This is a genomic window from Pseudomonas indica NBRC 103045 (genome assembly GCF_002091635.1).
GTDB classification, from domain to species: domain Bacteria; phylum Pseudomonadota; class Gammaproteobacteria; order Pseudomonadales; family Pseudomonadaceae; genus Pseudomonas_M; species Pseudomonas_M indica.
The window spans coordinates 55962-109818 of the sequence record NZ_BDAC01000004.1; the positions used below are offsets into that span (position 1 = coordinate 55962).

Consider the following 53857-nt stretch of genomic DNA (forward strand, 5'->3'; position numbering starts at 1 on the left):
GGTGGGCGACCCCTACCTCACCGCCTGGGCCGCCCTGGACGCGCGCCGGCACCTGGACGTCCCGGTGATCGGCTTCTACCACTCGGACCTGCCGCTGCTGGTGAGCAACCGCATGGGCGTCTGGTTCGGCAACAATGTGGATGCCTACGTCGGCAAGCTGTACGGCCATTTCGACCGGGTGCTCGCGCCCAGCCGGGTCATGGCGGAGAAGCTGCTTCGCCTCGGCGTCCGCGATGTCCATGTCCAACCCCTAGGCGTGGATTTGGAGACCTTCCAGCCGAGCCGCCGTGACCCGCAACTGAAGCGCGAACTGGGCCTTGCGGACGACAGCCGCCTGCTGATCTTCGCCGGCCGCGGTTCGCGGGAAAAAAACCTGCCGGTGCTGCTCGATTGCGCCCGCCACCTGGGCGAGCCGTACCATCTGCTGCTGGTCGGCTCGCACATGCCGACGCGCGTACCGCGCAACGTCTCGGTGATCGACCACTTCTGCAACGCCGACGAAGTCTCCCGGCTGATGGCGAGCAGCGACGCCCTCCTCCATGCCGGCGACCAGGAAACCTTCGGCCTGGTGGTTCTCGAAGCCATGGCCAGCGGTATCCCGGTGGTCGCGGTGCGCGCCGGGGCGCTGGCGGAGATCGTCCCGGAAAGCTGCGGCGAGCTGTGCAAACCCAACGACGGCGCGGCGATGGCCAACGCCGTGCGGGCGCTGTTCGAACGGGACGTGGAACAGCTCGGCCGCCAGGCCCGCCAGCATGTCGAACGCCAGCATGGCTGGGATACCGTGGTGCATGGCCTGCTCGGGCATTACCAGGCGGTGCTCGGCGTTACCCCCGAGCGGATCGCGCGCCATGCCTGAACGCAGCCTGCAATTGGTCCTGCACGATGTCGCACCGGAAACCTGGCCGGATTACCGCGGCTTCATCGAGGCGGTGGACCGGCTGGGCCAGGTCCCCATCACGTGGCTGGTGGTGCCGAACTTCCATCGGCGCAATCCGCTGGAGCGAGACGACGGCTTTCGCCGCCTGCTGGACGAACGCCTGGCACGCGGAGACGAACTGGTGTTGCACGGCTATTTTCACTGCGACGACGGGCCACCTCCGCGCACGCCGCGGCAATACGTCATGCGCCGCCTGTACACCTGGGAGGGCGAGTTCTATGCGCTGGACCACACCCAGGCCCGTGCCCGCCTGGAAGCCGGCGTCGAGCTGTTCCAGCGCTTCGACTGGCCGTTGCGAGGCTTCGTTGCGCCGGCCTGGCTGATGAGCCAGGGCACCCGCCAGGCACTCCGTGAGCTGGGTTTCAGCTACACCAGCACGCCCAACCACCTCTACCGGTTGCCGGACTTCACCCCGATCGAAGCCCCCGGCCTGGTCTGGAGTGCCCGTAGCGCTTGGCGGCGCCGGTTATCCTGGGCGGTCAACCGGAGCCGCGAACAGGTGTTGCAACAGGCCGAAACACTGCGCCTCGGCCTGCATCCAGTGGACATGCGCCATGGGTTGTCGCGGCAGTATTGGCTGGATGCCCTCGAGCGCCTGCTGGAGAGCGGGCGCGAACCGCTGACCAAGTCGGTCTGGCTGGCACGACGCTGGTTGGCGACCCCATGAAGCGCCTGCTCTGGCTGCTGCCCTGCCTGCTGATCGCCCTGCTGATTCCGTTTCTGCTGGGGGGCAGCGACATGTGGCAGCGGCTGGCCAGCTTTCCCTCGCAACTGCTGCTGGCCATGCTCGGGATGATCCTGCTCTGCTGGCTGCTCAACGCCATGCGCCTGCGCCTGCTGCTGGCCGAACGCGCCCGGCAACTGGGCCGGATAAAGAGCATCGGCGTGGTCATGGCCACCGAATTCGCCATCTGCGCCACGCCCGGCGGAACCGGCGGACCTCTGACCCTGATGGCGCTGCTGGCGCGCAACGGCATCCGCCCGGCACGCAGCAGCGCGCTGTTCGCCATCGACCAATTGAACGACCTGCTATTTTTCTTCTGCGCCTTCGCCGGCATCCTGCTGTATGGCCTGTTCCACCGGCTGACACCCAATCTGGAGAACATGCTCGGCCTCAGCGCCGTGCTGTTGCTGGCTGGCTTCGCCGCGATCATCGCTTTGGCTCGCTATCACCGCGCCCTGATCCGTGGGAGCGGCCACCTGCTGGCACGCTTGAAAGTACGCCGGGCGCGGCGCATTCATCTGGCGCGCAAGCTGCTGCATTTCCGCGATGCCTTGCGCGACAGCCTCAACCTGCCGCGCCGACGGCTGGCGCTGATCTTCCTGCTCACCTCCGCACATTGGGGGCTGCGCTTCAGCGTGCTGTACCTGGCGCTCTACGGGCTGGGCGCCGATATCCAGTGGGCTTGGACCTTCCTGATTCAGATGCTCGCACTCAGCGCCGGCCAACTGAGCCTGCTGCCTGGCGGCGTGGGTGGGACGGAGCTGACCTCGGCCGCCCTGCTCGCCCCGCTGGTGGGCAAGTCCACCGCCGCGGCGGCGATCCTGATCTGGCGGGCGATCACCTACTACTTTTATCTGCTGGCCGGCGGGCCGGCGTTCCTGCTGCTCGCCGGACGTCCCTTCCTGCGCCGCCTGATGCGTTTACGCGGCGGTTGAAGGCGGATCGCCGTCCGTTTTCCCGTCAGGTTCGGCAGGCGGCTGGTCAGAATGGAGGGAGCGCCACAGCGCCTCGGCACCGGGGAATTCGGTGCCGTCCTCGTCGCGTAGCGCTTTCGGGTCGTAGCGGCGGACACAGCCTTCGCCCAAGGTTGGCGGTGGGTGCGAAGTGGCGCGGTCGAGCGGGTCTTTCATAGCGATCGCCTGGGGACATGACGGTGAGAGGGTAGCACCCCTGCCGGATACCGTTCGGCAGCTACCCAGAACGAGCGAGCGGCCCCCGCAGTCCAATGCGCGTCGCAGTGCTTGCCGATTACGTGTGAAAGACTGCTGCACCCCTCCGAAGTCCAGGGTTTCCAGCGCTCCGAGTAGTGTCGTTCTACGGACCATACGCTCGCGGCACTGCTTGGCTCCCCGACAGGAGGTCTCCGACCATGAAAGCCGTGCTCTGCGCATCCACCCTGCTGGCCCTCGTTTGCAACGTCCACGCCACCACCTTCTTCGTCAACAAGACCCAGGACACCTTCGACGGCGTCTGCGATGCCGATTGCTCCCTGCGCGACGCCATCCAGGCGGCGAACGTCAATGCGGGCGAGGATGTCATTCGCCTGCAAGGCACCACCTACCACATCAGTATCCCCACCACGCTCCAACCCGTCGGCGAAGACGACGACATCGACCCGGAGGTGGACGAGGACGACAACCAGGTCGGCGACCTGGATATCGCCGACGACCTGAAGATCATCGGCAGAAGCGGAACGCGCCTCGATGCCAACTACGTCTACCGCGTCCTCGAGGTGCTTCCCGGCGCCCGGGTGAAATTGCAAGATCTGGAAATCCGCCGCGGTTGGGTCCCGGAAGCCGGCGGTGGCATCGCCAATGGCGGGACCCTGACGCTGCTGCGGGTGCGCGTCGCCGAGAACCGTTCGGCCAGCCGTTATTACTTCGGCAAGGGCGGCGGCATTTTCAACGAAGGTGTGCTCGAACTACGGCGTTCGGAGATCGCGGACAACTTCGTCAACGGTGGTGAAGGCAGCGATGCCCGCGGAGCCGGCCTGTTCAATACCGGAAACCTGCTGATGAGCGATTCGATGGTCCGCGACAACATCGCGCATGACGACGGAGACTCCGGTGCCGGCGCCGGACTCTACAACCGCGGGCAGGCGACAATCAGACGCTCGCTGTTCACCGGCAACGTCGGCGAATACCACGGCCACGGCGGTGCGATTCTGAATGTCGAAGGCGCCAGGCTGACGCTGGAAAACACGACGATCAGCGACAACCACTCCGGCATGCAGGGCGGCGGCGCCCTGGCCAATGGCGAGCGCATGGACTGGGAATGGGAGAAGCCGGGAGAAATCCACCTGACCAACGTGACCATCGCGGAAAACGAGAACGGCGGTCTCTTCAACGCCGGCCGGGCGACCTGGATCAACACCTTGATCGCCAGCAATTACCAAGGCCCGCTACCCAATACCCGCAACTACTACGCCGGAACGAACTGCGAGAACCACGGACAGTTCCAGACCACGCAGGTTTCGGTACTGCTCGGCAATGACGGCAACTGCGTCGGCGACATCCTGGTGGACAACGGCACGGTGCTGAACTTCGTGCTGTACCCGCTGGCCAACAATGGCGGACCGACGCCCACCCATGCGCTGCGCCCCGGCCCCTATGCCATCGACACCTCGGTGGCCCGCTGCCCGATGCACGATCAACGCGGCGCACTGCGCCCGGTGGACGGTAACGGCGACGGCTCGGCAATCTGCGATATCGGGGCCTTTGAGCATCAGCCCGACGATTCGCTTTAAATCATCCGCCGCAATGACGCCGGCAGAGCCTTTTCAGCTGGCGATCTGTTCGCCCTGGTCATGCTGGGCGAACTCCTTCACCGCGCGGAGCACGTCGTGCCGGCTGATCTGCCCGACCAGCCGGCCGTCCTCCACCACCGGGAAGCGGCGCCGACGGCCGCGCAGGAAGCGCTCGGACACTTCGATGATGTCCGCCTCGGGGGAGATGGTCTCCACCTCGGTGGTCATATAGCCGCTGACCGTGACCGTCCCGCCCACGGACTCGTAGTAGGCGCCGGAGAGGATGCCGCGCAGGCAGTCGCCCTCCGACAACAGGCCGATCAGGTGCCCCTGGGAGTCGACCACCGGCGCGCCGGAAATGCGGTGCTCCAGCAGACGGTTGATGGCGGTGAACAAATCCGTATCGGAACGGAAGGTCACCAAGTGACGGGTCATGTAGTCCCGGACCTTGATTGACTTGAGCATGGACGAACTCCTCTGTCGTACGCCGACCGGCGCACGCCAGCAAGTTCAGTCGAAAACCACCGTCTTGTTGTCGTGCACCAGAACCCGGTCTTCCAAGTGATAGCGTAGCCCACGTGAGAGCACCATCTTCTCCACATCCTTGCCGAGGCGAACCATGTCCTCGACGCTGTCGCGGTGGGTCACGCGCACCACGTCCTGCTCGATGATCGGGCCGGCGTCCAGCTCCTCGGTAACGTAGTGGCAGGTGGCGCCGATCAGCTTCACGCCCCGCAGAGAGGCTTGGTGATAGGGTTTTGCGCCGACGAAGGACGGCAGGAAGCTGTGGTGGATGTTGATCACCCGGTGAGCGAATTCGCGGCACAGTTGCGGCGGCAGGATTTGCATGTAGCGGGCCAGCACCACCACATCCGCGCGATATTCGCCGACCAGTCGCGATACCTCGGCGAACGCCGTCTCCTTGTCGTGCGGCACCACCGGGACATGGTGATAGGGAATGCCATGCCACTCCACCATGCTGCGCAGGTCGTCATGGTTGGCAATGACGCAGGGAATCTCGCAATCCAGCTCGCCGCTGTGCCAGCGGTGCAGCAAATCGGCCAGGCAATGGGATTCGCGGCTGGCCATCAGCACCACGCGCTTTTTCACCGCCGAATCGGTGATCCGCCATTCCATGGAAAACTCCCGGGCAATGGGCGAGAACGCCTGGCGGAAACCATCGAGATCGAAAGGCAGGGAGTCCGCGCGGATTTCGTGGCGCATGAAGAACCACCCGCTCTGGTTGTCCGAGTGATGACTGGCCTCGGTGATCCAGCCGTTATAGGTGGCCAGGAAGTTACTGACCTTGGCGACGATACCGACGCCGTCCGGACAGGCGATGACCAGCCGAAAAGTGCGCATGCGGAAACTCCAGAAACTTCACGAAAGGCGCCATTCTAGCCAGAGCCCCGGAAAACTTCAGTAATCCCGCGCATCTTCCGGTTCGCCCCGATTGGCCAACCTGGGACCGCACCGTGAATCGCCAGGTAATTGTCGGTACGCAATGTCGCCCTGCCGGCTTGAGTTAGTTCTCCGAAAAGCGCCGCAGGCAGCGATTTTAATTCAGAGATTTACCAGGCCCCGGCAAACTTCGAACGATGAATTCAAGCAAAACATTTCAAACATGTTTACTTGATCAAACTGCGTGACTATTATTGCTGCCAATAGCTCTTGTCGAACCACCGAATGAAGGATTACCCCATGTCGCTGATCAATGAATACCGCGCAACAGAAGAAGCCATCAAGGAACTCCAAGAGCGCCTGAAAAGCCTGTCGCAAGACGACAAACTGAAAAAGGAACTGGAGTTCGAAAGCAAACTCCGCGACCTGATGGGCGAGTATCAGAAATCCCTGCGCGATATCATCGCCCTGCTCGACCCGGATGCCAAACTGAGCAAAGCGCCGCGCACCGGCAAAGCAGCGCCCACCGGCGGCAAGCGCGCCCGCAAGGTCAAGCAATACAAGAACCCGCACACCGGTGAAGTCATCGAAACCAAAGGCGGCAACCACAAGACCCTGAAAGAGTGGAAAGCCAAGTGGGGCGCCGATGAAGTGGAAAGCTGGGCCACCCTGCTCGGCTGATATCGGCGATCTCTCCGCCTCGAAAAACGCCAGCTTCGCTGGCGTTTTTTATGGGCGCGTCATGACGCCCGCTCCTCGACTCGGGAATTGCCTGAATCGAGCCCACAATTTATCCGACCGACATACCTAGCGGGTCGTCCAAACCGACGGCGACATAACGCTCGCGTAGTTTTCGGACATATTCACGCCACTCCGCCAGCACCTGCTGCTGCGCCGGAGCGCAGTTACCCCAGTACTGCAGCAATGCCGTCTCGAAATTCTCCAGGGTATTGGGTGCTCCGAATTCGGGGTGGTTCAGACGCTGCCAGCAGAAATTCCGCCAGCGCACTTGCTCATCCGCCGACAAAGTTTCAGGAAAGTTGCGTGCACGGTAACGGAACAGCAACTCGGGCAAGCGGCTATCGTCGAATGGCCATCCTTCCCTGGCCAGTCTTTGCGGATCGGCACAACGCACTTGTTCGCAGAGTCGCCGATCGCGGTCGGCAAGAAACCCCGAATATAACTGCTGTTCCGGGTCCTCGCAGGGAGCGAAATCTTCCGTGCCATACAGCGATAACAACTTGTCGCGCCAGACCGCCTGCTTTTCCTTCAGCATTTCGGCACGGGACGAACATAACTCCATGTCCAGTTGCAATCGTTCCTTGTCTTGCTCGCGCAATACATTCAACGGGGCAACGACCGGGCAGCGATTCACATGCAATAACTTCAGCGGTATCGGAAGTTCGCCATCGGCCAACTCTTCGCGACGGGTGTAGAGCCGCTGGCGCAGGCTCTCCGCATCCAGCTCCAGCAACGGCTGCGGATCGGCCTGGAGGTCGCAGACGATCAAGGCATTGCGATTGCGCGGATGCCAGGCCAGTGGCAGCACCACCGCCAGGCAATGGCGACTCATGGAAAAACGTCCGGATATATGCACCAGCGGTTGCAGCAGGCGAACCTGCTCGAGCACCTGATGTTTGCTTCGCAGCCGGTACAGGTAGTCATACAGCTTCGGTTGCCGCTCTCGCAGCAGCCGCGCCAGGGCGATGGTCGCGCGGACATCGGAAAGCGCATCGTGGGCCTGCCCATGCTCGATGCCGTTGGCAGCGGTCAGGCGCTCCAGCTTGAGCGTCACCCGCCCGTCTTCTTCAGGCCAGGCGATACCTTCCGGACGCAGGGCATAGGCTGTCCGCACCAGATCGATGAGGTCCCAGCGGCTGTTGCCGCCTTGCCATTCACGCCCGTAGGGGTCGAAAAAATTGCGATAGAGACTGTAGCGGGTGACTTCGTCGTCGAAGCGCAGGGTGTTATAGCCGGCACCGCAGGTCCCGGGGCTGGCCAGCTCGGCATGTATGCGGGCCATGAACTCGGCCTCGCAGAGCCCCTTGTCCGCCAGCCGGGCGGGGGTGATCCCAGTCACCAGGCAAGCCGCCGGATGCGGCAGGATGTCGTCACTCAGACGGCAGTAAAGGTTGAGCGGTTCGCCGATTTCATTGAGCGCTTCGTCGGTACGAATACCCGCACCCTGCAACGGACGATCGCAACGCGGGTCGATGCCAGTGGTTTCGTAGTCGTACCAGAAGATGCTGGAAGTCACTGTCGCGTCCTTAGGCTGATGAACCGCGCAGTCTAACACCGGCTATTCTTGCGAAACCTGCGACGCATAGAGGTGAAAAACATGATGTTGCGCACAGGTCCGGAAGGCTTGGCCTTGCCGGCCACCTGCCAGTATGGCTAGCATGACCGCGCCTGGACGTTAATATTCAACACGGATGACCCATCATGAGCGACACTCTCGCACAAAACCCCTACGCATCTCCCTCCAGCAACCTGCAGGAAATCCCGGCCAACGGGCAGGTCCCCACCGTCGAAGAAGCCCTGCGCCGCGGCTACGACTTCAGCATCGGCGATCTGCTGAGTGAAGCCTGGCAACGCACCAAAGGCACCAAGGGCATCATTCTCGGCGGTTTCATCATTTTCTACGTCGTGATGTTCGTGGCGATGACCGTCGTCGGCTTCGTCTTCGGCCTCGTGGGCATGATGAATCCAGACAGCCTGGGCGCCATGATCGTCGGGCAACTGGTAGTGACCATCATCGCCACTGCCGCAACCTATCCGTTCCTGGCGGGTATCAACATGGTCGGCATCCGCCGTGCCGCCGACCAGCCGGTGACGTTCAACGAGATCTTCAGCCACTTCGGCCGTACCGTCCCGCTGATCGTCGCAGGTCTCCTCATGTTGCTGCTCATCTATGTCGGCATGTTCCTGCTGATCATTCCGGGCATCTACCTGAGCGTTGCCTACATGCTCGCCCTGCCGCTGGTGGTGGAGCGCGGCCTGTCACCCTGGCAGGCGCTGGAAGCCTCCCGCAAGGCGATCAGCCAGCATTGGTTCAAATGTTTCGGCCTGTTCCTGCTTCTCGGCCTGATCCTCAGCCTGAGCGCCATCCCACTGGGTATCGGCCTGATCTGGACCATTCCGCTTTTCGTAGTGAGCATCGGGGTCCTGTATCGCACCATCTTCGGTGTGCTGCCGGTCAAATAACGAACCCGCCCTACCGGGCCGCCAGGCGGCCCGGTTGATTTCCCGGCCCGCTGCTGGCTAGCATCGGGCTTTCCCAGACGCAGTCAGCCGATGCCCCTTACCCCCTCCGTCGCCAGCTCAACACCAGCGCGAGACGAACCCCTGGATACCCGTTTCCATGTGGAAACCCCGGAAGGCATCGATCTGGTCCTGCGTCCCGCCAGCCTGGTTCCACGCGCCCTCGCCTTCACCATCGACCTGGGCATCCGCGGCGTCATCCTGCTGGTCATGTTCGTGGTGCTCGGCCTGTTCGGCCAACTCGGCATGGGCCTCGGGACCATCCTGCTATTTCTGGTCACCTGGTGGTACATGGTGCTGTTCGAAGTGCTCAACCAGGGACGCTCACCGGGCAAACAGTTGCTCGGCCTGCGCGTGGTGCACGACGACGGAACTCCGATCGGTTGGGCGGCTTCGCTGACACGCAATCTGCTGCGCTTCGTGGACATTCTGCCGTTCGGTTACACCCTGGGCATCCTCAGTTGCCTGAATCACCCTGCCTTCAAACGTCTCGGCGACATGGCTGCCGGCACCCTGGTGGTCTACCGGGAAGAAATGCCGGCCCGCCCGCAATTGCCGGAAGCTTCGCCGCTGCGTGCGCCCTTCCCGCTCAGCCTGGCCGAGCAACGTGCGATGCTCGGTTTTGCCGAGCGCCAGGCCGGTCTCTCCGCGGCTCGCCGCACGGAGCTGGCCAGCCTCCTGGCCGAGCCGTTGGATGTGCCCGCCGAGCAGGCAGAAGCGCAGATCAACGGTATCGCCCGCGGTCTGCTGGGGCCGGTATGAAACAGAGCCTGTTCGAAAAAAGGTACGAAGCCGACTGGCAGCGCTTTGCCAGTCTGTTGGAAGCGCTCGAACGCGGCAAGGCCGACGGCCAGACGAGTCTTGGCTTTTCCGCCGAGTACCGACGTATCTGCCAGCACCTCGCCCTGGCCCAGGCAAGGGGCTACAGCAGCCACCTCATCGATCACTTGCAGCAGATGGCCATGCGTGGTCACCAGCAGTTCTACCGGCACCGCAGCCATCTCGGTGCCAGCATCCTAAGCTTCCTGCTCGGTGGATTTCCACGCCTCGTCAGGGCCGAATGGCGCAGCGTGACCGTCGCCAGCCTGTTGTTCTTCGGCAGCCTGATCGCCATGGGCGTGCTGGTCTATCTGTTCCCAGACCTGATCTACAGCCTGGTGGACCCGGCCCAGGTCAGCGAAATGGAATCCATGTACGACCCCGATGCCCGCCGGCTCGGCCGCTTCGGCGAACGGGACTCCGGCGACGACTGGATGATGTTCGGCTTCTACATCATGAACAACATCGGCATCGCCTTTCAGACGTTCGCCAGCGGCCTTCTGTTCTGCCTCGGCAGCGTCTTCTTCCTGCTGTTCAACGGACTGACCATCGGTGCGGTAGCCGGACGGCTGAGCGAAATCGGCTATGGCGAGACATTCTGGTCGTTCGTCATCGGTCATGGCGCCTTCGAGCTGACCGCCATCGCCCTGGCCGGGGCCGCCGGCCTCAAGCTCGGCTGGGCGCTGCTGGCTCCGGGGCGCCTGCCACGCGGGGAAGCCTTGCGCCTTGCCGCCGGCAAGAGCATCCAACTGGTCGCCGGCGTGATCCTGCTGCTGCTCATCGCCGCCTTCATCGAAGCCTATTGGTCATCGATGACCTACACCACACCCTTGATCAAGTACCTGGTCGGTACCGGGCTGTGGCTGCTGGTCCTCGGTTATTTCCTCTTTGCCGGACGCCAGCATGCGCCTGACTGATGCCAGCGTCGCCATTCGCCCCCGTAGTGCCTGGGAAGCGCTGGACCTCGGCGTTCTGCTGGCGCGCCGGCATGCCGGCCTGCTCATGGTCAGCTGGGCACTGTTCACCCTGCCGATATTCCTCCTGCTCAGCCTCGCACTGTGGCGATATCCCGGTTGGGCGATCTTCCTCTTCTGGCTGTTCAAGCCCGCCTACGAACGGCTGCCGCTGCACATTCTTTCCCGCGCATTGTTCGGCGACACGCCTACGCTCAAGGAAGCGCTGAAGGCCCTGCCGCGCCTGTTGAAACCGCAACTGCTGGCCAGCGTCACCTGGCGCCGTTTCAGCCCGACCCGCAGCTTCGACCTGCCGGTGCTCCAACTCGAAGGACTGTCCGGCCAGGCACGCAGTCAGCGCCTGGTGGTGCTCGGCCAGCGCGACGCCGGCGCCGCGAGCTGGCTGACCGTCGTCGGCATGCACCTGGAAGGTGCCCTCTGTTTCGGCCTCATCGCCCTGCTCTACATGCTGCTACCCCAGCAGTTGGTCGTGGACATGGACTGGCAGAAACTGGTCGAGGCCGCCTCCGGCGACTGGCTCTGGCTGGACCACCTGTCCAACCTGATCTACGCCCTGGTGCTGATCGCCTGGGAACCGGTCTATGTCGCCTGCGGCTTCACCCTCTACCTGAACCGCCGCACCGCGCTGGAAGCCTGGGACATCGAACTGGCCTTCCGCCGCTTGCGCCAGCGCTTGACGGGCATCGCCTACGCTGTGCTGCTGGCCTTCGGCGTTCTGCTCGTCCAGCCCTCCGAGCGCGCCTGGGCGGCGCCCGACCAGGCACCGGCAACCGAGGAGAAGGACCCGCAGGGGCCGGAAGCGGATCGCCTGCTTCGCCAGCCGTTGACCAGCAAGGCCGCCCAGGAAAGCATCCATGCCCTGCTCGACCAGCCGCCCTTCGAAAACCGCGAAACCGTTACCCGCTGGCGTTTCGGCGAAGAAAAGAAACCCGAGAAGCTGACCAAGCAGGACGTCGAGGGCTTCGCGAAGCTGCTCAAAGGGCTCCTCAACCTGGCCGAATTCTGGAAGAGCCTCGACACCGTGGCGCTGGTTCTCGAGGTCCTGCTCTGGACAGCCATCCTCAGCCTGCTCGCCTGGATCGTCTGGCGTTATCGTGATTGGCTGGCAGCCTTTGCCGGGCGAGTCGGCCTGCCCGTACGCCTCGAACGGCAGATACCGAACCAGTTGTTCGGCCTGGAAATCGCCCCTGAGAGCCTGCCAGACGACGTCGCCAGTGAAGCCGAACGGCTCTGGGCCGAACAGCCGCGAGCGGCTCTGGGTCTGTTGTACCGCGCGCTGCTCAGCCAACTGCTGCACACCCATCGCCTGCCACTCAAGGCTTCCCATACCGAAAGCGAAGTGCTCAGGCTCGTGGGTCAGTTGGAACAGTCCGAGCTGGAGTCATACAGCCAACTCCTGACCGCGCAGTGGTTGAATCTCGCCTACGGCCATCGATTGCCCGAGCAGACCCTGCGCGACAGGCTTTGCGACGGCTGGCGCCAGTTGTTCGGCCAGGAGGTCAAGGCATGAGCCGGCGCGGGACGTTCATCCTGGGCACAATCCTATTGTTCCTGATGGGCTTGCTGGCCATCTATCTGCTTGGCAAGGCCGAGCCCTATGAGGAAACCATCAAGCACGGCCCGTCGCCCGAGGTGAAAGCCAATCCCTATCTCGCGGCCGAGCACTTTCTTCGCCGCCAGAACATCAGGGTGAACCGCGCCGACGGTCTGGAGGGGCTTGCAACCCTGCCCAGCCAGGGTCAGACCCTGCTGTTCCTCGGCGATCGCGAAAACATGACGCCCCGCCAGGCCGAACGCTTGCTGCAGTGGACGGCCAAAGGCGGCCATCTGCTGTTTGTCGCCGAGCGGCTTTATGACGAGGATGACGGCAAGAGCGGCGACCTGCTTCTCGATCAACTGGGCATCCAGCAGTACCTCGCCGAGGACCTCGACGAAGAGGAAGAAGGCAATGAAACGCCGGAGTCTCCGGCCGTCGGAGATGAAACACCCGAGACTGCCGAAGCGCCCGACGAAGAACCCTATCCGGAGCTGACCAAGCTGTATCTGGAAAACGAGGAAGCACCCGCCTATCTCTCGTTCGATACCGACTACCACCTCTACGACTCGCAGAACCGCGCCCATGCCTGGGCCAACAGCGGCAATGCGACGCACATGCTGCAGCTCTACCACGGGGATGGCCTGATCACGGTCCTGACCGACAGCTGGATCTGGCAGACCCGCGACATCGACAAATACGACAACGCCTGGTTGCTCTGGTACCTGACCCAGGACAGCGACGTCACGCTGATCTACAGTACCGACCGCACCGATCTGTTCAGCCTGCTGCTGCGCCATTTCCCGGAGGCGCTGACAGCACTGGCCCTGCTCATCGGCTTCGGCCTCTGGTCCGCCGGCCTGCGCCAGGGTCCACTGCTCGCGCCGGTCAGCCGTTCGCGTCGACAACTGGAGGAACACTTGCGCGGCAGCGCCGATTTCCTGCTCCGCCGCAACGGCCAACAAAGCCTGCTGCAAGGCTTGCAGCAGGACATCCTGCGCCGCGCACGACGTCGGCACCCGGGTTTCGAACGGCTCGCCGTGGCCGATCAGTGGCAGGTCCTGGGCCGCCTGACCCGCCTGCCGTCCAGCACCATCAGTCAAGCCATGCGACCGCTACCGGCCCAACGGTTGAGCGCCGCCGATTTCACCCGCCAGGTCGCCCACCTGCAAAATCTCAGGAATGCCCTATGAGCGAACAAACGCCCGAACAAGCCAATAGCGCCCCTGCCAGCCCCGCCGCGCCCAATGCAGCCTCTCAGCGTCAGCGTGCCAGCCAGTTGGCCCAGGCCCTGCGCCAGGAGCTGCAGAAGGCGGTGATCGGCCAGCAGGCGGTGATCGACGATGTGCTGACGGCGCTGATCGCCAGCGGACATGTGCTGGTCGAGGGCGTACCGGGGCTCGGCAAAACGTTGCTGGTACGCGCCCTGGCCCGCTGCTTCGGAGGCGAGTTCGCCCGCATCCAGTTCACTCCTGACCTGATGCCCAGCGATGTCACCGGCCATGCCGTCTACGACCTGCAGAGCGAACAGTTCAAGCTGCGCAAGGGGCCTGTGTTCACCAACCTGCTGCTGGCCGATGAGATCAACCGCGCGCCGGCCAAGACCCAGGCGGCCCTGCTCGAAGTCATGCAGGAACGCCAAGTGACCCTGGAGGGCCGTGCCCTGGCGGTTCCGCAACCATTCCTGGTACTGGCCACGCAGAACCCGATCGAGCAGGAAGGCACCTACCCGCTGCCCGAGGCCGAACTCGATCGCTTCATGCTCAAACTGCGCATGGACTACCCGGAAGCCAGCGAAGAACTCGCCTTGGTTCGTCAGGTCACCCGCTCGGCCAAGGCTGACATGTTGGAAGTGACGCCCCTACGTACTTTGTTGCAGGCCAAGGATGTCCTGGCCTTGCAGAAGATCGCCAGCGACCTGCCCCTCGACGAACAGGTGCTGGACTACGCCGTGCGCTTGACCCGGGCGACCCGCAGCTGGCCGGGCCTGGCCATGGGCGCCGGGCCACGGGCCTCCATTGCCCTCGTTCGCGGCGGACGCGCCCGCGCCCTGCTGCGCGGTGGCGAGTTCGTGATCCCGGACGATATCAAGGGCTGCGCCCTGGCCGTGCTGCGCCATCGCGTACGGCTGGCACCGGAGCTGGATATCGAGGGGCTCTCGGTGGATCAGGTCCTGCAGCAGCTTCTCGATCAGGTACCGGCACCGCGTCTATGAGCGGTTCCTTGTCAGGCATTTCAGGGCGAATCGAACCGACATGAAGCCATCACGCACATTGCTGGTGCTGCTCGGTGCGCTGCTGGCGCTCGCCATCCTGCTCGGCACGCTGCATGCCCTGGCCATCAAGCTACCGCAGACGCTGGCCCTGATCTGGTGGGGCGCCCTCTGCGCACTGCTGCTGGCGGCCGTCGCCGATGCGCTCTGGCTACGCCGGTTGCCCATTCCCCGGGCTGAACGCCTGCTGCCCGGCAACCTGCCGCTGGGTCGCTGGAGCGAAGTACGGCTGAGCCTGCATCATGATTTTTCACAGCCCACCGTCATCGAAGTGTTCGATCACGTCCCCGACGGCATGGCCCTCGAATACCTGCCGCAGCGCGTCGAGCTACGCCCCGGCGAACGGACCGACTTCGGCTATCGCGTCCGCCCCTTGGCGCGTGGTCATTTCCACTTCCCCCGCTGCGAGCTGCTGCTTCCCAGCCCGCTGCGCCTCTGGCATGGCCGCCGCTACTTGGAGCTGCCCGGCGAGACCCGCGTCTACCCGGACTTCGCCCGCCTCTATGGCGCCCAGCTGATGGCCGTGGACGACTGGCTGAGCCAGCTCGGTGTCCGTCAGCGGCCACGGCGCGGCCTGGGCCTGGAGTTCCATCAGTTACGCGAATTCCGCGATGGCGACAGCCTGCGGCAGATCGACTGGAAGGCCACGGCGCGGAAACGCATGCCGATCGCCCGGGAATACCAAGACGAACGCGACCAGCAGATCGTCTTCCTGATCGACTGCGGCCGGCGCATGCGCAGCCAGGATGGCGAACTGGCGCATTTCGACCACGCGCTCAACGCCTGCCTGCTGCTGAGCTATGTGGCTCTCCGCCAGGGCGACGCCGTGGGGCTGGCCACCTTCGCTGGCGTCCAGGATCGCTACTTGGCCCCAGTGAAAGGCCCGGCCCAACTGAACGTCTTGTTGAATGCGGTCTATGACTTGCAGAGCACCCGACTGCCGGCGGATTTCTCCGCGGCCGTCGACAAACTGCTCGCCCGACAGCGACGGCGGGCCCTGGTCGTGCTGGTGACCAACCTGCGAGACGAGGATGACGAAGAACTGCTCAACGCGGTCAAGCGGCTCGGTCGCCAACACCGCGTGCTGATCGCCAGCCTGCGGGAGGAAGTGCTCGACAGCCTGCGCCAAACGCCGGTGCAACACTACGAGCAGGCGTTGGACTACTGCGGTGCCGTGGATTACCTGAACGCCCGCGCCAGCCTGCACGAGCGCCTCACGGCACATGGCATGCCGGTTCTGGATGCGCGACCGAGCCAGCTCGGCCCTGAACTGGTCAGCCGTTACCTGGCCTGGAAGAAGGCCGGCGTCCTGTAGCGCCCTCTTGTGAAAGACGAAAGCCGGACAAGTCCGGCTTTTTTCTTGGCTCAGGCCGAAGCGGCTAGCGGACGAAAGGTGAAGTAATAACGCAGGGCTTCGACCAGTTCGACATACTCCGGTGGCGGGACCACCAGAGAAAAGCCTGAATCATAATGCCCGGGATTGACGTCTTCGCGGCTCCACTGGCAGGTAGCGAAGAAGTCGATGTGGTGAACCTGGCCGTCCTGCCCCGGAATCTTCAGGCGCATGTCGAAACGCGCGCCCACGAGCATGGGTAGCTGACTGATCAGCATCATGCCGTCAATCGAAACATTCCCGATGTAGCCCATCGGTTTATCGGTGATGCGGTTGAACACCTTCAGGTAGTAAGGCAACTGATGGCGCTCGATTCGTCGTTGAGTGCGCATAGTGGCAGATCGCTATTGTTGGCCAGTTGAGTATGGCCGCACTACCACGGGAAAGGCCAGCATTAACCGCAACGTTCTGTTATCTGGGCCTGAAGACGACGACGAGCGGTAGCGATTTCGTCGTCGCTGTAGTAAACCCTTTCACCTTGTGCGGTTTCAGTGAAGTAGCGCCCACCTCGCTCAATCTGCGCCAAGTCGCTGCGCAATCGCCGACACTCCTTGTCGCGCCGGGCACGCTGCTCGGCCGCTTCGGACGTGGCCTGGGCCTGCTCCTGTCGGCGGGCATCGAAAACCTTCGCGGCGCGGGCCTCGCGCTCGCGCGTCGCATCGTCGCGCTCGACTACCTGCGGCTTGACTTCGATCTGCTCGGCACCGGCCGGCGGACGCTCACCGAAATGCACACGCCCCTGGGCATCGGTCCACCGATAAATCTCTGCGGCCGCCAACCCCGGCAGCAACAGAACGCAGAACAGTAGGTGACGCATGCCTATCCTCCATGGGGCAATCTCAGCTTAGTGCGGACCGGATGCCGTCGCCCGTTGCGGGTCGACCGGCGGTCGCCATCAGGAACGCGGCGCGGCAGCAGCGGGTACCGCCCTGACCGGCTCGTCCGCATGATAATGGCCGAGCTGCCTCAATGTCTCCAGGCGCGCGCGGGCGCGGTAGGCATATTCGCTGGTCGGATAGCGGACGATGATGAACTGGTAGGTCTGAGCGGCGTCGACGAACAGTTTCTGCCGCTCGAGACACTGGCCGCGCAGCAGCGAGATTTCCGGCTGCAGGTAGCTGCGCGAGCGGCTGCGGCGCTCGGCCTGGGACAGCTCCAGCATCACGCGCTCGCAATCGTCATCTTCGTAATAGCGATACGCATTGTTCAGATGGTGATCCAGAGACCAGCGGGTGCAACCGGCACCGGACACCAGCAAGGCCAGAATGATCAGGGTTCGCATGGGCAATTCCTCCGTCAAGGGTATCGACGGCGCTCGGGATTTCTTCAGTGGTGGTGCCGAAGCATAACCTCCGATGGGTCGTGCTGGCAGCGTGCCCTGGTCTGCTGGGGGCACTGCTAGACTGCCAACACCTCTCCAGGCCCAGGAAACATCATGCGTCCAGCCCGATTCAGCCTCCTCGTCCTCGCCCTGCTCGCCGGCTGCTCGCCCACCACGCCGCTGTTCATCGCCCAGATCACCACCCAGGAAGTGGTCGAGTACAAGAATCTGAAGACCAATCGCATGACGGCTGCCGTCGAGGAGGAAGGTGATCTATTCACCTACAGCGCCATGGCCATCCGCGACGCCAAGAGCGCACAAGCGGAGTCGCTTTACCTCAGCGGTTACCATGACGAGAAACTCAGCCCCGAAGTCAGGGCCATCGCCCTCTACCAGATCGGCCTGATTTATATGAACCGTTATAACGACGAGCGGGACGACAACAAGGCGCTGACATACCTGCATCGCGTGCTGAACGAATTCCCGAGCACGCGGGCGGCAGAGCGGGCCGAAGCCCGCATCCTGGTCATCCGCACGCGCGCCGAAGAGCCGGTGCAGAAGACCTCCCGCGAATTGCTCGCCCACTGGCAGCCACAACAGAACCTGGATCTCAACAAGCCCAGCCTGGACCCGGACATGACCCTACTTTCCCGTCGCGCAGTCCTCAAGGACCGGGTCGCCGAGGCGGAGGAGCTTTATTTGCTGGCCCTGGGCGACCCCGGCGTACCGCGCGACATCAAGGAGCGGGCGCTGTACCAGTTGGGGCTGATGTATCAGGCGCCGGACAATCCCAAGGCCAGCCGCGACAAGGCGATAGCCTACTTTCGACGGCTCCTGGTGCAGTTCCCCGACAGCAACCTGGCCGGCAAGGCCTCCCGCCATCTGGATCAGGCGTTGAACCAGACCGCGCCCTGACGCCTGTGCAGCGTCTGTCGCCCTCCGCCCTCTTCGGCTTGAGCAGCGGCCTCAAAAGGGCTTTATTGAACACAGCCCGGCGTGATCCAGGTCAAGCAGTGTGTCGGGTAACTGAGGTGCAATGCCAGCGACCCACAGCCGAGGAATGCCGCGATGAAACTACACCAGTTGCTGGTCGTCATCGACCCCTCCCAGGACGCCCAGCCGGCACTGGAACGCGCCACGATGCTGGCCCGGAAAAGCGGCGCCTCGATGGAGCTGTTGCTCTGCGAATTCAATGCCACCCTGGACAACGGCCTGTGGTTCGACGGCTCGTCGCTGGAGAAGAACCGCACCTCCTTCCTCGAACATCGCCGCCAATGGCTGGAGCAACTGGCCGCGCCGCTACGCAGTGCGGGTGTCGACGTCGAGCTGGAAGTCCGCTGGGGCAAACCACTGCACCGTATGATCCTGACGCGCATCGCCGAACTGAAGCCCGACCTGGTCTTCAAGTCCGCCCGCAACCAAGGTCTGTTCAAACGCCTGTTCCTGACCAACACCTGCTGGCAACTGATTCGCCACAGTTCATCGCCGCTCTGGCTCGTGCACCATGGCAAATGGCAGGGACGGCGCCTGTGCGCCGCTCTCGATCCGCTGCACAGCGCCGACAAGCCGGCCAACCTCGACCACCGGCTGATCGCCGCCGCCCGCGAACTCGGCGAACAGCTCGATCTCGAGGCGCACTACCTGCACAGCTACGCCCCGCTGCCACGGACCCTGGTCTTCGATGCCGAACTGGTCGCCGATTACGAACATTATGTCGAGCGCTGTGCCACCCAGCATCGCGAAGCGTTCGAACAGCTCCTCAGCCAATACCCCATCCCACTGCCCAATACTCACCTGCTGGAAGGCTTTGCCGAAGAGGTGATCCCACGCTTCGTTCGCGAGCAGGAGATCGACCTGCTGATGATGGGGGCGGTCGCTCGCGGCAGCCTGGATACCGCCTTGATCGGGAACACTGCCGAGCGGGTTCTGGAGGCCGTGGAATGCGATCTGCTGGTGCTTAGAGCCGAAAACGAAGGTAGTGCAGAGGAACAATGACTACAGGGTTCCGGCGTAGTAGCCTCCGGGTCTGCGTCAATTAAGGAGCCCTTGCATGACCCTGCGCCGTACCAAGATCGTCGCCACTCTAGGCCCTGCCAGCAATTCCCCGGAAGTGCTGGAAAAGCTGATTCTCGCCGGCATCGATGTCGCCCGCCTGAACTTCTCCCACGGCACTCCGGACGAACACAAGGCGCGCGCCCGCCTGGTGCGCGAACTGGCCGCCAAGCACGGTCGCTTCGTCGCGCTGCTCGGTGATCTGCAAGGGCCGAAGATCCGCATCGCCAAGTTCGCCGACAAACGCATCGAGCTGGCCGAAGGCGATCGCTTCCGCTTCTCCGTCACTCATCCGCGCGATGCCGGTACCCAGGACGTGGTGGGTATCGATTACCCCGATCTGATCAACGACTGCGGCGTCGGCGATGAGCTGCTGCTGGACGATGGCCGCGTGGTCATGCGCGTCGACGACAAGACAGCGGATGAGTTGATCTGCACCGTGCTGATCGGCGGCCCGCTGTCCGATCACAAGGGTATCAACCGTCGCGGTGGCGGCCTGACCGCTCCCGCGTTGACGCCCAAGGACAAGGCCGATATCAAGCTGGCTGCGGAAATGGATCTGGATTATCTCGCCGTGTCTTTCCCCCGCGATGCGGCCGACATGGAGCTCGCCCGTCGTCTGCGCGACGAGGCCGGCGGCACCGCCTGGCTGGTGGCGAAGATCGAACGCGCCGAAGCGGTGGCCGACGACGAAACCCTCGACGGGCTGATTCGCGCCAGCGACGCCGTGATGGTGGCACGTGGTGACCTCGGCGTGGAAATCGGCGACGCCGAGCTGGTCGGCATCCAGAAAAAGATCATTCTGCATGCCCGCCGCAACAACAAGGCCGTGATCACCGCCACCCAGATGATGGAGTCGATGATCACCAACCCGATGCCCACTCGCGCCGAGGTCTCCGACGTAGCCAACGCTGCCCTGGACTACACGGATGCGGTGATGCTCTCCGCCGAAAGCGCCGCCGGTGCCTATCCGGTGGAGGCGGTGAAAGCCATGGCGCGTGTCTGCGTCGGTGCGGAAAAACACCCCACCAGCCAGAAGTCCAGCCATCGCCTGGGCCAGCGCTTCCAGCGCTGCGACGAAAGCGTGGCCCTGGCGGCGATGTACACCGCCAACCACTTCCCCGGCGTGAAGGCCATCATCAGCCTGACGGAAAGCGGCTACAGCCCGCTGATCATGTCGCGTATCCGTTCCGCCGTACCGATCTTCGCCTTCACTCCGCACCGGGAGGCCCAGGCCCGGGTGGCACTGTTCCGTGGCGTCTACACCGTTCCCTTCGATCCGGCCTCGCTACCGGCCGACAAGGTCAGCCAGGCGGCGGTCGACGAACTGCTCAAGCGCGGCGTGGTAGAACCGGGGGACTGGGTAGTACTGACCAAAGGCGACCGTTATCACGGCACCGGCGGTACCAACACCATGAAGATCCTGCATGTCGGCGACCCGCTCGTCTGAGCGACACCCACATGAAAAAGGCCGCATTCGCGGCCTTTTCTTTCAGACGCTAGCGTCCGGAGACGCAACCGTGCGCGGCCAGGCATCCAGAACCGCCTTGAACAGGGTGGCCAGCGGGATGGCGAAAAACACGCCCCAGAAGCCCCAAAGGCCTCCGAACAGCAGAACCGCACAGATAATCGCCACCGGATGCAGGTTCACCGCCTCGGAGAACAACAGAGGGACCAGCACGTTGCCATCCAATGCCTGGATCACGCCATAGACCGCCATCAGATAGATGAACTGATCGCCCCAGCCCCACTGGAACAATGCAATGAGGGCAACCGGCACGGTGACCACCACCGCGCCGATATAGGGCACGATCACCGAGAACCCCACCAGCAGCGCCAGCAATGCGGCATAGTTCAGGCCGAGGGCAGCGAAGGCGATGTAGGTCACCACACCGCAGATGATGATCTCGATGACCTTGCCGCGGATGTAGTTGGCGATCTGCTGGTTCATCTCACGGGCGACCTGGGTCATCAAGGCTCGCTCGCGCGGCAGGTAGCCGCTGAGCCAACCAGCGATCAGGGCGCGATCCTTGAGGAAGAAGAACACCAGAATCGGCACCAGAACCAAATAGATCATGACGTTGACCAGTATCGGCAGACTCGACAGGGAAAACGTCAATAGCCACTGGCCGAACTTGCCGATTTCGCCACGCGCCGCCTCGATGGCCTGCAGCACCTGTTCGTTCGTGACCAGATGGGGATAACGCTCCGGCAACAGCAACAGAAGCGACTGCCATTCGCCGAGCATGCGCGGCAACTCATTGAACAGCGTGATCAACTGCTGCCAGAGCAGCGGCACGAGCACCAGCATGAACAGCGCCAGCACGCCGATGAACAATGCAAACACCAGCCAGACCGCAGCGATCTGTGGCAGATGCAGGCGTTCCAGCGCATTCACCAGTCCCTGCATCAGGAACGCCAGCACCAGACCGGCCAATACCGGCGCCAGCATATCGCCCAGCGTCAGCACGGCGGTAAAACTCAGAACCAACAGTACGGCCAGCACCACCGCCTCCTCATCGGAGAAGTAGCGCTGCACCCAATCACGGAGCACCTTGACCATCAGAATTCCTTGGACGGGAACGGCAATCGGCGGGATGAATCAGGCCTTGCGCAACCAGTAGCGATAGACCTCGTCTTCGACCTCCTCACGCAACAGTTCATGCCCGGCCAGTTTGGCGAAAGCACGGAAGTCGCGCTGCGAACCGGCATCGGTCGCCGTTACCTTCAGCACCGCTCCACTCGGCAGGCGATTCAGTTCCAGCTTGGCCTTGAGCAGGGGCAACGGACAATTCAGCCCGCTGGCATCCAGCTCGGCATCGCAGGCGACGGCCCGCTCTACAGCGTCGTTCATAGTCATCTCCAGGCAAGTGGCTAGGATACCGAAGGCGGCGCGGCCCTGGCCAGTTGACCAAAGGCCCGGCTAAAGTAGCAGCTTTGCCGTTACGAGCCCTGTGCATGAATTTTCTGCGCCCCACTCTGCTGTCGCTCGCCTGCCTGCTTGCTCTGCCCGCACCCGCCAGCGACCTGCCGTCGCTCGGCGATGCCAGTTCGGCCATCGTCTCGCCGGAGCAGGAACATCAGCTCGGCCGGGCCTGGTTGAGCCTTCTGCGTGGGCAGGTCGATCAACTGTCCGACCCTCAACTCAAGGATTTCGTCGAAACCAGCGTCTACCGTCTGGCCGAAACCAGCCAGCTGCAGGACCGCCGCCTGGAGTTCGTCCTGCTCAACAGCCCCCAATTGAACGCCTTCGCCGCACCCGGCGGAATCATCGGCGTCAACGGCGGCCTGTTCCTCTATGCCCAGACCGAAGCCGAATACGCGTCGGTTCTCGCCCACGAACTGGCACACCTGTCGCAACGGCACTTCGCCCGTAATCTGGAAGCGCAGAAGCGCATGCAGGTTCCGATGATGGCCGCCATGCTGGCGGGGATCGTGGCCGCAGCGGCCGGTGCCGGCGATGCGGGGATCGCCGCCATTGCCTCGACCCAGGCCGCGGCCATCCAAGAGCAGCGGCGCTTTTCGCGGCAGAACGAACAGGAAGCCGACCGCATCGGCATTCTCAATCTGGAAAAGGCCGGCTACGATCCACGGGCCATGCCGAGCATGTTCGAGCGACTGATGCGCCAGTATCGCTACGACCGCAAGCCGCCAGAGTTCCTGCTGACCCACCCGGTGACCGAGTCGCGTATCGCCGACACCCGCAACCGCGCCGAGCAATACCAGGCCGGCGGCGCCGAAGACAGCCTGCGCTACCAGTTGATGCGCGCTCGCGTGCAGTTGAGCTACGAGGAAACCCCGGGCATGGCCGCCAAGCGCTTCCGCACCATGCTCGACGAGAACCCCAAGCTGGATGCCGCCCGCTACGGCCTGGCGATCGCCCAGACCAAGGCCGGGCAACTCAACGAAGCGCGCACCAACCTCGAAGCGCTTCTGCAGAAGGCCCCGGAGGACATCGTCTACAACCTGGCGATGGTCGACCTGGATATCACCGCCAATCGCCTAGCCGACGCCCAGAAGCGCGTGGATCACCTGCTCGGCCTCTTCCCCGGTAACTATCCCTTGAAACAGGCGCGGATCGATCTGCTGCTCAAGCAGAACCAGCCGCAACAGGCGGAGAAGGCGCTGGATGAGCTCTTGAAGAGCCGGCCACACGACCCAGACATCTGGTATCTGGTTGCCGAAACCCGTGGATTGTCCGGCAATATCGTCGGCCTGCACCAGGCCCGGGCGGAATTCTTCGCCCTGGTTGGCGATTACGACCAAGCCATCGAGCAACTCGACTTCGCCAAACGGCGGAGCAATGGCAACTTCCAGCTCGCCTCGCGGATCGATGCCCGGCAGAAGGAGCTGATGGAGGAACAGAAGATGGTGAAGGATATGATGCGCTGAGTGCACATCCACTAACAAAAAGCCCGGCTCTCATGGCCGGGCTTTTTGTTTGGAGGCCGTCAGGCGTTACCCGCCAATTTCATCCGCGCCGCCTGGGTGAAGTCCAGCATGCGCTTGAGCGGTTTCACCGCCCTGGGAATCAGTGCCGGGTCGACCAGAATTTCGTTGCTGCCTTCGCGCAACGATTTCAGGACGCGCTCCAGGGTGTTCATGGCCATCCAGGGGCAGTGGGCACAGCTCCGACAGGCGGCGCCGTTGCCGGCAGTGGGTGCCTCGATGAACGTCTTGTCCGGGCAGAGCTGCTGCATCTTATAGAAAATGCCGCGGTCGGTGGCGACGATGAAAGTCGGGTTCGGCAGCGTCTGCGCAGCCTTGATCAATTGGCTGGTGGAGCCCACCGCGTCAGCCAGTTCGATCACGGCTTCAGGCGACTCGGGGTGCACCAGTACGGCAGCGTCCGGATAGAGCGCCTTCATGTCCTCGAGCTGCTTGGCCTTGAACTCCTCGTGGACGATGCAGGCACCGTCCCAGAGCAGCATGTCCGCACCGGTTTCACGTTGGATATAGCGCCCCAGGTGCTTATCCGGCGCCCAGATGATCTTTTCGCCGTTATCCATCAGGCTTTCGACGATTTCCAGGGCGCAACTGGAGGTCACCACCCAGTCCGCGCGCGCCTTCACCGCCGCCGAGGTATTGGCATAGACAACCACGGTACGTTCGGGATGCTGGTCGCAGAACGCCGAGAACTCTTCCACCGGGCAGCCCAGGTCGAGCGAACAGGTCGCCTCCAGGGTCGGCATGAGAATGCGCTTTTCCGGATTGAGGATTTTCGCGGTCTCGCCCATGAACTTGACACCGGCCACCACCAAGGTTTGTGCCGAATTCTGGCTGCCGAAGCGGGCCATCTCCAGGGAGTCGGAAACACAGCCGCCAGTCTCTTCCGCCAGAGCCTGGATCACCGGATCGCAGTAATAGTGCGCAACCAGGACCGCGTTCTGCTTTTTCAGCTCAGCGGCGATCTCGCTGCGGTAATGGGCCTCCTCCTCGGGAGTCAGCGGCTTGGGCTGCTTGGCGGCAAGGTGGGCCTGTACCAAAAGGCGTTCGGAAATCTGCGTCATTTCTACTCAAAGACCTGCGGCATCTGCATCGCGGCCTAGGAGTATACCACCGAGCCACTGGAGCACAGGAAAGGCCGCCCGTCCCGCAGGATCATTCGTCCAGGCCGGCGAGCAGTGAATAGCGCCGCATGACCTTTCTCACGTAATGCTGCGTCTCGGGATACGGCGGTACCTGGTACTGATATTTCATCACCGCACCTTCACCGGCGTTATAGGCCGCGAGGACCAGCTCCGGGTCCTCCTCGAACTTCTCGTTCAGGTAGGCCAGGTAGAGCGTCCCGGCCAGGATATTGGCGAACGGATCGGTCAGTGTCTGAGCCATGGTCTGCCCACGATGCCGCTCGATACCGAAACGCTCCGCCGTCGAAGGAATTACCTGCATCAGACCAACCGCCCCTTTCGGCGATACAGCGCGTTGATCGAACGAGGATTCCGCTTCTATCACCGCCATGACCAGCATCGGATCGACCTCGTAGATCTCCGCCAGCATGTCGACGATCTCTTCGATTCGCCCCCTGCTCGCAGCCTGGTCCATCAATGACGCCCCCGCCACGCCGGGCAGAAGCAATATCAGTGTCAGCGTTCGGCCGAGAAGCCTACATAAGACCGATCGCCTGATTGTGCCTGCCGACATATGCCACCTCCCTTTCTTCTCGATGAAGCCATCTACGCGTCGCCTGGAGGTTGTCCCGATTCGCAGGACAACCGACAGCAGGTGAGTGGTTTCCTGAGCGGTGCGGTTCGCCTTGACCGCCGAAGAGAAGAGATGAAGCGATGAATGCCGTGCCGACGGGAGATTCTTGAACGCAGAAAACGAAAAAGCCGGAAACATCGCTGTTTCCGGCTTTCCGAGCTTCCGCGGAAGCTTGAGATGGTGGGTCGTGTAGGATTCGAACCTACGACCAATTGGTTAAAAGCCAACTGCTCTACCGACTGAGCTAACGACCCAATGCGGAGCGCATGATACTGATTTTATTCAGGAAATCAACACCCCAACGAAATTTTTAGCGATAACGGGTCGGATCGGCCACACCAGCCGCCGAAAAACCTGCCGCGCGCAGGCGGCAACTGTCGCATTTGCCACAGGCATTACCCGCTTCGTCGGCCTGGTAGCAGGACACCGTAAGAGCATAGTCGACGCCGTGTCGAACACCGGCCTGGATGATGTCGGCCTTGCTCAGATTCTGCAGCGGAGCCTGGATGCGAAAGCCCTGCCCCTCCACTCCAGCCTTGGTCGCCAGGTTGGCCATCCGCTCGAAGGCCTCGATGAACTCGGGACGGCAATCGGGATACCCCGAATAATCGACCGCATTGACCCCGATGAAGATATCCCTCGCTCCCAATACTTCGGCCCAACCCAGCGCGAGCGCCAGGAACACCGTATTGCGCGCCGGCACATAGGTCACCGGGATGCCTTCGGTCGGGCTTTCCGGTACGGCGATGGACTCGTCGGTCAGGGCCGAACCGCCGATACCATTGAGGTTGAGGCCGACGACCTTGTGCTCGATCACGCCGAGCTGCCGCGCCACACGCTCGGCCGCCTTCAACTCGGCGCGGTGCCGTTGGCCATAGTCGAAGCTCATGCTGTAGCAGGCGTACCCCTGGGCACGTGCCAGGGCGACGACCGTCGCCGAATCGAGGCCACCGGACAGAAGAATGACCGCCTTCTTTTCATTCATATCGAAATCCCCAACGAACAGCGATGAATTTCGGGCCTGTCAGTGCCCAGGCTCATCGTTCCAGAGAAGTTTGTGCAGTTGCAGTTGCAAGCGTACCGGCAGGTTATCGCTGACGATCCAATCGGCCAGCGAACGCGCATCCAGTTCATGGTGACTGGGCGAGAACAGCACCTCACCGGCACGCTGATCCAAGCGATACTCGATCAGTTTGGAAACCGCCCAGTCGTAATCCTCTCGCGAGCAGAGCACGAACTTCACTTGGTCGTTACGGTTGATCAGGCCGAGATTCTCGTAGCGGTTGCGAGCGACCTCAGCCGAACCCGGCGTCTTCAGATCGACGACCCGGCTGACCCGCGAATCCACGCCGGCGATATCCAAAGCCCCGCTGGTTTCCAGGGAAACCTCGTAGCCGGCATCGCAGAGCCGCTCGAGCAGCGGGATACAGTTGGGTTGGGCCAACGGCTCGCCACCGGTCACACAGACATAACGCGGCTTATAGCTGGCAACGCGCTCGAGAATGGCATCGAGGGTCATGATTTCGCCGCCGCTGAACGCGTAGGCGGTATCGCAATATTGACAGCGCAGGGGACAGCCGGTCAGGCGAACGAACACCGTCGGCAAACCGGCGGTGCGCGTCTCCCCCTGCAGCGAGTAGAAAATCTCGGTAATTCGCAGGGTTTCTTGCATATCAGCCACGGGCGTGACGGCGAAACAGGCCATCCGCCTCCGTTGCGGGAATAAGGGGTGGCGATTCTAACGAAAAAACCCGCAGCAGGTGCGGGTTTTCTGATCGCAGGCGATCGGCTCAACGGGCTCCCAGCCCCGATGACTGCTTAACGCAGGTTCTGCAGGTCGCGCTGGGCCAATTGGGCTGCCGAGCTGCCCGGATACTGGGAAATGACTTGCTGAAGAATGCCGCGGGCCTTGTCGTTATTACCCAGACGGCGCTCTACATCGGCCAGCTTGTACAGCGAATCGGGCACCTTGGCGTGCTGCGGATACGCCTGGCTGACCCTCGCGAACGCCTGTCCGGCACCTTGCAGGTCGCCCTTGGCGAGATTGACCTCGCCCAGCCAATACTGGGCATTCCCGGCGTACTGGCTATTCGGATACTTGCGCAGGAAGGCGGTGAATGCCTGACTGGCCTTGTCGAAGTCCTTGGCCTTGATCAGGTCGAAGGCCGCTTCGTAGTACAACTTCTCTTTCGCCGGGTCCGCTGGCTCGTTGCTTGCCGGAGCCTGACTGGGGGGCGGAGTCGGTGTGCCGCCAGCGTTGATGGCGCCATCGGCAGGAGTATTCGGGGCACCTTGCGCACCACCGCTCGAAAGGCGGCGATCGAGGTCCTGGTAACGTTCCAGGTTCTCGCGCTTGAGGTTCCTGATTTCGTTTTGCTGCTCTTCCAGCATGCCTCGCAACTGGGCGACTTCTTCCTGCAGTTGCTGCATCTGCATGTACATCTCGCCCTGCGCCGAAACCGGGGCCGAAGCCCCGGCTGCGGTTGCGGCGTAAGCGCCGCTCGTACCATACCCGGCCGGAGGATAAGAACTGCTACCGTAACCGGTATCGTTATCCACCACAGGAACCTCGGCCATTGCCGCGAGCGGCAGGCTGAGCGCCAACAAGGTCAAAGCACGGCAGCACTTACGCATGGCGACTTACTTACGCAGTTCGACGCGACGGTTCTGGGCCCAGGACTGCTCGTCGTTGCCAGTGGCAACCGGACGCTCTTCGCCGTAGGAAACCAGTTCCAGCTGAGCCGGGGAAACGCCCTGCAGTACCAGGTAGCGCTGAACGGCCTTGGCACGACGCTCGCCCAGAGCCATGTTGTACTCACGGGTGCCGCGCTCGTCAGCGTGGCCTTCCAGGACGACGCGAGCGCCATTGCCCTTCAGGTCCTTGGCGTGTACGTCCAGAGCGCGCATGGCTTCCGGCTTCAGGTCGGAGCTGTCGTACTCGAAATAGAAGGTGGTGATGGCGCGCAGAGCGGCTTCTTCGCTCAGGCTGCCATCGACGGCACCGGTGTTGGCACCGTAGCCGGCGTTCGGGTCGACAGCGCCTTCGCCGGAGGCGTCGCCGCCTTTGGAAGAACAGCCGACGGCAACGGCCAAAGCCAGGGACAGCGCAGCGAACTTACCGAATTTCAGCATTTCCATGGTGTAGCTCCTAATGAAACCTTAGGTGTGTGTGTTAGAAGGGTTGGGACCGCATCAGTTCAGGTAAGGGGACCAGGACGGCTCTCGAACTTCGCCTTGAGCGGTAGGAAGAGGGAGCCTGACTCGGCCGTTGATGGATACGAGCATCAAGACTCCCCGGCCCTGCTGGCGGGTTGCGTAGATTAGCATGGTGCCATTAGGCGCAACAGTGGGTGACTCGTCGAGACTGGTCTCGGAGAGAACACGCAGATTGCCGCGCTGCAGGTCCTGGGCAGCCACACGGAATACCGTGAAGCCTTCCTGACGATGCACCATCACCAGCGTCTTTTCGTCAGCCGACAGCTTCGGGTTGGCATTGTAGTTGCCGATGAAAGTCACCCGCTCCGCGGCACCGCCGTTGATATTCATCTTGTAAATCTGCGGCTTGCCACCACGGTCGGAGGTGAAATAGATGGTCTGCCCATCCTTGCCCCAGAACGGCTCGGTATCGATCGAGGCATTGTTGGTCACCCGACGCAGCTGACGGCTGCCGAGATCCATGACATAGATTTCCGGGTTGCCATCACGAGACAGCACGAACGCCAGGCGGTTGCCCTCCGGCGACCAGGCCGGTGCGCCGTTCAGCCCTTCGAAGTTGGTGATCTGCTCGCGGCGGCCGGTATCGATGTGCTGGATGAAGATGCGTGGACGCTTCTGCTCGAAGGAAACGTAGGCGATACGACGACCATCCGGAGCAAAGCGCGGCGATAGGATCGGCTCACGCGATTGCAACAGCGTAACCGCCCGGGCGCCGTCATAGTCCGAACGCTGCAGGGTATAGCGGGTGTTATTCACCGCGAAACGCTCGGCCGTGACGTACAGCAGGCGAGTCGAGAAGGCGCCCTTGATGCCGGTGAGCTTCTCGAACGATTGATCGGCAATGTGGTGCGCCATGTCGCGCAACTGATCGACACCACCACCTACGCTACCGGTAAGAACCTGCTGCTCGGTCGTCACGTTGAACAGCGCGAACTGCACCTGCAAGCGCCCACCCGCCGGGACAATGCTGCCGACCAGAACATACTGCGCACCCAGCGCTTTCCAGTCACGGTAGATGACTTCGCTGGCCTGGGTCGGCAGGCTGATCATGTTCTGTCGCGGAATCGGCTCGAAGCTGCCGGAGTTGCGCAGGTCATTGCCGATGATCTCGGCCATGTCCTCGGGCAGCACCGAACCACCCTGCCAGCCGAACGGAACGACGGCGATCGGCGTGGCGCGGTCCGTACCGCTGGTAACCACCAGCGGGTCAGCCGCCTGCACGCTGCCGACCAGCATGGCCAGGCCCAGCAGGGCAATACGAATCAAGGTGTTCACAGATCCAGATCCTCCGGTTTGAAGATGACGCGACGCTGCCGGTAAAGCCGGTCGAAGGTAGCGCGATCGAGCTGTTGCATCTCAGGTATGCGGCCGACGTTGCGCACCGCTGCCACAGCTGAATTATCGAATGGCGAGTCGCCACTGGAACGGGTAACGCTCGCGTTGGTAATGGTGCCATCGGGCAGCATTTCGATCAGCACCTCGACACTCATGCCGTTCCGCGCCGACGGCGGACGGCGCCACTGCTCGCTGACCAGCTTGACGATCAGATCGTCCAGGCTGCCGGCCACTTGATCGCCTTGGGTATCCGCGATCGCCTGCTGGCGCTCGGTCGTTTCCGACAGCAGTTCGGCAAGGGCCTGGGCCTTCTTATCCTCAGCCGATTTGCGCGCCGCTTCAGCCGCCGCTTTCTTCTTCGCCGCCTCGGCGGCCGCCTTCTTCTTGGCTTCTTCGGCAGCCTTTTTCTTGGCTGCTTCGGCCGCTGCTTTCTTTTTCGCCTCTTCGGCGGCTTTCTTCTTGGCCTCTTCCTCAGCCTTTTTCTTGGCGATATCGGCCAGTTGCTTTTGCTCAGCCGCCTTCTTGGCTTCCTCGGCCTTCTTCGCCGCCTCGGCTTTCTTGGCTTCTTCCGCCTTCTTCACGGCTTCGGCCTTTCGAGCCTCGTCGGCTTTCTTTTGTTCCGCCGCCTTGGCCGCGGCCTGCCGCTCCTGCTCGACCTTGCGCTGCTCCATCTGCTCGACTTCGTACTGTCGGGCAGCGGTCTTCTTCGCTTCGCCGGCGATCTTCTGGTTGGTCTGGGTCGTAGCCTGGCTCTGCGACTTCAATTGATAGAGAGTCGCCTGGACGATCGGCTTCGCTGGCGGCAGGTCCGGCGTCATCGCAAAACTGACGAACAGCAGGGCGAACACCAGCACGTGCAGCGCAATGGCCCACAAGGTGGGCCAGAAATAGCTTTCCGAAGGAGAGCGTTCGAACTGACGCATCAGGGCGCCTCAGTGATCAGCCCGACGTTGCCTACGCCGGCCTGCTGCAGACCGCCCATGGCAGCCATTACCGCACCGTAGTCGACCGCCTTGTCGCCGCGGACGAATACCTGGATCTGCTTACCCTGGCTACGCCCCTGATTCATGATCGCGGTAACCGCACGGGTCATTTCCTCGAGAGTGAGCGCCTTGTCCTGTACGGTGTCGGTGTCCACCTCGGAGCCCATGTTCCAGTAATAGGTCTTGTCGGCCTTGATCGAGATAGTCAGTACCTGGGCGTTGTTATCCTGTGGCAGCGCTTCGCTGCTCACTTTAGGCAGGTCGACCTTTACGCCCTGGTTGAGCATCGGCGCGGTCACCATGAAGATGACCAGCAGCACCAACATCACATCGATGTAGGGCACCACGTTCATTTCGGCGACCGGTTTGCGTTTCTGGCGAATGCGAGCCATTGGAATTACCTGCTCAGTCGTCGCTTGCATGCACCTTGCGGTGCAGGATGGCCTGGAACTCGTCGGCGAAGGTGTAGTAGCGGCCGATCAGGGTTTCGCTGCGTGCGGAGAAACGGTTGTAGGCGATCACGGCCGGAATCGCGGCGAACAGGCCGATGGCCGTGGCAATCAGCGCCTCGGCGATACCCGGAGCCACGGTAGCCAGGGTTGCCTGCTGCACCTGCGCCAGACCGCGGAACGAGTTCATGATGCCCCAGACGGTTCCGAACAGGCCGATATACGGACTGGTGGAGCCGACCGTTGCCAGGAACGGCAGGCTCTGCTCGAGCTTCTCTTCTTCCCGCGAGATAGCGACGCGCATGGCACGAGCCACACCATCCATTACGGCATCGGGATCGACGCCCGGTTGCTGGCGCAAGCGCGAGAATTCCTTGAAGCCGGCTCGGAAAATCTGCTCCACGCCAGAATCCGGATCGGGGTTGCTGCCGGCCTGACGGTAGAGCTTGGATAGGTCGATGCCCGACCAGAACCGCTCCTCGAACACATCGAGGGCACGTCGCGCGGCACGGATGGCATTGCCACGCTGGAAAATCATGATCCACGAGGTGACCGAGGCGGCCACCAGGATGAGCATGACCAACTGCACCAGGATGCTGGCGTTGCTGACCAGGCTCCACATGGACGTATGATCGACGTTGGTTTCCACGCTTACTCTCCTGCAAGGGCTAGACCGGTGCCGGCGAAGGCTGCGCGCAGCGCTTCGGGGATGGCCCGGGGTTTCAGACTGTCGGCGCGCACACAGGCCACCAGAAACTGCCCTTCACAGAGCAGTGCATCATCCGCAACCCGCCGCACCTGTTGACGAAAGCGCAGGCTGGCACGGTTCAATTCGATTATTTCGGCGCTCACCGTCAGTTCGTCGTCCAGACGCGCCGGCGCGTGATAGCGCGCTTCGCTGGAATGCACGACGAACAGCAGGTTCTCCCCCACCAACGCGGACTGGGCGAAACCCAGATCACGCAGACGTTCGGTGCGAGCCCGCTCCATGAATTTGAGGTAATTGACGTAATAGACGATGCCGCCAGCATCGGTGTCTTCATAGTAGACACGACAGCGATGGGCGAACGGCTGAGCTCCGTTTTGCGAGCGCATACTCTAGTGCCGGCTCCTGAAGTTGCCAATCGGACTTGCTAACAATTTTTTTCACTCCCCGCCGTCGCCGAACAGGTCGGCAGTCGGCGCATCGTTAAGACGCTTGGGTAGGTTCAGGCCGAAATGCAGGTAGGCATGGCGTGTCACGACCCGTCCACGGGGCGTGCGCATGATGAACCCCTGCTGAATCAGGTAGGGCTCCAGTACGTCCTCGATGGTATGCCGTTCTTCGCTGATGGCCGCAGCCAGGCTATCGATACCGACAGGACCGCCATCGAACTTGTCGATCATGGTCAGCAACAGGCGGCGATCCTGGTGATCGAATCCCCGCTCATCCACATCCAGCAGATTCAGCGCCCGGTCGGCGATCGCACGGGTGATGCGCCCTTCCCCGCGCACTTCGGCAAAGTCCCGGACGCGACGCAACAGGCGATTGGCGATCCGCGGCGTGCCACGGGCGCGCCGAGCGATCTCGAAGGCCCCTTCCGGCTCGATGGGCAAACCGAGGATGCCGGCGGCGCGGTCGACGATGGTCGCCAGATCCTGCGTCGAGTAGAACTCCAAGCGCTGGACGATGCCAAAGCGGTCGCGCAACGGATTGGTCAACATGCCAGCTCGGGTGGTGGCGCCAACCAAGGTGAATGGCGGCAAGTCCAGTTTGATCGACCGCGCGGCAGGGCCTTCGCCGATCATGATGTCGAGCTGGAAATCTTCCATCGCGGGGTAGAGCACTTCCTCGACGATGGGCGACAGGCGATGGATTTCGTCGACGAACAGCACGTCGCCGGGTTCGAGGTTGGTCAGCAACGCGGCGAGATCACCAGGGCGCTCCAGTACGGGGCCGGAAGTACTCTTGATCGCCACGCCCATTTCCTGGGCGATGATGTTGGCCAGGGTCGTCTTACCCAAGCCCGGCGGACCGAAGATGAGCGTGTGATCCAGGGACTCCTTGCGTCCCTTGGCCGCCTGGATGAACAGCTCCATCTGCTCGCGGACCACTGGCTGGCCGATGTATTCAGCCAGTTGCAACGGCCGGATGGCGCGGTCCACTTGCTCGTCGCGGTCACGACTGTTGGCGGTTATCAGGCGGTCGGCTTCGATCACTTAGACCATTCCTTTCAGGGCACGCCGGATCAATTCTTCACTACTCAAACCTTCCTCCTGCACCGCGGCTACCGCTCGGCTCGCCTCCTGAGGTTTGAAGCCAAGGGAAATCAGCGCGCTGACAGCATCGTTGCCGGCGTTTGAGACTGCCGCACCGGCATGAGGTTCAACCACCAACGGAGCGATACCGGGCATGGTTTCCCACGCTTTGAAGCGATCCTTCAACTCGACCAGCAGACGCTCCGCGGTTTTCTTGCCGACCCCGGGAATCTTTACCAGAGTCGAGGTATCTTGCGCCTGGACACAGCGTACCAGCTCATCGACCTCCAGGCCGGACATCAGGGCCAACGCCAGCTTGGGTCCGACGCCATTGAGCCGGATCAGCTCACGGAACAGCTCTCGGTCGCGCTTTTCGAAGAAGCCATAAAGCAGTTGGGCATCTTCCCTCACGACGAGGTGCGTGTGCAGCGTAACCGGCTCTCCGACGGACGGCAGGCTATACAGGGTGGTCATCGGCACTTCCAATTCATAGCCGATCCCTCCCACGTCCAGGATCAGGTGTGGCGGCTGTTTTTCCGCCAGGGTGCCGCGCAGGCGTCCGATCACGATTCGCTTCCTTTATTCATAAACGCAACCGGCCGCCGCGCCGCTTGGCGCCGACCAGTCCATGGGGAATCAGGCTTTGTCGGTTATGGGCATGGCAAAGTGCAATGGCCAGGGCGTCGGAAGCATCGATCTGTGGCTTCTGGGTCAGTTTCAGGAGATGCATGACCATCATCTGCACTTGTTGCTTGTCAGCCGCTCCCGTCCCGACGATGGCCTGCTTGACCTGAGTCGCGGTGTATTCGCTGATCTCCAGCCCCTCTTCCGCTGCCGCGACGATGGCGGCGCCACGTGCCTGGCCAAGCTTGAGCGCAGAGTCCGCATTGCGTGCCATGAACACCTGTTCGATGCCCATCATCACCGGACCATAGCTCTGGATGATCTCGCGCACACCGCGATAGACGATCTGCAGACGTTCGTGCAACGCACCATTCCCAGTACGGATACAGCCCGACGCGACATATTCGCAGCCACGACCGGTATCGCGTACCACACCGAATCCGGTAATTCTCGAACCAGGGTCAATCCCCAGGATCAGCGTCATGCCTGTTTCCATCGGTGGCGTGAAAACCACCGCACTGTCTATTTATCCAGGCCAGGAGTATATAGGGCCACTGCCATCCGCGTCATCACGACGCATCGGCGACATGCATGCCGTCAGTCACATGAAAAAGCCGGAAGCCCCAGGGCGGCTCGCGCCCGGTCGCTTCCGGCTCGTTCGACCCGGTTCGTCAGCCCAGCTGTTCCATGATCTCGTCAGGAATTTCGGCGTTGTGGTAGACGTTCTGCACGTCGTCCAGATCTTCCAGCATATCGATCAGCTTCATGACCTTCTGCGCGGTTTCCAGGTCGGCAATCGGCGCAGTGATCGAAGGAATCATCGCCACCTCCGCCTCATCGCCCTTGAATCCCGCAGCGGTCAACGCCTCGTTCACCGACAGGAAGTCGCCGAAGGACGTGTAGACCTCGACCGAACCGTCCTCTGCGGCTACCACGTCGTCGGCGCCCGCTTCCAGCGCCGCTTCCATCAATGCGTCCTCGTCGACGCCCGGCGCGTAGCTGATCTGCCCCTTGCGATCGAACATGTAGGCCACCGAACCGTCGGTACCCAGGTTGCCGCCGCACTTGCTGAAGGCGTGACGCACTTCCGCCGCGGTGCGGTTGCGGTTGTCGGTCATGGCCTCGACGATGATCGCCACGCCGCTCGGCGCATAGCCTTCATAGCTCAGTTCGACCATGTTGTCGGCATCGTTCGAACCGGCCCCACGGGCAATGGCGCGATCGATGGTGTCACGAGTCATGTTGGCGGTCAGCGCCTTGTCCACGGCCAGGCGCAGACGCGGGTTATCCGCCGGGTTTCCGCCGCCATGCTTGGCCGCAACGGTCAATTCACGAATCAGCTTGGTGAAGATCTTGCCGCGCTTGGCGTCCTGACGTTCCTTGCGGTGCTTGATGTTGGCCCATTTGGAATGACCAGCCATAACTCACTCCGTTTCTCTTCAGCTCGGCGGCACACGATACGTGCCGCCCCAATGGTTGAACGATTATTCCGCTTTCGGCTGCTCGCGCAGGCGGATGTGCAACTCGCGCAGTGCTTTCGCATCCACCGCACCCGGCGCCTGGGTCATGACGCAGGCCGCGCTCTGGGTTTTCGGGAAGGCGATGACTTCGCGGATCGACTGAGCGCCAGTCATCAACATCACCAGGCGGTCCAGACCGAACGCCAGTCCGCCATGTGGCGGCGCACCGAATTTCAGGGCGTCGAGGAGGAAGCCGAATTTTTCCTGCTGCTCGTCTTCGCTGATGCCCAGTACGCGGAAGACCGCCTGCTGCATCTCCTTGTTATGGATGCGGATGGACCCACCACCCAGCTCGGTACCGTTCAGGACCATGTCGTAAGCGCGCGACAGGGCTGCGGCCGGATTCGCCTCCAGCTCCGCCGGCGTGCACTTCGGCGAGGTGAACGGGTGGTGCAACGCGGAGAGCGAGCCGTCGTCGTTCTCTTCGAACATCGGGAAATCCACGACCCACAGCGGCGCCCACTCGCAGGTGAGCAGGTTGAGGTCATGGCCCAGGCGAATACGCAGAGCACCCAGGGCTTCGCTGACGATCTTCGCCTTGTCAGCGCCGAAGAACACGATATCCCCGTCCACCGCGCCGACGCGATCGAGGATCACATTGAGATTGGCTTCCGGTATGAACTTGACGATCGGCGACTGCAGCCCCTCGACACCCTTGGCGCGCTCGTTGACCTTGATGTAGGCCAGGCCCTTGGCGCCGTAGATTCCGACGAACTTGGTGTAGTCATCGATCTGACTGCGCGGCATGCTCGCAGCACCCGGTACGCGCAGTGCAGCGACACGCCCTTTCGCATCGTTGGCCGGACCGCTGAACACCTTGAACTCCACTTCCTTGAGCTGATCGGCGACATCTACCAACTCCAGCGGAATACGCAGGTCCGGCTTGTCCGAGCCGTAGCGGCGCATGGCTTCTTCGAAGGTCATGTGCGGGAAGGCATCGAATTCCAGGTCGAGCACTTCCTTGAACAACTTGCGAATCATGCTTTCGGTGATGCCCATGATGTCGCTTTCATCGAGGAAGCTGGTTTCGATGTCGATCTGGGTGAATTCCGGCTGGCGATCGGCACGCAGGTCCTCGTCGCGGAAGCACTTGGCGATCTGGTAGTAGCGATCGAAGCCGGCCACCATCAGGAGCTGCTTGAACAGCTGAGGGGACTGCGGCAAAGCGAAGAAGCTGCCGGCATGGGTGCGGCTCGGCACCAGATAATCGCGCGCGCCTTCCGGTGTCGCCCGAGTCAGGATCGGCGTTTCCACGTCGAGGAAGCCGTTTTCGTCCAGGTAACGACGGATGCTGCTGGTGATGCGCGAGCGCAGCTTCAGCTTGGCGGCCATTTCCGGCCGGCGAAGATCGATGAAGCGATAACGCAGACGCGTTTCTTCACCGACATCGGAGTATTCGTCCAACGGGAACGGCGGCGTTTCCGCCTGGTTCAGCACTTCCAGCTCGTGGCCCAATACTTCGATGGCGCCGGAAGCCATGTTCGGATTGACCGCTCCAGCCGGACGCAGACGCACCTTGCCGGTGATCTTGACCACGTATTCGCTGCGCACCCGGTCGGCGGTGGCGAAGGTATCCGCGCGATCCGGATCGAATACCACCTGGGCCAGGCCTTCGCGGTCACGAATGTCGAGGAAGATCACCCCGCCATGGTCGCGACGGCGGTGTACCCAACCGCAAAGGGTGACTTCCTGCCCATCCAGGCTCTCGTTCAGTTGGCCGCAATAGTGGCTGCGCATCATGATGGTGTTTTCGCTTCTCGTGAGTCTTGAGTTCGTCGTGCCGCTCAATCGGCGGCGGAGCAACCGGAGGCGCCACAGCCATTGCCGGAGCAGGCTGGAGCGCTATCGCCAGCGGCCAGATTCTTCTTCGCGCCAGTCTTGAAATCGGTCTCGTACCAGCCCCCGCCCTTCAAGCGGAATCCAGGCATCGAAAGCATTTTCTTCAATTCAGGCTTATCGCAGGTCGGACAATCGACCAATGGCGCATCGCTGAATTTCTGGATGGCTTCCAGCTGATGGCCACAGGACCCGCACTGATACTCATAAATAGGCATCGGATCGCTCCAGCATCGTAAAAGAGACAACGCCGCGAGCCCGCGTCCCGCGGCAAGGGGCGGGATTATATATGGTTAATCGATTCGACGCAGCCGCCAGCCCATCCCACCCCGATTCCCCCGATGCACTTATCAGTTGTACCCGAACGCTACTGTGACTACCCTCGCCACCGAGCCGAGACACTCAGCTCATTTATGGAAAGCCAGACCCATCAGAGCGGGCTCATCAGCCGCCCCCAAAGGAGCGATCATGCACACACTTTCCGGCAAGGTAGCCGTGATCACCGGCGCCGCCTCGGGTATCGGCCGGGCATTGGCCGAACGCCTGGCCGGTGAAGGATGTCACCTAGCCCTTGCCGATATCGATGCACGAGGATTGGACGCCGCCGCAGCAGCGGTTCGAGCCCACGCACCGGCCGTCAGCCTGCATGTCCTGGATGTCTCCGACCGGAGTGCCGTCTACGCATTCGCTGACAACGTGCTGAATCAGCATGGCCGCGCCCATCTGATCATCAACAATGCCGGGGTCGCGGTAACGCAAACCATCGCGGAATTGAGCTACGACGATTTCGAATGGTTGATGGGCATCAACTTCTGGGGAGTTGTACATGGCACCAAGGCCTTCCTACCCCATCTGCTGAAAAACGGCGACGGTCACATCGTCAATCTTTCCAGCATCTTCGGCATCATCGGTATCCCGACCCAGGGTGCCTATAACGCCAGCAAATTCGCCGTTCGCGGCTTTACCGAAGCCTTGCGCCAGGAAATCCATGGCTCCGGTGTCTCCGTCAGTTGCGTCCACCCCGGCGGCATCAAGACCAACATCGCCCGCGCCGCGCGTTTCTACCAGAGCGTGGACGGCTGCCGGGACGCCAGCCAGGCCGCAGACCGCTTCGAGCGGCTGGCTCGCACTACCGCCTCACAGGCAGCCGAAGCCATCGTCAAAGGCATAAAGACGGGCAATCCCCGCATCCTCATCGGTGCCGATGCCCGCCTGCTCGACCGCATGCAGCGGTTGCTTCCCGCCTCCTACCCTCGCCTGCTTGCCAGATTGCTGCCCAAGCGATGAACATCCGGACAACCGTACCTTCTAAACAAAGCTTCATTGACACACGCCAAGGATTAGCCCAGCCCACCCTGTGTTAGGCTCTATCCGTATCGCTTCAAGCAAACAGAGAGGAGAAATGGCATGGAAATCAACATCGGTATTGCCGAACAGGACCGCAAAGCCATCGCCGAAGGCCTGTCCCGACTGCTCGCGGACACCTATACCCTGTACCTGAAGACTCATAACTTCCACTGGAACGTCACCGGCCCGATGTTCAACACCCTGCACCTGATGTTCGAAGGCCAGTACAACGAACTGGCACTGGCCGTGGACTCCATCGCCGAACGTATCCGCGCCCTCGGCTTCCCCGCCCCCGGAACCTATGCTGCCTATGCCCGCCTGTCCTCCATCAAGGAAGAAGAGGAAGTGCCCTCCGCCCAGGACATGATCAAGCAGCTCGTTCAAGGCCAGGAAGCGGTAATCCGCACAGCCCGCGGCATTTTCCCGCTGCTCGAGAAGGTCAGCGACGAACCCACCGCCGACCTGCTGACCCAACGCATGCAAATCCATGAAAAGACCGCCTGGATGCTGCGCAGCCTGCTCGACGCCTAACCAGTCGTCCGGTGGCGCGGCAAAAGGCCATCCAGGCACACACCCTGCCTAGGCGACGCGCCACCGACTGTTCTATTCTCAGGCAACCCCGACCGACCAGTGACATCCATGAGCCAGCCGAAAGCCCCCTCCATCCTTGAGCTGTATCCGGAAGAGACCCGAGAGGCGGCGGAACTCCTTAAACAGGCGGTACCGCACATGGTGCGTCACGATATTCCGCCGAATCCCATTCATTACGCGCTCTGGTATACCTACTGCAAAGGCCAGGAGCCCGAACTGAACAGACGCCTGGACAAGATCGTCAAGGATTTCGCCAGCTTCCCCCCGGAAACCGCCGCCAAGCTCTTCCGCGACTACATCATCCGGGGAGAATTGGAAGAGGCTCGCACAGGACAACAGCAAGTTCTCGAACTGGTCGACGACATCGAGGGTGATGTTTCGCGCAGCGTGGTCGGCAGCCAGGCCTATCAGGCAAGTTTGAGCCAAGGTCTCGCCGCCCTGCATGAGCCGATCATCGATGACCTGCCCAACGTGCTCAATGAACTGCAACAAAGCACGCAGTTGATGCAGGAGCAGCAGGAAAAATTCCTCTACCGCTTGCGCGCAGCCCAGACGGAAATCCAGAACCTGCGCAACCAGCTGGAGCGCGCCCAAAGGGCCGCGACACTCGACAGCCTGACCCACGTCTTCAACCGGCATGCCTTCACCCGCCTGCTCGAACAGGCACTGAGCGCCGACCACCACGGGCTGGCGCTGGTAATGCTCGATATCGATCACTTCAAGCAGTTCAATGACCAGTACGGCCACCCACTGGGCGATCGCGTTCTCCAGCATGTCGGCCAACTGTTGCGCGACCTGCTTCCTCCGCGTGCCATGGCAGCCCGTTACGGCGGCGAAGAGTTCTGCGTCATCCTACGCGACTGCTTCGACATGGAAACCGCCCAGCACTTCGCCGAGCAGCTACGCCTCAAGATCCAGGCCTTGCGTGTCAAGGTCCGCCGCACCGATCAGATACTGGACACCATTACGGCATCCTTCGGTATCACCTTGGCGGAATCCGGCGACGATCTGGAAAGCCTTATCACCCGCGCCGACGATGCGCTCTACCAAGCCAAGCGGAACGGTCGCAACCAGATCCATCCTCCCGTACCGGAAGCCGCGCTTAGCGCATGATTTGAGCAACCCCGCGTTTTTACTGTTAAATACGCCTCGTGTTTCCGCCCCTCCTTGCGGATGAGCGGAACATAGGCCGGTCTTTCGCGCACCTCCATGTCGTTCTTCATCGGAGGCGAAGCACGAGCCGCGCTTTCTATACCTTTCGCAAAGTGAGTTCATTGCCCATGTTGAAAATCGTCCATCTCCTGACGGGCGCAGTTGCCTTGCTGCTGTCCTTTATTCCCAGCCTGCGCAGCGAAGCCCTGCCGTACCTGCAGCAACCCGATGCGATCTATCTGGCACTGTTCGGCCTGCTCAATCTGCTGATCGTCCCAGCGCAACCCTCGACCAACCAACCCGCTCCCACGCCCTGGCATATCCTGACCTCTCTCCTGCTGGTCCTGGCGGTGGTACTGCAGACAATCGTCCTGCTCGTACCATTCCCTTATATCGCCGGCCAGCCCGCCATCCTCTTCGGCCTGGCGTCGGCGATTGCAGCAGTACTGCTGAATCTTGCCATCACCTTCAAGCCGAGCCCCGTTCACCGACAGGACAGCCCCATCGCCGACGGCAATCGGGAAACCGGCACCGTCAAGTGGTTCAATACTTCCAAGGGTTTCGGCTTCATTTCGCGGGATAACGGCGAAGATATATTCGTTCACTTCCGCGCCATTCGCGGCGAGGGCCACCGGGTCCTGGTAGAAGGCCAGCGCGTGGAGTTCTCCGTCATGCAAAGAGACAAAGGCCTACAGGCAGAGGACGTAATCGCAGCCCTGCCCAGTCGTCGCTAAGCACAACAATAAAAAAGGCCGCATCAGCGGCCTTTTCTTTCAGCAACTCAATAATGAGGCGGTGGCGCCTCGTCTTCATCGATACCGAACTGCCCCTGCAACTCGTCCTGACGCTTCGACAACATTTCGACCTGCAACTGCAGGCGCTCGAGCACACGCTGCTGAGCGACCAGCACATCATTGAGTGCCTGGATGGTGTCATCCTGGAACGCCAACCGGGTTTCCAAGTCGGTGATTCGTATTTCGAGACTCATGACTCACCCCCAAAATGGAAATCCTCCGTCAAGACCAGACGGAGCTTGGCACGGATCTCATCGATCTGTTTCGCATCGTACGGTTTCGCAGGATGCCGTCCCCAGACAGGGGCAGGCCATGCCGCATCGTCCCGACGGCGAACAATCACATGCATGTGTAACTGACTGACCACGTTACCCAACGCGGCGACGTTCATCTTATCGGCACGAAAGGTGTCTTTCAGCGTCTCCGCTAAGGCCGTGGTTTCCCGCCACAGCGCCAACTGGTCGGCAGCATCCAACTGGAACAGCTCACTGACCTCTTCCCGACGAGGGACGAGAATGAACCAGGGATAATTGGCGTCATTCATCAGAAGCAGGCGACACAAGGGGAAATCGCCAATCGAGACGGTGTCCTGCTGTAAGCGTGAATCCAAGACGAACATGCGACATCTCCTGTTCGGCTGGTGATTGTTTTGAGCTTAGCCTTTGAGCCCCGAGCGACAAGCAGCCAGGCCATCGGGCCGCGCAGCATAACCAAGCCACCCATGGAGTGAAACCATGCAACCGGTCCCCACTAGCGCTCCAAAATAGGGCAGCCCCACTTCGCCAACGCTCACGATGCGTGCACCCTTACTTCTCTTTAGAAGCGACAGAGGATCGACTTGCACAGAATTGGACGCGTTACGGCACCCCGTTACCGGCTGTAATCGTCCACCCACTGCAAGTTTCCCCGGTAACGCTAGTTGCCATTCGCTATCAGCCTCGCATTCCGTACGCAACCCCACCGGAAAGCCACCATTCGTCCAGCAAGTCGAGACAGGTTTGAAGCAATAGCCATCTTCAGGAGCCGTTTTTCGAAAAAAATGCCGAAGGCAGCTCAACAACCCCATTTTGCGCATGGTTCTTGCTAACCCACGACAAGGCTTTGGCGACGACTCGCTGGCGCGCACTACCAAGGAGCTTCCGAAAGAACAGCACCTGACAGGTCAAACAACCTGCCGGGCAAGGATGCAAGTCAAAATCTATGAATTTGCGACACCCTTCATGCGAAATTGCGACAACGCTGTGAAGAATTCGTAAGGAATAGATTGCAACTATCGCCTTAACCGTCCGCGTGCTATAAGTTAGCGCCGACACAAAAAGAAAGAATTGCCCAAATAATAATCAACCGGGCAGTCAGAATCTTCTAAACCAAAGGAGCAATCACGATGCAAGTGATGAAGTGGAGCGTAATCGCCCTGGCCGTGGCCGCGGGCACCACTCAAATGGCAGTAGCCGCGAATCAGTCCGAATCCAAGGGCTTTGTTGAAGACAGCACTCTGACGCTGCTGAACCGTAACTTCTATTTCAATCGTGACTTCAAGAACAACCCTGGCGGCCAGAGTTACCGCGAAGAGTGGGCGCATGGCGTCATGGCCGAATACGCCTCCGGCTTTACTCAAGGTACCGTTGGTTTTGGTGTGGATGCTTACGGTTATCTGGGTCTGAAACTGGATAGCGGCAAGGGCACCAGAGGTACTGGCCTGCTGCCGATCGGAAGCGATGGTCGCGCCGAGGACGATTACTCGGAAGCTGGCGGCGCAGTGAAACTGCGTGTTTCGGCAACCGAACTGAAGTATGGCGAAATGCGTACTGCTGCCCCGGTGTTCGCTACCAGCGATTCCCGTCTGCTTCCGGAAACCGCTACTGGCTTCTTGGTTACCAGCAATGAAATTGAAGGTCTGGCACTGGAAGCAGGTCACTTCACCGCTTATAACAACCGCAACTCTACCAATAGCGACGATGAACTGCTGTTGAACTATGGTTCGGGTGAAATCGGCAAGACTATTGACTTCGCAGGCGGCTTCTACACCATTTCCGACGATCTGACCGTCGGCCTGTATGCCTCGGAGTTCGAAGACACATGGCGCCAGTACTATGGCAACGTCAATTACAATATTGGCCTCGCCGAAGATCAGGCACTGAACTTCGATTTCAATATCTACCGTACCAGCGATACTGGTGACGAACTGCAAGGCGATATCAGCAACACCACCTGGAGCCTGGCTGCCGCTTATAGCATCGGCGCTCACAAGTTCACCCTGGCCCACCAACGCGTGAATGGTGACACTCCGTTCGACTACGTCGGTGGTGACTCGATTTTCCTGGCAAACTCGGTCCAGTACTCTGACTTTAACGGTGCCAACGAGAAATCCTGGCAGGCCCGTTACGATCTGGATCTGAAAACCCTGGGTGTTCCGGGCCTGAAACTGATGGCTCGTTACGTCACCGGTGACGATATCGATGGTACCGATGCCGATGCTGCCGGCGGTTATGCAGGCCTGTACGGTGAAGATGGTAAGCATTGGGAGCGTGATCTGGAAGCCAAGTACACCCTCCAAGATGGCCCTGCCAAAGATCTTTCCTTCCGTGTCCGTCACGCTGTACACCGCGCCAACACCGACCAGGGTGAAGGCGATCTGAACGAAGTTCGCGTAATTGTCGAATACCCGCTGAGCATTCTGTAACACTGCTTAGTACTAGCATCGACACGAGAGAGCCCGGCGTCAGCCGGGCTTTTTCTTTATATCGATGAGTCAAAACGGCAACGCGTAAGTCCCAGTAACATGCGCCACCAACTCCTCCTCATTACCCGCCGAATACAACGACACCTCACACACTGCCTGGCGCCGACTCAACCGTAGGATCGTGGCTTCAGCCAACAAATCCACAGGCTTCGGCTTGACCAGAAAGTTGATATTCAGGTTCGAAGTCACCGCCATTTCTACTCGCCCCAGACGCCCAAGCACCACCGCGTACATGGCGGCATCCGCCAATGCCATGATGGTCGGCCCGGAAAGAGTGCCGCCGGGGCGCACCAACTTGGCGCTGAATGGAACCCGCGCCAGCACGCCCTGTGCATCCAGTCGGTCGATGTACAGGTTGATATCCTCGGCCATCGGCAGCCCCGCGCGGATCAGGGCCTGTACTTGCTCAGCAGTCAATACCGTCACCTTGTCTCCCCTCTCCTGTGACCCGCCTGCATCCTATACGCATCCGAATAGGCACCGTACAATGCCGGCCTAGCAAAAGCCCTCGCAACCGACAGAACGGCCAAACATGCGTACCAGTCAGTACCTGCTCTCGACTCTCAAAGAAACGCCTTCCGACGCCGTGGTGATCAGCCATCAGTTGATGCTGCGCGCCGGCATGATCCGCAAACTTGCCTCGGGCCTCTATACTTGGCTGCCGATGGGCTTACGGGTTCTCCGCAAGGTCGAGACCATCGTGCGCGAGGAAATGAATGCCGCCGGCGCGCTCGAAGTGCTGATGCCGGCCATCCAACCCGCCGAACTCTGGCAGGAATCGGGGCGCTGGGAGCAGTATGGTCCCGAGTTGCTGCGTTTGAAGGACCGCCATGAGCGCGACTTCTGCGTCGGCCCGACCCACGAAGAGGTCATTACCGACCTGATGCGCAACGAGCTGAACAGCTACAAGCAGCTGCCGCTCAACGTTTACCAGATCCAGACCAAATTCCGTGACGAAATTCGTCCGCGCTTCGGCTTGATGCGCGGACGCGAGTTCGTCATGAAGGATGCCTACTCCTTCCATTTGAGCCAGGAATCCTTGCAGGAAACCTATGACCGCATGCACCAGGCGTATTGCAATGTCTTCACCCGCCTTGGTCTGAATTTCCGCCCGGTGCAGGCCGATACCGGCTCCATCGGCGGTACGGGCTCCCACGAGTTCCACGTACTGGCCGAGTCCGGCGAAGACGACATCGCCTTCAGCGACAGCTCGGACTACGCCGCCAACATCGAAAAGGCCGAAGCGCTGCCCCGGGAGACGGAACGCCCGGCGCCGAGCGAAGAACTGCGTCTGATCGACACACCGAACACCAAGACCATCGCCGACCTGGTGGAGAAATTCGGCCTGCCGATCGAAAAGACCATCAAGACCCTGGTGGTTCGCGGCGCCGAAGAAGGCACCTTGATCGCCCTGATCGTTCGTGGCGACCATGAGCTGAACGAGATCAAGGCGGCCAATCTGGAACAGGTAGCCAGCCCGCTAGTGTTCGCCTCGGAAGCCGAACTGCGTGCCGCTATCGGCGCTGGTGCCGGCTCTCTTGGCCCACTGAACCTGCCCTTGCCCTGCATCGTTGACCGCTCCGTCGCCCTGATGAGCGATTTCGCCATCGGTGCCAACATCGACGACAAACACTACTTTGGCGTCAACTGGGAGCGCGACCTGCCGCTGCCGACTGTCGCCGACCTGCGCAACGTGATCGCCGGCGACCCCAGCCCGGACGGCAAGGGTACCCTGGTGATCAAGCGCGGCATTGAAGTCGGGCATATCTTCCAGCTCGGCACCAAATACAGCGAGGCCATGAAGCTCAACGTCCTCAGCGAGCAGGGCAAGCCCACCACGCTGATCATGGGCTGCTACGGTATCGGCGTCTCCCGTGTGGTCGCGGCGGCCATCGAGCAGAATTACGACGAGCGCGGCATTCTCTGGCCGGACGCCTTGTCGCCGTTCCAAATCGCCTTGGTGCCTTTGAAGTACGAGACCGCAGAAGTGAAGCAGGTTACCGACAAGCTTTACGCGGACCTGACTGCCGCCGGCTTCGAAGTCCTGCTGGACGACCGCGACAAGAAAACCAGCCCCGGCATCAAATTTGCCGACATGGAGCTGATCGGTATCCCGCACCGCATCGTGGTGAGCGATCGAGGGCTGGCCGAAGGTAAACTGGAGTACAAGAACCGCCGCGAAGCCGACGCCCACTCGGTCCCGGTCGATGAAGTGCTGTCGTTCCTCTCCGCCCGTATTCGTCGCTGATCGAGAAACCATGTTCAAGCGAAGTCCCTTACGCCTTGCTGGTGCCGCGCTGTGCGGCACCCTCTTCCTGAGCGGCTGCGCCAATCATCTTCCCCAGCGCAGCGAGCATGAAGAACGAGTCGAACGCAAGTTGCTGGACCACAGCCTGCAGATCGATGTCGGCGAGCCACGCGTGCTCGAATTGCCGCAGCGGCGGATTCGCATCCACGAACAGAAGACATTCGAAGTCACCGCTTTCGAAGTTACGCGCCGTTACGATCGCTACACGCCTTATCAACCCTGGCGTGAGATCTACGAGATTCCCCTGGGCGCGGTTGCCGTCGTAGCGGGCATCGGTGCCAATGCGCTCAACGTGGTCATGCTCGGCAGCCTGCCGGATACCGCGACCAAGGATTGGATCAGCTACGGTTTTGCCGGGCTCAACCCGTTCATGAACGTGGAGTCCAACGGGCGCTCCCAGCAGAATCTGGCCAATCTGGACGAAAAGCAGCAGGACAAACGCATGGAGTACTCGAGCCTGCCCTGGGCAGAACGCCCTGTGCTGATTAAGGCCGGGGAACAGACCCATGAGCTGTTGACGGACCGTAACGGCGTTCTGCGCCTCAATCTGCTCGATGGCCCTTTCGCTGAGCACGACGTGAACCGCCTGGGCACCCTGCTGCTCAGCGTCGAGGACCCTCAGGACGGAGTTCGCACGGAAGCCACGTTATTGGTCAGCCGAACCTTGCGCGGCAAGTTGCAGGAAGCTCATGCGCTGATCTTCGACGACCTGGAAGACGATGATGTCGACCAGTGGGTACACCGAGTCCGACGTCTTTCCGAGCTGGGCCTGGAAGAAGAAGCCAGCGAACTGGAGCAGAGTCTCATCGAGCTGACCCGGAACGACCCGGAGCTGCAACAGGAATTTCTGAAGGCCCTGACCAGAGACGGCCGCTTGGTAGCCGACCCCGGCGAAGATCAGTGACGACGGGCGTCGCGATAACGACGCTCAGGCACGCACGATAAAACCGACGATGCCCTGCAGCGGTTGCTGCTCCAGCTCGACCGCCTCGACTTTGGCCTTCGCCGGTCCTTTCTCTAGCCAGGAAACCAACTCCTGGACAGCATTCTCTTCTCCTTCGATCAATACCTCTACCCGCCCGTCAGCCACGTTGCGTACCCAGCCATCGAGATCCAGGCGTTCAGCCTGACTCGCAGTCGCCTGCCGATAACTGACGCCCTGTACTCGGCCGCTGACGAAACCATGTAAACAGATGCGTGCCATGCTCAACCCTCATCTCGTAAGTCTTTCAGCCGAGCGATGAGCCCAGCCGCAGTCTGTTCGCCCAACAAGCGCTCACGCATTCGCCCTTGCCCATCGACGAGATAGGTCACCGGCAGTACTTCATTGCGTGGCAGTTGGAAGCGTTCGGATGGGTCCTTCTCCAGAACACGGAAATCGATCTTCATCGTATCGCTGGACCGGGTCAGCTCGGCACCCTGCAACCCATCGAAGTTGACCCCCAGTACAACGACCCCCTGGTTTTTCATCCGTTCGGCCAGCAGGTTCAACTGAGGAATTTCACTACGGCAGGGCTTGCACCATTCCGCCCAGTAATTGATCACCAACCACTGGCCATCCAGTTCGGCAGCCGTTACCTTTCGCCCATGCTGATCGAGACCCAGGTCCTCGGCACAACCGCTCAGAAGCAACCCGGCGACTATTCCCATGAAAACCCGAAGTTGCGTTCCCATGCATACGTCCTCGTTCCTGCGTGATTGACATGAGCCAGGATACCTTGCGTATCGAGGTGCCGGACCTCCTCGAGGAAAGCTGCGTCCCGCTGGCCCACCTCAACGCAGCACTCATCGAGGCCCGTCAGCAACGCCCCGAGCAGGGCCTAAGGCAGGTATTGGATCTGCTATCGCGGCATAACCGCAGCGCCATGACCTTACTTGAAAGGCAGCGGGGCCTGCAAAGCATCAGCGAAGAATATCGTCATTATGCATCTGCGGCGGGATCTTCCCCCTGCCCCTTGCTCGTCGGTCTTTGCAACGAACTGGCCACAGGCTTCAAGCGTCTGCTCCTGCAGATGCTGCAAGGCCGGGCGCCATCGCGACCCCATCTGGCCTGGTGCCTGTACACGGCCCAGTATTTTCTTGGGCAAAGCCAGCTTCGTCATTACGAACGCTACCAGGAGCCCTCCCCGACATCGTGGCGCGACAGCCACCAGCTCTACTGCCTGGCTGAACGCCACGAGTGCCTGGATGAGCAGGTTGCCGCCGCTTTCCAGCCAACCGCTGCCAGCAGCCTGCGCGGCCTCTATCAGCAGGGACTGCTGCTCGCCTTGAGCAATCCCTTCCACCTGGCCGAAGGCGAATGCCTCTTGCTGTTCAAGGCTCTCGCTCCCCTGGCCGGTCTTGCTCGCCTGCTGCCCTGGGACGAGGAAGCCGAAGGGCCGACTATCGATCTGCGCGAGGCCCGCCCCTTCGTCACGGATGACCATCCGACACAGGACAGCAGCTTTCTTCGTCGATTCGAGCCCGGTGCGCTGGCAGTGGCATTGAATGAACCGGCCCCGTTGCGCAGTTCGGCGGAACACGCGCTGCTCGAACGGGTAAGGCCCCACTGGCTGGGGCGCCCGCAACGCCGGCATCCTCGGACCGAATATCAAGGATCATGCGATCTAGCCATCGGCTTGGCCGCCATTCATGCGCAACTGCTGGAACAACGACCTAGCCTGTCTCCAGCCCGTATCGTCGATGCGAGTGTCGGCGGTGCACGCTTGCTCTGTCAGGCAGCGCAAGCCGCACAGATACCCGTGGGGCAACTCGTCCTGTTGTTAGGCAGCAGCGGAACGAGCAGCTTGGCCCTGGTGCGCTGGCGCCACATCAACGATGAAGGCTTGCATCTGGGGTTACGCTATTTGAAAGGACTGGCACGGCCGGTCTGGTTGCGCCGCGCACCCAGCGCACAAACGCACCTGGGCATATTGCAAAGCACCCCAGCGGGCAGCGCCTGGCACCATGGCTTATGGCTATGCAGCGGACAGTTCTCGGAAGGGGAGCAGCTCTGGCTTCAACTCAGCAGCGCTCCGAGTCAGGCGACCCTGGCTTTACCGACATCGAACCTGTCGACGCCGCTGGTCGAAAGGCACCCGTTGCGCCTCGCTTGATGCGGGATCTGGGAGGCATATCACATCAAGCGTTGCCTGAGCGCACAGTTTAATCGCCGCAGGCCTGCTTATAATTTCGCCACACCCGTTCCTACGATCGCTATCAGCCTGGAAGCCCACCATGTCCAAAGCCCATGACAAGCTGATCGGCCCCGTGCCGTCCCGAATCGTCAATGCCGCTCGCCTGATAGTCACGGCCTACGAAGGCCGCGTCGCCGAATACAACGTTGCCTCCTGGTTGCAACTGCCCGGCCTGGCCAACCTGCCGGTCTCCCTGATGGTGACTTACCGCGACGGCGACAAGCAGCGTGAAGTCAATGTCGACCATGGCACAACCAATGCCCATGGCAAGATCCTGCTCTCCGGCATCGGCCGGTTGCCGGTGAAAGTGAAGATCGAAGATATGCAGGTGAAACTGCGCTCGGCAGTACCCGTGCAAAGCCTCATCGTCGAGGAACTTTTTGTCCAGGCCGTGGAAATGGCCGAAGCGGACAATCGCCAAGCCCTCGCCTGAGCCCCTCCTGCAAGCCATCAACCCCGCTCCCGCCGCGGGGTTGTGCTTTTCAGCCCCTGGAAATACTCACCACTGGCGGCGGTGAGGGCTGATCGTCGAGCGTTGTCTCGAACTCCTGCACCGCCAACCCGGCCAAGGATTCAGGCCAATGGACGAATTTCAGCCCGGTGATCCGATTGAGCCGCTCCAGCGCCTCCTGGGGATCTCTCCGATGCAGATGAATCACTTTGTCCTTGGCACCACTCATAAACCGAAATTCCTCAGCTAATCCCTGCCCCGCCAGCAGAACGATCGCAAACCCAATCGGGTTTTGCCAGAAGCGTGCCAGCATACGTTCCTACGTTTTTCCGAGCCTCCCAGCCCTTGCCGCTCACGGGTAGCACCGAAGCCACGCCGCAAACTGACACTTTTTGTCACTCACCGGGAGCGTGCAACCACTCGCTCAGACTGGTACCGAACAACTCTCCCTGCACCTCGTGCAAACGTTGCAACGCCTCCTTCAAGGGCTGATACCAGTCTTCGTTCAAGTGTGCCTGGAGTTGTTCCGGCCTGGGTAATGGCCACGGGCTATGACGCAGGAGCTGCGCCATACTGTAATGAGTCAGGTCGCGACACAATACCCAGGCACCCGCGCTGGTACGACAGACCAACTTCTCGCGCTCCAGGAAATCGATGATCTCCTCCCATTCGTCTTCGGGCAGTGGCCAACCTTCGCGCTGCACATCCGCATGACGCACCGGATGGCCGCGCTGCTGTCGCTGAAGGAAAACCCTGAGGATGCCCAACACCACCAGCAGTCGCGGCAGGGCACGCCGTCGCCATTGGCGCGACGAGGACAGGTTGCAGACCAGCTCTGCACCGAACAGCACGATCAGCCAGGACAGATAGATCCACAGCAGGAACAACGGCACCGTGGCGAAAGCGCCATAGATCAGTTGATAGCCCGGAAACAGGCTGACATAGAGGCTGAACAACCCTTTCGCAGCCTCGAACAGGACCGCCGTGAACAGGCCGCCGAGCAGCGCATGGCGGACCGGCACCCGAGCATTCGGCACTGCCGCATACAGCAGGGTAAAGGCCGCGACACTGAACACCAGCGGCATGAAGCTCAGCGCCGTCTTCGCCCCGACCAGCGCATCGGGCCCGGACAGCAGCGACAGCGAAGTCACGTAGGTACTCACCGCGAATCCCGCTCCCAGTAGCAACGGCCCAAGGCTGAGGATCGCCCAGTAAAGAAGAAAACTGGACACGCCACGGCGTGGCTGACGAACCCGCCAGATGGTGTTGAAGGCCTTCTCGATGGTCAGCAGCATCATCAACGCCGTAACCATCAGAAAGCCCACGCCGATCCAGGTCAGTTGCCGGGCCTGTGCGGTGAAAGCGCGCAGATACTCTTGCACCGTCACGCCCGTGGATGGCACGAAATTGCGGAAGATGAACCCCTGGATTTCCTCGCTCATGCCCTGGAATGCCGGGATGGCCGACAGCATGGCAAAGGTCACGGTCATCATCGGGACGACCGCGAATAGCGTGGTATAGGTCAGCGCCGCCGCACTATGAGCACCGCGGTCGGTCAGGAAACGCTGAACCAGATAGCGCCAGAATTCCAGAAAATCGTCGAAGCGTTGGCGCATTCCCTCTCCTTAGCTTCAGTCAGCGGCCATTCCGCTGATGCAACGATACGCACGGTTTCGGCCCCGTGCGTCGACGCGGTTAGAATAGCCATCTCTCAAGCCAAGATGCGATCCGCAAAATGACCGATCTGACGCTCTATCACAATCCGCGCTGCTCGAAATCCCGTGGCGCACTGGAATTGCTCGAAGCCCGGGGCCTGGCTCCGGCGGTCGTGCGCTATCTGGAAACCCCGCCCGACGAAGCGCAACTGCGCGAACTGCTGCGCAAGCTCGGCCTGCCTGCCCGACAACTGCTGCGCAGTGGTGAAGACGAATACAAGACGCTTGGCCTGGCTGATCCCGCACTCGGCGAAGATGCCCTGATCGCAGCGATGGTGGCCCATCCCAAGCTTATCGAACGTCCGATCCTGGTGGTCGGAGACAAGGCCGTGATCGGTCGGCCGCCGGAAAAGGTGCTGGAGATCCTTCCGTGAGCCAGCCTTATATCCTGGTCCTGTATTACAGCCGCCACGGCGCCACTGCGGAGATGGCCCGGCAGATCGCCCGCGGCGTGGAGCAAGGCGGCCTGGAAGCGCGCCTGCGCACGGTGCCCGCCGTTTCGACGGAATGCGAAGCCGTCGCAGCCGATATTCCTGCCGAGGGCGCCCTCTATGCCAGCCTGGACGACCTGAAGGGATGCGCCGGACTGGCGCTGGGCAGTCCCACCCGCTTCGGCAATATGGCAGCCCCGCTGAAATACTTCCTCGACGGTACCAGCAGCCTATGGTTGACCGGCGAGTTGGTCGGCAAACCGGCGGTCGTCTTCACCTCCACCGCCAGCCTTCATGGTGGTCAGGAAACCACCTTGTTATCCATGCTGCTGCCGCTGCTCCACCACGGCATGCTGGCCATGGGTATCCCCTATAGCGAACCCGCCTTGCTGGAAACCCGTGGCGGCGGCACGCCCTATGGCGCCAGCCACCATGCCGGAGCGGACGGCAAACGCCCGCTGGACGAGCAGGAAATCGCACTCTGCCGCGCCCTTGGCCAACGTCTCGCACAAACCGCGGCACTGCTGGAGAAAGGCCGTGGCTAGAAAAGCGAAACCATTGCCGTCCCTGGAATGGCTGCAACCACGCCTCACCTTCAGTCGTGCAATGAGCCTGGCGAGCCTGGTCGCCCTGGCTGCGCTGCTGCTTCTGTGGAACCTGCTGTTCGCCGACCTTCATGGCGCCAGGACCTGGGTCGTACTGAGCATTCAGCTTCTGCCGCTGCTGCTGGTCGCGCCGGGCGTACTGCTCGGTAATGCCCGTGCGCATGCCTGGACCTGTTTCGTGGTCAACATCTACTTCATCCAAGGCGTGCTCGCCGCAATCGATCCGGGCCGAATACTGTTCGGTTGGCTGGAAGCGCTGTTCAGCCTGAGCCTGTTCTGTGCGGCGCTGCTCTATACGCGTTGGCGTTTCCAGTACGACCGTCGGCTGGCGGGAGAAAGCTGAACGGATGATGGCGTGACGATCGACATGACCGTCGCGCCAGCCGGCCTTACCAGCCGAGGGTTTCCTTCAGGAACGGGATGGTGAGTTTGCGTTGGGCCTGAAGAGAGGCCTGATCGAGCTGTTCGAGCAGCTCGAAAAGCGCACTCATGCTGCGCGTACCACGGGTCAGGATAAAACGGCCGACTTCGTCGGTCAGGTGCAGGCCTCGGCGCGATGCGCGTAACTGCAAGGCGCGCAGCTTATCTTCGTCGGACAGGGAATGGAGCTGGAATACCAGCGCCAGGGTCAACCGGGATTTCAGATCCGGCAGTTGCACCGGCAACTCCCGCGGCGACGCCGAAGCCGCGAGCAACAGCTTGCGT

At 61.6% G+C, this 53857-nt stretch carries 62 protein-coding genes, 1 tRNA gene and 1 pseudogene (2 of these 64 only partly in view); 29 read left to right on the plus strand and 35 right to left on the minus strand.

Going from position 1 to position 53857, the window contains the following annotated elements; translation table 11 throughout:
- The 3 genes in view from gpgS to gpgF are tightly spaced (each overlapping or abutting the next) and all read left to right on the plus strand, a layout consistent with a single transcriptional unit that may run on beyond the window.
- Positions 1-856, plus strand: partial view of an N-acetylglucosaminyl phosphatidylglycerol synthase gene (gpgS, locus tag PIN01S_RS06490; RefSeq protein ID WP_084334561.1) — the 3' portion only. It extends 260 nt beyond the left edge of the window; 856 of the gene's 1116 nt are visible here — the last part of the coding sequence; the start codon falls outside the window, past its left edge; its stop codon occupies positions 854-856.
- On the plus strand, positions 849-1604 hold the full coding sequence (gene gpgD / locus PIN01S_RS06495; protein ID WP_084334563.1) for an N-acetylglucosaminyl phosphatidylglycerol deacetylase: 756 nt from the start codon (positions 849-851) through the stop codon (positions 1602-1604). The genes gpgS and gpgD overlap by 8 nt, the downstream gene beginning before the upstream one ends.
- Positions 1601-2596 carry a glucosaminyl phosphatidylglycerol flippase gene (gene gpgF, locus PIN01S_RS06500; protein WP_084334565.1) on the plus strand — a complete coding sequence of 332 codons (996 nt, stop codon included), beginning with the start codon at positions 1601-1603 and terminating at the stop codon, positions 2594-2596. Before gpgD ends, gpgF begins: the two co-directional genes overlap by 4 nt.
- On the opposite strand, the gene PIN01S_RS06505 is transcribed toward gpgF, so the two are convergent.
- A complete protein-coding gene (locus PIN01S_RS06505) occupies positions 2582-2791 on the minus strand; it encodes a hypothetical protein (protein WP_084334567.1) in 210 nt (69 codons plus the stop codon). The genes gpgF and PIN01S_RS06505 overlap by 15 nt on opposite strands.
- A 239-nt stretch (positions 2792-3030) precedes the next feature.
- Here PIN01S_RS06505 and PIN01S_RS06510 point away from each other — a divergent pair, with 239 nt between their 5' ends.
- A complete protein-coding gene (locus PIN01S_RS06510; protein WP_084334569.1) occupies positions 3031-4407 on the plus strand; it encodes a CSLREA domain-containing protein in 1377 nt (458 codons plus the stop codon).
- A 33-nt stretch (positions 4408-4440) separates the two neighbouring features.
- On the opposite strand, the gene PIN01S_RS06515 is transcribed toward PIN01S_RS06510, so the two are convergent.
- The gene (locus PIN01S_RS06515; RefSeq protein ID WP_084334571.1) at positions 4441-4872 is read right to left on the minus strand and encodes a CBS domain-containing protein; all 432 of its coding nucleotides are present in this window, start codon (positions 4870-4872) and stop codon (positions 4441-4443) included.
- A gap of 45 nt (positions 4873-4917) precedes the next feature.
- Complete coding sequence (gene purU, locus PIN01S_RS06520; protein ID WP_084334573.1) at positions 4918-5769, minus strand: formyltetrahydrofolate deformylase; 852 nt, start codon at positions 5767-5769, stop codon at positions 4918-4920.
- 339 nt (positions 5770-6108) lie between these two features.
- Between purU and mvaT the strand changes: the two genes are divergently transcribed.
- Positions 6109-6489 (plus strand): histone-like nucleoid-structuring protein MvaT, encoded by a 381-nt coding sequence (mvaT, locus tag PIN01S_RS06525; protein ID WP_084334575.1) that lies wholly within the window; start codon positions 6109-6111, stop codon positions 6487-6489.
- A 109-nt stretch (positions 6490-6598) separates the two neighbouring features.
- Here mvaT and sbcB read toward each other — a convergent pair whose 3' ends face one another.
- Positions 6599-8065 (minus strand): exodeoxyribonuclease I, encoded by a 1467-nt coding sequence (gene sbcB, locus PIN01S_RS06530; protein ID WP_084334577.1) that lies wholly within the window; start codon positions 8063-8065, stop codon positions 6599-6601.
- A gap of 185 nt (positions 8066-8250) precedes the next feature.
- Here sbcB and PIN01S_RS06535 point away from each other — a divergent pair, with 185 nt between their 5' ends.
- The 7 genes from PIN01S_RS06535 (at position 8251) to PIN01S_RS06565 (ending at position 15983) form a co-directional block, all read left to right on the plus strand.
- Entirely contained in the window at positions 8251-9012 is a 762-nt protein-coding gene (locus tag PIN01S_RS06535) for a hypothetical protein (RefSeq protein WP_084334579.1), read from the plus strand.
- Between the two features lie 90 nt (positions 9013-9102).
- Complete coding sequence (locus PIN01S_RS06540; RefSeq protein ID WP_084334581.1) at positions 9103-9831, plus strand: RDD family protein; 729 nt, start codon at positions 9103-9105, stop codon at positions 9829-9831.
- Complete coding sequence (locus PIN01S_RS06545) at positions 9828-10805, plus strand: stage II sporulation protein M (RefSeq protein ID WP_084335018.1); 978 nt, start codon at positions 9828-9830, stop codon at positions 10803-10805. Before PIN01S_RS06540 ends, PIN01S_RS06545 begins: the two co-directional genes overlap by 4 nt.
- Positions 10792-12372 carry a DUF4129 domain-containing protein gene (locus PIN01S_RS06550; protein WP_084334583.1) on the plus strand — a complete coding sequence of 527 codons (1581 nt, stop codon included), beginning with the start codon at positions 10792-10794 and terminating at the stop codon, positions 12370-12372. The genes PIN01S_RS06545 and PIN01S_RS06550 overlap by 14 nt, the downstream gene beginning before the upstream one ends.
- A complete protein-coding gene (locus PIN01S_RS06555) occupies positions 12369-13589 on the plus strand; it encodes a DUF4350 domain-containing protein (protein WP_084334585.1) in 1221 nt (406 codons plus the stop codon). The genes PIN01S_RS06550 and PIN01S_RS06555 overlap by 4 nt, the downstream gene beginning before the upstream one ends.
- Complete coding sequence (locus PIN01S_RS06560; RefSeq protein WP_084334587.1) at positions 13586-14611, plus strand: AAA family ATPase; 1026 nt, start codon at positions 13586-13588, stop codon at positions 14609-14611. The genes PIN01S_RS06555 and PIN01S_RS06560 overlap by 4 nt, the downstream gene beginning before the upstream one ends.
- Positions 14612-14651: 40 nt before the next feature.
- Positions 14652-15983, plus strand: coding sequence for a DUF58 domain-containing protein (locus PIN01S_RS06565; RefSeq protein WP_084334589.1), 1332 nt, complete (start codon positions 14652-14654; stop codon positions 15981-15983).
- A 50-nt stretch (positions 15984-16033) separates the two neighbouring features.
- Here PIN01S_RS06565 and PIN01S_RS06570 read toward each other — a convergent pair whose 3' ends face one another.
- From PIN01S_RS06570 to PIN01S_RS06580, 3 genes are all read right to left on the minus strand, one after another.
- On the minus strand, positions 16034-16393 hold the full coding sequence (locus tag PIN01S_RS06570) for a PilZ domain-containing protein (RefSeq protein WP_084334591.1): 360 nt from the start codon (positions 16391-16393) through the stop codon (positions 16034-16036).
- A 62-nt stretch (positions 16394-16455) separates the two neighbouring features.
- On the minus strand, positions 16456-16878 hold the full coding sequence (locus PIN01S_RS06575) for a DUF4124 domain-containing protein (protein ID WP_084334593.1): 423 nt from the start codon (positions 16876-16878) through the stop codon (positions 16456-16458).
- A 78-nt stretch (positions 16879-16956) separates the two neighbouring features.
- The gene (locus tag PIN01S_RS06580; RefSeq protein WP_084334595.1) at positions 16957-17343 is read right to left on the minus strand and encodes a tetratricopeptide repeat protein; all 387 of its coding nucleotides are present in this window, start codon (positions 17341-17343) and stop codon (positions 16957-16959) included.
- Between the two features lie 153 nt (positions 17344-17496).
- Between PIN01S_RS06580 and PIN01S_RS06585 the strand changes: the two genes are divergently transcribed.
- The 3 genes from PIN01S_RS06585 (at position 17497) to pyk (ending at position 20884) form a co-directional block, all read left to right on the plus strand.
- Positions 17497-18297: a tetratricopeptide repeat protein gene (locus tag PIN01S_RS06585; RefSeq protein WP_084334597.1), complete on the plus strand. Its 801-nt coding sequence runs from the start codon at positions 17497-17499 to the stop codon at positions 18295-18297.
- A 153-nt stretch (positions 18298-18450) separates the two neighbouring features.
- Positions 18451-19377, plus strand: a complete 927-nt coding sequence (locus PIN01S_RS06590) for a universal stress protein (RefSeq protein WP_084334599.1) — start codon at positions 18451-18453, stop codon at positions 19375-19377.
- A gap of 55 nt (positions 19378-19432) precedes the next feature.
- Positions 19433-20884 (plus strand): pyruvate kinase, encoded by a 1452-nt coding sequence (gene pyk / locus PIN01S_RS06595; protein WP_084334601.1) that lies wholly within the window; start codon positions 19433-19435, stop codon positions 20882-20884.
- Between the two features lie 42 nt (positions 20885-20926).
- Here pyk and PIN01S_RS06600 read toward each other — a convergent pair whose 3' ends face one another.
- Entirely contained in the window at positions 20927-21997 is a 1071-nt protein-coding gene (locus tag PIN01S_RS06600) for an AI-2E family transporter (protein ID WP_084334603.1), read from the minus strand.
- A 39-nt stretch (positions 21998-22036) separates the two neighbouring features.
- A complete protein-coding gene (locus tag PIN01S_RS06605) occupies positions 22037-22288 on the minus strand; it encodes a sulfurtransferase TusA family protein (protein ID WP_084334604.1) in 252 nt (83 codons plus the stop codon).
- A 104-nt stretch (positions 22289-22392) separates the two neighbouring features.
- Between PIN01S_RS06605 and PIN01S_RS06610 the strand changes: the two genes are divergently transcribed.
- Positions 22393-23826 carry a M48 family metalloprotease gene (locus tag PIN01S_RS06610; protein ID WP_084334605.1) on the plus strand — a complete coding sequence of 478 codons (1434 nt, stop codon included), beginning with the start codon at positions 22393-22395 and terminating at the stop codon, positions 23824-23826.
- Positions 23827-23885: 59 nt separating this feature from the next.
- Here the strand turns inward: PIN01S_RS06610 and nadA are convergent, their stop codons facing one another.
- From nadA to PIN01S_RS06700, 18 genes are all read right to left on the minus strand, one after another.
- Positions 23886-24944: a quinolinate synthase NadA gene (nadA, locus tag PIN01S_RS06615; protein WP_084334606.1), complete on the minus strand. Its 1059-nt coding sequence runs from the start codon at positions 24942-24944 to the stop codon at positions 23886-23888.
- Between the two features lie 91 nt (positions 24945-25035).
- Positions 25036-25776, minus strand: a complete 741-nt coding sequence (locus PIN01S_RS06620) for a lytic transglycosylase domain-containing protein (RefSeq protein WP_084334608.1) — start codon at positions 25774-25776, stop codon at positions 25036-25038.
- 40 nt (positions 25777-25816) lie between these two features.
- Positions 25817-25892: transfer RNA gene (locus PIN01S_RS06625), tRNA-Lys, on the minus strand.
- A gap of 56 nt (positions 25893-25948) precedes the next feature.
- Complete coding sequence (gene queC / locus PIN01S_RS06630; protein WP_084334610.1) at positions 25949-26623, minus strand: 7-cyano-7-deazaguanine synthase QueC; 675 nt, start codon at positions 26621-26623, stop codon at positions 25949-25951.
- A gap of 39 nt (positions 26624-26662) precedes the next feature.
- On the minus strand, positions 26663-27310 hold the full coding sequence (gene queE, locus PIN01S_RS06635) for a 7-carboxy-7-deazaguanine synthase QueE (protein ID WP_084335020.1): 648 nt from the start codon (positions 27308-27310) through the stop codon (positions 26663-26665).
- Positions 27311-27456: 146 nt separating this feature from the next.
- Entirely contained in the window at positions 27457-28272 is an 816-nt protein-coding gene (gene ybgF / locus PIN01S_RS06640; protein ID WP_084334612.1) for a tol-pal system protein YbgF, read from the minus strand.
- A 6-nt stretch (positions 28273-28278) separates the two neighbouring features.
- The gene (gene pal / locus PIN01S_RS06645; protein ID WP_084334614.1) at positions 28279-28776 is read right to left on the minus strand and encodes a peptidoglycan-associated lipoprotein Pal; all 498 of its coding nucleotides are present in this window, start codon (positions 28774-28776) and stop codon (positions 28279-28281) included.
- A 54-nt stretch (positions 28777-28830) separates the two neighbouring features.
- A complete protein-coding gene (tolB, locus tag PIN01S_RS06650; protein WP_084334616.1) occupies positions 28831-30129 on the minus strand; it encodes a Tol-Pal system beta propeller repeat protein TolB in 1299 nt (432 codons plus the stop codon).
- On the minus strand, positions 30126-31115 hold the full coding sequence (gene tolA / locus PIN01S_RS06655; protein ID WP_084334618.1) for a cell envelope integrity protein TolA: 990 nt from the start codon (positions 31113-31115) through the stop codon (positions 30126-30128). Before tolA ends, tolB begins: the two co-directional genes overlap by 4 nt.
- Positions 31112-31564, minus strand: a complete 453-nt coding sequence (gene tolR / locus PIN01S_RS06660) for a protein TolR (RefSeq protein WP_084334619.1) — start codon at positions 31562-31564, stop codon at positions 31112-31114. Before tolR ends, tolA begins: the two co-directional genes overlap by 4 nt.
- 13 nt (positions 31565-31577) lie before the next feature.
- Entirely contained in the window at positions 31578-32270 is a 693-nt protein-coding gene (gene tolQ, locus PIN01S_RS06665; RefSeq protein ID WP_084334621.1) for a protein TolQ, read from the minus strand.
- A gap of 2 nt (positions 32271-32272) precedes the next feature.
- Positions 32273-32716 (minus strand): tol-pal system-associated acyl-CoA thioesterase, encoded by a 444-nt coding sequence (gene ybgC / locus PIN01S_RS06670; RefSeq protein ID WP_084334623.1) that lies wholly within the window; start codon positions 32714-32716, stop codon positions 32273-32275.
- A gap of 51 nt (positions 32717-32767) precedes the next feature.
- Complete coding sequence (ruvB, locus tag PIN01S_RS06675) at positions 32768-33820, minus strand: Holliday junction branch migration DNA helicase RuvB (protein WP_084334625.1); 1053 nt, start codon at positions 33818-33820, stop codon at positions 32768-32770.
- Positions 33821-34426, minus strand: coding sequence for a Holliday junction branch migration protein RuvA (gene ruvA / locus PIN01S_RS06680; RefSeq protein WP_084334627.1), 606 nt, complete (start codon positions 34424-34426; stop codon positions 33821-33823).
- 16 nt (positions 34427-34442) lie between these two features.
- Positions 34443-34967, minus strand: coding sequence for a crossover junction endodeoxyribonuclease RuvC (gene ruvC, locus PIN01S_RS06685; protein WP_084334628.1), 525 nt, complete (start codon positions 34965-34967; stop codon positions 34443-34445).
- A gap of 187 nt (positions 34968-35154) precedes the next feature.
- The gene (locus PIN01S_RS06690; protein ID WP_084334629.1) at positions 35155-35904 is read right to left on the minus strand and encodes a YebC/PmpR family DNA-binding transcriptional regulator; all 750 of its coding nucleotides are present in this window, start codon (positions 35902-35904) and stop codon (positions 35155-35157) included.
- A 63-nt stretch (positions 35905-35967) separates the two neighbouring features.
- A complete protein-coding gene (aspS, locus tag PIN01S_RS06695; RefSeq protein ID WP_084334630.1) occupies positions 35968-37743 on the minus strand; it encodes an aspartate--tRNA ligase in 1776 nt (591 codons plus the stop codon).
- A 44-nt stretch (positions 37744-37787) separates the two neighbouring features.
- Complete coding sequence (locus PIN01S_RS06700; protein WP_084334631.1) at positions 37788-38057, minus strand: FmdB family zinc ribbon protein; 270 nt, start codon at positions 38055-38057, stop codon at positions 37788-37790.
- Positions 38058-38307: 250 nt separating this feature from the next.
- Here PIN01S_RS06700 and PIN01S_RS06705 point away from each other — a divergent pair, with 250 nt between their 5' ends.
- From PIN01S_RS06705 to PIN01S_RS26715, 5 genes and pseudogenes are all read left to right on the plus strand, one after another.
- Complete coding sequence (locus PIN01S_RS06705) at positions 38308-39126, plus strand: SDR family NAD(P)-dependent oxidoreductase (protein WP_084334633.1); 819 nt, start codon at positions 38308-38310, stop codon at positions 39124-39126.
- Positions 39127-39246: 120 nt separating this feature from the next.
- A complete protein-coding gene (locus PIN01S_RS06710; protein WP_084334635.1) occupies positions 39247-39717 on the plus strand; it encodes a Dps family protein in 471 nt (156 codons plus the stop codon).
- A 108-nt stretch (positions 39718-39825) separates the two neighbouring features.
- Entirely contained in the window at positions 39826-40890 is a 1065-nt protein-coding gene (locus PIN01S_RS06715) for a GGDEF domain-containing protein (protein WP_084334637.1), read from the plus strand.
- 167 nt (positions 40891-41057) lie between these two features.
- Positions 41058-41378: pseudogene (locus PIN01S_RS27305) on the plus strand (cold shock domain-containing protein membrane protein); the annotation flags it as partial.
- Positions 41379-41432: 54 nt separating this feature from the next.
- Positions 41433-41663 (plus strand): cold-shock protein, encoded by a 231-nt coding sequence (locus PIN01S_RS26715; protein ID WP_169715797.1) that lies wholly within the window; start codon positions 41433-41435, stop codon positions 41661-41663.
- A gap of 47 nt (positions 41664-41710) precedes the next feature.
- On the opposite strand, the gene PIN01S_RS06725 is transcribed toward PIN01S_RS26715, so the two are convergent.
- Both PIN01S_RS06725 and PIN01S_RS06730 read right to left on the minus strand, forming a co-directional pair.
- The gene (locus PIN01S_RS06725) at positions 41711-41917 is read right to left on the minus strand and encodes a SlyX family protein (protein ID WP_084334641.1); all 207 of its coding nucleotides are present in this window, start codon (positions 41915-41917) and stop codon (positions 41711-41713) included.
- A complete protein-coding gene (locus PIN01S_RS06730) occupies positions 41914-42342 on the minus strand; it encodes an HIT family protein (RefSeq protein ID WP_084334643.1) in 429 nt (142 codons plus the stop codon). The genes PIN01S_RS06725 and PIN01S_RS06730 overlap by 4 nt, the downstream gene beginning before the upstream one ends.
- A 765-nt stretch (positions 42343-43107) precedes the next feature.
- Between PIN01S_RS06730 and PIN01S_RS06735 the strand changes: the two genes are divergently transcribed.
- Positions 43108-44406 (plus strand): OprD family porin, encoded by a 1299-nt coding sequence (locus PIN01S_RS06735; RefSeq protein ID WP_084334645.1) that lies wholly within the window; start codon positions 43108-43110, stop codon positions 44404-44406.
- A gap of 69 nt (positions 44407-44475) precedes the next feature.
- On the opposite strand, the gene PIN01S_RS06740 is transcribed toward PIN01S_RS06735, so the two are convergent.
- Positions 44476-44883, minus strand: a complete 408-nt coding sequence (locus PIN01S_RS06740; RefSeq protein WP_090257124.1) for a PaaI family thioesterase — start codon at positions 44881-44883, stop codon at positions 44476-44478.
- Positions 44884-44998: 115 nt separating this feature from the next.
- Between PIN01S_RS06740 and PIN01S_RS06745 the strand changes: the two genes are divergently transcribed.
- Complete coding sequence (locus PIN01S_RS06745) at positions 44999-46714, plus strand: proline--tRNA ligase (RefSeq protein WP_084334647.1); 1716 nt, start codon at positions 44999-45001, stop codon at positions 46712-46714.
- A 10-nt stretch (positions 46715-46724) separates the two neighbouring features.
- The gene (locus PIN01S_RS06750) at positions 46725-47678 is read left to right on the plus strand and encodes a hypothetical protein (protein WP_084334649.1); all 954 of its coding nucleotides are present in this window, start codon (positions 46725-46727) and stop codon (positions 47676-47678) included.
- 24 nt (positions 47679-47702) lie between these two features.
- On the opposite strand, the gene PIN01S_RS06755 is transcribed toward PIN01S_RS06750, so the two are convergent.
- The gene (locus tag PIN01S_RS06755; protein WP_084334651.1) at positions 47703-47978 is read right to left on the minus strand and encodes an acylphosphatase; all 276 of its coding nucleotides are present in this window, start codon (positions 47976-47978) and stop codon (positions 47703-47705) included.
- Between the two features lie 2 nt (positions 47979-47980).
- Entirely contained in the window at positions 47981-48448 is a 468-nt protein-coding gene (locus PIN01S_RS06760) for a TlpA disulfide reductase family protein (RefSeq protein WP_084334653.1), read from the minus strand.
- Positions 48449-48477: 29 nt separating this feature from the next.
- Here PIN01S_RS06760 and PIN01S_RS06765 point away from each other — a divergent pair, with 29 nt between their 5' ends.
- Both PIN01S_RS06765 and PIN01S_RS06770 read left to right on the plus strand, forming a co-directional pair.
- Positions 48478-49869, plus strand: a complete 1392-nt coding sequence (locus tag PIN01S_RS06765) for a PilZ domain-containing protein (RefSeq protein ID WP_084334655.1) — start codon at positions 48478-48480, stop codon at positions 49867-49869.
- 121 nt (positions 49870-49990) lie between these two features.
- Positions 49991-50383 carry a hypothetical protein gene (locus tag PIN01S_RS06770; protein ID WP_084334656.1) on the plus strand — a complete coding sequence of 131 codons (393 nt, stop codon included), beginning with the start codon at positions 49991-49993 and terminating at the stop codon, positions 50381-50383.
- Between the two features lie 49 nt (positions 50384-50432).
- On the opposite strand, the gene PIN01S_RS06775 is transcribed toward PIN01S_RS06770, so the two are convergent.
- Both PIN01S_RS06775 and PIN01S_RS06780 read right to left on the minus strand, forming a co-directional pair.
- A complete protein-coding gene (locus tag PIN01S_RS06775) occupies positions 50433-50630 on the minus strand; it encodes a hypothetical protein (protein WP_084335024.1) in 198 nt (65 codons plus the stop codon).
- Between the two features lie 166 nt (positions 50631-50796).
- A complete protein-coding gene (locus PIN01S_RS06780; RefSeq protein ID WP_084334657.1) occupies positions 50797-52017 on the minus strand; it encodes a virulence factor BrkB family protein in 1221 nt (406 codons plus the stop codon).
- Between the two features lie 119 nt (positions 52018-52136).
- Between PIN01S_RS06780 and arsC the strand changes: the two genes are divergently transcribed.
- Genes arsC through PIN01S_RS06795 form a run of 3 tightly spaced genes read left to right on the plus strand, consistent with a single transcriptional unit; the run spans position 52137 to position 53495 of the window.
- Entirely contained in the window at positions 52137-52490 is a 354-nt protein-coding gene (gene arsC / locus PIN01S_RS06785) for an arsenate reductase (glutaredoxin) (RefSeq protein WP_084334659.1), read from the plus strand.
- On the plus strand, positions 52487-53092 hold the full coding sequence (wrbA, locus tag PIN01S_RS06790; RefSeq protein WP_084334661.1) for an NAD(P)H:quinone oxidoreductase: 606 nt from the start codon (positions 52487-52489) through the stop codon (positions 53090-53092). Before arsC ends, wrbA begins: the two co-directional genes overlap by 4 nt.
- On the plus strand, positions 53085-53495 hold the full coding sequence (locus PIN01S_RS06795) for a DUF2069 domain-containing protein (protein ID WP_084334663.1): 411 nt from the start codon (positions 53085-53087) through the stop codon (positions 53493-53495). The genes wrbA and PIN01S_RS06795 overlap by 8 nt, the downstream gene beginning before the upstream one ends.
- 46 nt (positions 53496-53541) lie before the next feature.
- Here PIN01S_RS06795 and hda read toward each other — a convergent pair whose 3' ends face one another.
- A protein-coding gene (gene hda / locus PIN01S_RS06800; protein ID WP_084334665.1) for a DnaA regulatory inactivator Hda crosses the window boundary here: on the minus strand, positions 53542-53857 show its final stretch. It continues 389 nt past the right edge of the window; 316 of the gene's 705 nt are visible here — the last part of the coding sequence; the start codon falls outside the window, past its right edge; it ends in the stop codon at positions 53542-53544.

What these genes read in the sequence shown, in the direction of transcription:
- gpgD (WP_084334563.1), top strand. Translation starts at nt 849, where the DNA reads ATGCCTGAACGCAGCCTGCAATTGGTCCTGCACGATGTCGCACCGGAA.
- gpgF (WP_084334565.1), top strand. Translation starts at nt 1,601, where the DNA reads ATGAAGCGCCTGCTCTGGCTGCTGCCCTGCCTGCTGATCGCCCTGCTG.
- PIN01S_RS06505 (WP_084334567.1), bottom strand. Translation starts at nt 2,791, where the DNA reads ATGAAAGACCCGCTCGACCGCGCCACTTCGCACCCACCGCCAACCTTG.
- PIN01S_RS06510 (WP_084334569.1), top strand. Translation starts at nt 3,031, where the DNA reads ATGAAAGCCGTGCTCTGCGCATCCACCCTGCTGGCCCTCGTTTGCAAC.
- PIN01S_RS06515 (WP_084334571.1), bottom strand. Translation starts at nt 4,872, where the DNA reads ATGCTCAAGTCAATCAAGGTCCGGGACTACATGACCCGTCACTTGGTG.
- purU (WP_084334573.1), bottom strand. Translation starts at nt 5,769, where the DNA reads ATGCGCACTTTTCGGCTGGTCATCGCCTGTCCGGACGGCGTCGGTATC.
- mvaT (WP_084334575.1), top strand. Translation starts at nt 6,109, where the DNA reads ATGTCGCTGATCAATGAATACCGCGCAACAGAAGAAGCCATCAAGGAA.
- PIN01S_RS06535 (WP_084334579.1), top strand. Translation starts at nt 8,251, where the DNA reads ATGAGCGACACTCTCGCACAAAACCCCTACGCATCTCCCTCCAGCAAC.
- PIN01S_RS06540 (WP_084334581.1), top strand. Translation starts at nt 9,103, where the DNA reads ATGCCCCTTACCCCCTCCGTCGCCAGCTCAACACCAGCGCGAGACGAA.
- PIN01S_RS06545 (WP_084335018.1), top strand. Translation starts at nt 9,828, where the DNA reads ATGAAACAGAGCCTGTTCGAAAAAAGGTACGAAGCCGACTGGCAGCGC.
- PIN01S_RS06550 (WP_084334583.1), top strand. Translation starts at nt 10,792, where the DNA reads ATGCGCCTGACTGATGCCAGCGTCGCCATTCGCCCCCGTAGTGCCTGG.
- PIN01S_RS06555 (WP_084334585.1), top strand. Translation starts at nt 12,369, where the DNA reads ATGAGCCGGCGCGGGACGTTCATCCTGGGCACAATCCTATTGTTCCTG.
- PIN01S_RS06560 (WP_084334587.1), top strand. Translation starts at nt 13,586, where the DNA reads ATGAGCGAACAAACGCCCGAACAAGCCAATAGCGCCCCTGCCAGCCCC.
- PIN01S_RS06565 (WP_084334589.1), top strand. Translation starts at nt 14,652, where the DNA reads ATGAAGCCATCACGCACATTGCTGGTGCTGCTCGGTGCGCTGCTGGCG.
- PIN01S_RS06570 (WP_084334591.1), bottom strand. Translation starts at nt 16,393, where the DNA reads ATGCGCACTCAACGACGAATCGAGCGCCATCAGTTGCCTTACTACCTG.
- PIN01S_RS06575 (WP_084334593.1), bottom strand. Translation starts at nt 16,878, where the DNA reads ATGCGTCACCTACTGTTCTGCGTTCTGTTGCTGCCGGGGTTGGCGGCC.
- PIN01S_RS06580 (WP_084334595.1), bottom strand. Translation starts at nt 17,343, where the DNA reads ATGCGAACCCTGATCATTCTGGCCTTGCTGGTGTCCGGTGCCGGTTGC.
- PIN01S_RS06585 (WP_084334597.1), top strand. Translation starts at nt 17,497, where the DNA reads ATGCGTCCAGCCCGATTCAGCCTCCTCGTCCTCGCCCTGCTCGCCGGC.
- PIN01S_RS06590 (WP_084334599.1), top strand. Translation starts at nt 18,451, where the DNA reads ATGAAACTACACCAGTTGCTGGTCGTCATCGACCCCTCCCAGGACGCC.
- pyk (WP_084334601.1), top strand. Translation starts at nt 19,433, where the DNA reads ATGACCCTGCGCCGTACCAAGATCGTCGCCACTCTAGGCCCTGCCAGC.
- PIN01S_RS06600 (WP_084334603.1), bottom strand. Translation starts at nt 21,997, where the DNA reads ATGGTCAAGGTGCTCCGTGATTGGGTGCAGCGCTACTTCTCCGATGAG.
- PIN01S_RS06605 (WP_084334604.1), bottom strand. Translation starts at nt 22,288, where the DNA reads ATGAACGACGCTGTAGAGCGGGCCGTCGCCTGCGATGCCGAGCTGGAT.
- PIN01S_RS06610 (WP_084334605.1), top strand. Translation starts at nt 22,393, where the DNA reads ATGAATTTTCTGCGCCCCACTCTGCTGTCGCTCGCCTGCCTGCTTGCT.
- nadA (WP_084334606.1), bottom strand. Translation starts at nt 24,944, where the DNA reads ATGACGCAGATTTCCGAACGCCTTTTGGTACAGGCCCACCTTGCCGCC.
- PIN01S_RS06620 (WP_084334608.1), bottom strand. Translation starts at nt 25,776, where the DNA reads ATGTTTCCGGCTTTTTCGTTTTCTGCGTTCAAGAATCTCCCGTCGGCA.
- queC (WP_084334610.1), bottom strand. Translation starts at nt 26,623, where the DNA reads ATGAATGAAAAGAAGGCGGTCATTCTTCTGTCCGGTGGCCTCGATTCG.
- queE (WP_084335020.1), bottom strand. Translation starts at nt 27,310, where the DNA reads ATGCAAGAAACCCTGCGAATTACCGAGATTTTCTACTCGCTGCAGGGG.
- ybgF (WP_084334612.1), bottom strand. Translation starts at nt 28,272, where the DNA reads ATGCGTAAGTGCTGCCGTGCTTTGACCTTGTTGGCGCTCAGCCTGCCG.
- pal (WP_084334614.1), bottom strand. Translation starts at nt 28,776, where the DNA reads ATGGAAATGCTGAAATTCGGTAAGTTCGCTGCGCTGTCCCTGGCTTTG.
- tolR (WP_084334619.1), bottom strand. Translation starts at nt 31,564, where the DNA reads ATGGCTCGCATTCGCCAGAAACGCAAACCGGTCGCCGAAATGAACGTG.
- ybgC (WP_084334623.1), bottom strand. Translation starts at nt 32,716, where the DNA reads ATGCGCTCGCAAAACGGAGCTCAGCCGTTCGCCCATCGCTGTCGTGTC.
- ruvC (WP_084334628.1), bottom strand. Translation starts at nt 34,967, where the DNA reads ATGACGCTGATCCTGGGGATTGACCCTGGTTCGAGAATTACCGGATTC.
- PIN01S_RS06690 (WP_084334629.1), bottom strand. Translation starts at nt 35,904, where the DNA reads ATGGCTGGTCATTCCAAATGGGCCAACATCAAGCACCGCAAGGAACGT.
- aspS (WP_084334630.1), bottom strand. Translation starts at nt 37,743, where the DNA reads ATGATGCGCAGCCACTATTGCGGCCAACTGAACGAGAGCCTGGATGGG.
- PIN01S_RS06700 (WP_084334631.1), bottom strand. Translation starts at nt 38,057, where the DNA reads ATGCCTATTTATGAGTATCAGTGCGGGTCCTGTGGCCATCAGCTGGAA.
- PIN01S_RS06705 (WP_084334633.1), top strand. Translation starts at nt 38,308, where the DNA reads ATGCACACACTTTCCGGCAAGGTAGCCGTGATCACCGGCGCCGCCTCG.
- PIN01S_RS06710 (WP_084334635.1), top strand. Translation starts at nt 39,247, where the DNA reads ATGGAAATCAACATCGGTATTGCCGAACAGGACCGCAAAGCCATCGCC.
- PIN01S_RS06715 (WP_084334637.1), top strand. Translation starts at nt 39,826, where the DNA reads ATGAGCCAGCCGAAAGCCCCCTCCATCCTTGAGCTGTATCCGGAAGAG.
- PIN01S_RS06725 (WP_084334641.1), bottom strand. Translation starts at nt 41,917, where the DNA reads ATGAGTCTCGAAATACGAATCACCGACTTGGAAACCCGGTTGGCGTTC.
- PIN01S_RS06730 (WP_084334643.1), bottom strand. Translation starts at nt 42,342, where the DNA reads ATGTTCGTCTTGGATTCACGCTTACAGCAGGACACCGTCTCGATTGGC.
- PIN01S_RS06735 (WP_084334645.1), top strand. Translation starts at nt 43,108, where the DNA reads ATGCAAGTGATGAAGTGGAGCGTAATCGCCCTGGCCGTGGCCGCGGGC.
- PIN01S_RS06745 (WP_084334647.1), top strand. Translation starts at nt 44,999, where the DNA reads ATGCGTACCAGTCAGTACCTGCTCTCGACTCTCAAAGAAACGCCTTCC.
- PIN01S_RS06750 (WP_084334649.1), top strand. Translation starts at nt 46,725, where the DNA reads ATGTTCAAGCGAAGTCCCTTACGCCTTGCTGGTGCCGCGCTGTGCGGC.
- PIN01S_RS06755 (WP_084334651.1), bottom strand. Translation starts at nt 47,978, where the DNA reads ATGGCACGCATCTGTTTACATGGTTTCGTCAGCGGCCGAGTACAGGGC.
- PIN01S_RS06760 (WP_084334653.1), bottom strand. Translation starts at nt 48,448, where the DNA reads ATGGGAACGCAACTTCGGGTTTTCATGGGAATAGTCGCCGGGTTGCTT.
- PIN01S_RS06765 (WP_084334655.1), top strand. Translation starts at nt 48,478, where the DNA reads ATGAGCCAGGATACCTTGCGTATCGAGGTGCCGGACCTCCTCGAGGAA.
- PIN01S_RS06770 (WP_084334656.1), top strand. Translation starts at nt 49,991, where the DNA reads ATGTCCAAAGCCCATGACAAGCTGATCGGCCCCGTGCCGTCCCGAATC.
- PIN01S_RS06775 (WP_084335024.1), bottom strand. Translation starts at nt 50,630, where the DNA reads ATGAGTGGTGCCAAGGACAAAGTGATTCATCTGCATCGGAGAGATCCC.
- PIN01S_RS06780 (WP_084334657.1), bottom strand. Translation starts at nt 52,017, where the DNA reads ATGCGCCAACGCTTCGACGATTTTCTGGAATTCTGGCGCTATCTGGTT.
- arsC (WP_084334659.1), top strand. Translation starts at nt 52,137, where the DNA reads ATGACCGATCTGACGCTCTATCACAATCCGCGCTGCTCGAAATCCCGT.